Genomic DNA, 57671 nt, shown 5'->3' on the forward strand with positions numbered 1-57671 from the left:
TACTTCGAAAGCATAGGCTTTGAACTTAAGGAATTCAAACTTTCGCATCCAGTTTTGAAGGCGCAAAGCCACAGGAAAGCCTGTCGTTTATTCGACAGGCTTTTTTTGTTATTTATTATTGGTTTATGTTTGTAAACTTTTGTAACCAAGCATACCCACTATAATTCCTGTTAAATCACGAATTAGTATGGTGTATTGAGTAAATCATGAACTATATATTGAATAATGAGAGTTAAATTAGAACTAATTAGAAAATTCTATGAAAACCTATTATTCAGGATAGTTATGGTAAACTCAAAAAACGCGTGTCTAGAGACAAGCAAGCATACATACTGGAGGGATCGCATAATGAAGCGTAAGCTTGGAACACTCGTCTTATCGATGCTGATAGCATCTATCCTCTGCCTGCCTTTAGAGGCGTCAGCTGCATCGCTAAAGCTTGGCAGCAAGGGTACAGAAGTACAGGATTTGCAGGAACGGCTTTATATGTTGAAATATTATAAAGGCAATATAACGAACTATTTTGGCGCATCTACGAAGTCTGCGGTTGCAGCCTTTCAGAAAGGCGCCGGACTTAAGCCGGATGGCGTGGCAGGCTCTGTGACGCTGCATGCCCTGCATAAAGTAACTGTTGACCGTTCTGACTTATCTCGTATGGCAAGGGTCGTTAATGCAGAGGCCGGTGGCGAAAGCTACAAGGGGAAGATCGCGGTAGCGGCTGTCATTTTAAACCGTACCAAATCAAATGGCTTTCCAAGTACAATCCGCGGGGTTATCTTTGCTCCTAGCGCGTTCAGCGTGGTGAGTAACGGGCAGTTTTGGAAGATGCCTACCGCCAGCGCGCTGGATGCCGCTAAAGATGCAGCAAAACGTATTGATCCTACGAATGGTGCATTATATTTCTACAATCCGAAAATAACGGATTCACGGTGGATGAAGGCGCGTCCGGTGACGGCGAAAATCGGAAATCATGTCTTCGCGAAATAAGAACAAAGGCCTGCCATTACAAATACTGTAATGACAGGCCTTATTTTTATCCGAAGAAGGTTCTGTAGAGCAAAAAAATGTTAAGTGCGATGATAATACCGGCTACGAACCAGGCAAGAAGCTTCATCCAAAGAGGATTGGCGAATACGCCCATTTTCTTCTTGTCGCTCGTGAACTGAATGAGTGGAACAACGGCAAAGGACAGCTGGAACGACAGAATAATCTGACTTAGGATCAATAGCTGTGCCGTACCGCTTTCACCCGAAATCGCTGTAACGATAACAGCCGGTATAATGGCAATCAGTCGTGTAATAAGGCGGCGCAACCAAGGTTTAAGCCGGATATTCAGGAAGCCCTCCATCACAATCTGACCTGCAAGAGTACCTGTCAGCGTGGAATTTTGACCTGAAGCAAGCAACGCTACACCAAACAGGATTGAACCTACGGCTGTACCTAATAAAGGTGTCAACAGATCATAAGCTTGACCGATCTCGGCAACTTCCGTCATGCCTGCTTCATGGAAGGTTGCTGCCGAAATGATCAAGATCGCTGCGTTAATAAATAAGGCAAAGAACAAGGCAATGGACGAATCCCAGGTCGCATATTTGATCGCTTCGCGTTTGCCGAGCTCCGTCTGCTCGTACCTCCTTGTTTGTACGATGGACGAATGCAAATATAAATTATGCGGCATAACGGTAGCACCAATAATGCCGATGGCAATGTACAGCATCGCCGGGTTGGTGACAATATGATGAGTTGGGATAAAACCATGAAACAGAGCTGGCGTATCCGGATTTGACAGAAAAATCTCTGTAATAAAGCAGGCACCGATTGTAAAAATAAGTACAATAACAAGTCTTTCGATATACCGGAAGCCTTTGTTCTGAAGCAGCAAAACGATAAACACATCAAGCACGGTGATTAATACGCCATACATGAGTGGCAGGCCAAATAATAAGTTAAGCGCGATTGCCGAGCCGATAACCTCAGCCAAATCGCAAGCGGCAATAGCCAGCTCGCATAGAAGCCATAAAGTGAAAACGACCGGCTTACTGTAATGGTCTCGGCAGGCTTGCGCTAAATCTCTTCCTGTTACTATACCCAATTTTCCTGCTAAAGCCTGCAGCAGAATGGCCATCAGATTGGAGATCAGAATGACGGACAGCAAGGTATAACCAAACATGGCCCCGCCCGCGATATCTGTCGCCCAGTTCCCCGGATCCATATAGCCTACGGCTACCAGATAACCTGGTCCGGCAAAGGCTAGAAATTTTTTGAGCCAGGAGCCTTTCGTCGGAACCTGTAATGAGCGGTGTACCTCTGGAAGGGAAGGCTGTGAGCCTTTATTTCTCCATGCATCATCATTTGGGTTCATTGCTGATGGATCGATCATTTAAATCACCTCTGTCTTATCCTTATCTCATAATGTTGCCTTAGTGCAACTTATTTTGAAAAAAAAACCACATACCATAGCCGTATGCAGGTGTGTGCTAAATGTCTCTTGAATTTATTGTACCAGTGCAACTTTTTTTGTCAATGACAACTTTTTTATTCGTGATTCTTTCTTTGGTTACTTCAAGATTTATTTTGCCCCATTGAACCGGAACGTACTCGAAGTAAAGGACTGCCCACCGAGGGAACAGCCTAATTGGTAGTACTAAAGATGATGGTTCTTGCTGTGTTTATCATGATGCCCGTCAAACGTATGCTGGACATTGTCTGCAATTGAGTCGACGCTTCGCTAACCATAACAAGCCGTTCGCTGCTCTTATAATTCTTGAGTGTATATAGTGTAAGTCCAAACAGATAAGAATCGACGAATTTCTACGTACATGCACTTATAGGCCGCCGCCTACATACAATGTAGAACCGACTTCATCGTGTGCCAGAGGTATGTTCATGCCCCTGGTAATCCAGCTTATGGGGGTGCAGGAACATGGGACTTTTTGCTGCTGTTGCTTTATTCATCAAGCAGCTGACGCTGCTCGTATCGTATGTGAAAAACAATGCTTTTCCGCAGCCGCTTCATGAAGAGGAAGAGATGAAGCATCTGCAGCTGATGGCAGAAGGCAATGCGCATTCGCGCAACCTGTTGATTGAGCATAACTTGAGGCTTGTCGCGCACATTGTCAAAAAATTCGACAACACAGGCGAGGATCTCGAGGATCTGATCTCGATTGGTACGATTGGGCTGATCAAAGCCATTGAGAGCTTCCAGACCGGAAAAGGCACGAAACTAGCCACATTCGCCGCACGCTGTATTGAGAATGAAATACTTATGCATTTGCGTTCTTTGAAGAAGACGCGCAAGGACGTATCCTTGCACGACCCAATTGGCACGGACAAAGAGGGGAACGAAATCACCTTGATCGATATTCTCGGCACGGAGGCCGATGATGTCGTGGACCGGGTGCAGCTGAAGATTGAGAAAAGCAAGATCTACCGCAATCTCGATATTCTCGACGAGCGGGAGCAGGAAGTGATCCGCGGCCGGTTCGGCCTGGATCATGGCGGGGATGAGCGGACGCAACGCGAGATCGCGAAGGAGCTGGGTATCAGCCGCAGCTATGTGTCGCGGATTGAGAAGAGGGCGCTCATGAAGCTGTATCATGAGTTTTATAAGGCGAAGAAGTGAATCGGAGTATTGTTGAGCTTTGAAAATAGGCAGGGAATAATTCCGCTATTCTAACGGAATATAATGGTCTTTATTTTAAGCCATCTTCCCAATGGAGGATGGCTTTTTGTTTATATGGTATTTTCCCCTGTTGGGAGAGTACGGGAAGGTGATTAAACATGTACAAGCTACAACATTCGATCTTAAGCCGGTTTTTCTAAACTAGCAAAAACACTTGTGACATAAATCCCACTACCGTGGAAGGTTGCCCTATCGGTAGACGAACGTACAGATAGGAAGAACAATGAACAATGTTTTCTTTTAATCTATCGTCCCAAATTTTTTCAGTGTGAAAAATAATAGGCTCATCGATTGTATTACTAATGTAAGGGTGGATTCAGGTAATTATGAGGAAGCCTGGTCAATCAGAAAACAATTAATATGTTTAAATCTTAAAAACCAAAAACTCAAGGGGTGAAAGAAATGAAAACCAAAACGATTATTCTTTCCACGGTTACCGCATTATCGTTAACCTTTGCAGTTCCTAGCTATGCAGCTGCCAATCCTTTCTCGGATCTAACGAGTATTGCTGCAAAGGATAAGATTATTGCCTTACAAGAAAAAGGCTTAGTCCAAGGTATTTCGGACGACCTATTTGCCCCTAATGACATCATCACTGCGGCACAAGGTATTCAGCTTATTGTTAATGCCGCGAATCTGAATCTAGATTTAGTGAGATTCCTTGTAGAACCTAAAGCAACTGATTATTTCAAAAACGCAGACAACGATGCGTGGTATGCGAATGCATTAATTACAGCTAGCGTTAATGGAGTCGTACTGCCGGCGGATCTTGATCCTAATAAGAAATGGACGCGTGAAGAGTTCACTCACCTGCTTATTAGCACGATTGAAACGCACAATAATCTTCCAAAGCTTAAACTTGTTCCCGTCGAGATTAACGATAGCAAGGATTTAACCATTGATTATGATGGATCCATCCAGCGAGCGCTTGCTTATAACGTAGTGAAACTAGATGAACAAGGGAACTTCCATCCTAAAGCTGAAATCACTCGTGCAGAGGCAGCGGAACAAATTTACAATGTACTCGAATACATCAAGGCACATCCTGCACCATCGCCACAACCAGATCTAGAATCAGAAACAAATTCAAAACGATCACCATCGTCAACAAGTCCACAAATACCAGGAGCAAAATAAGAAAGTAACTGGAATGGCAGCCAATCGGGGCTGCCATTTTTTTTGTAGGTAATTAACTATCATTTCTTATTCCAGTTAGACAGGGTGAAAAATAATCCGGAATTACGTCCATTGGTACACTTTTCTACGGATTCATGCGGATGCTCGTAGGATCGCAGGAGCAACTGTAATAGTATGAAGACAACACGGCTTATATAGAGAGGGGTTATCGATTGAAATCAGCCTTGTTCGCTCGTACCAAAGGCATGAAGCTATCAACCATTCTCAGTATATTTATCGTATTTATCGTGATCATTCCCATTACGATTCTTAGTTACGTCATCTTAAGGATGTATAGAGAAGACGTGATCAGTCAAGCCACGCAAGGTGCCATGCAATCCTCGCAAACCGTTGCCTATGCGACTAATCAGGAAATCAATAAGATGGTTGGTATATTCGCAGCAATCAGTATGGATCCGGAGGTGCTTACGACTGCTTCTACGATTCATTCGACAACCTCAGTTGAACGACAAGCGAATATAGGCACGATGTATAAAATTTTAGGAAGGCACACGTCTTCCGTGTTTGCAGATGTATTGTCGATTAAGTTTTATTTCAAGGGAAGTGGGACTTATACCTACTTGAGCAATATTGAAGGAAGTGACGATACGACGCGTGAGATGGACTGGTACAAGCTTGCACTGACGAAGCAGGACCATGTTCATTTTCTGGGCAAACAGCAGCAGGAGGTTCATAGCGAGAAGCTGGTAACGAAGATGATGGCGGCTTCCTTCTCTCCGAGCGCGTTTAATATTTTGTCAGATGTAGAAGTGATCTATTTCCTATTTAATGGAAGCGAGTTTGATAATATCGTTATTCAAGATACGAATCAGGCCTCGAAGGTATATTTGGTAGATGAGAAGGGCACGATTATCGCTTCCAATCAGCCGAAGGTCAAGCAAGGGGGAGGAGTGGAGACAATCGGGCTTCGGATGCCAGCTAAGGAAGGACATTATTTCGAGGACATAAATGGCGTGAAGGCACTTGTCACCTATGCGGATGTAGGACAAGCAGGCTGGAAAATCATTAATATCATGCCGTACAGCAAAATGATCGCAAACTATGAGAAGGTGTACCATATTATTTTGCTAGCTGCTATGCTGGTCATCTTATCAATTGGAGCCGTTTCCATCTACTTCGTCCATAATGTCACAAGACCAATCCACCGTCTAATGAGGCAGATGTCTCGAGTCATGGAGGGCAACCTGTCCACCAATGTATATGCCAAGGGCAGCCTGGAGCTGCTCACGCTTGGCCATACGTTTAATCACATGATTGTGAGAATTAATGAGCTGATGAAGCAGCATGAGGAGCAGGAGCGGGCGAAACGAATGGCAGAGTTCTCAGCCCTGCAATCGCAGATCAATCCTCATTTCCTTATTAATACGCTTAATGCCATAAAGCTCATGGCGCTGATCAGCAAGGCAGACAACATTCAACATATGACTCATTCGCTTATGCGGCTGCTGTCCTCATCGTTTAACCGCGGAGGCAGATTGGCCCGCCTATCTGATGAAGTGGACAATCTTAAGCATTATTTGTACATCATGGAGATTCGATATGGCAATAAATTCGAGACCGTATGGGATATTGAAGAGCAAGCAGAGCCGCTGTTCGTATTGAAGCTGCTATTGCAGCCTATTATTGAGAACAGCTTGATTCATGGATTAAGTGATATGGAGCATGGCGGTGTTATTTATATTTCAGCTTCGGTCTTGGATCATAAGCTGCTCGTCTGCATTGAAGATAATGGCGTTGGAGTAACCGGTCAAGCGTTGGAAGACTATCGAAGGCAAACGGCGGAGCCGTTGAAGGATCGGACCTACAATGGGATGGGGATATTAAATGTGCATCAGCGTATCCAGCTTCATTATGGTACAGCCTACGGACTTGCCATTGAGACAAGCGACAAAGGCGGAGCGAAAGTCTTATTAACCCTGCCGATCCTAAGGCATTCGGACGAAGCGGATGAGCGAAAGATCGGCTAACCTAGTTCAAAATAGATCAAGTTTACTTCAATAACGATCATTTGGATGCGGTTACATGAACGTTATGATAAAGAAGGTTGAAAGAACAACCGCCATCAGGCAAGGATAAAAAATCAGGCAAGGATAAAAAACGGAGGGTTGAAAAATGCGCAAGAAGAAAATCTTACAGGCTTTGTGCATACTCGGTATTTTCTCAGCAACCATTCTGTCGGGTTGTGGAAGCAGCGCAAGCAATAATACCGGCAATAATGCCAGCACGAAGGACACGAACAGCACGGCAGCAACCGGAACGAATGACAGCACGAACACGACAGCTCCGAAGGATGACGCGAAGCCTGTCAAATTAAAGCTTGGCATGTGGGAAGCGAAGACGGATATCGAATTCTGGACGGAGAAGGTTAAAGAGTATTCGAAGATTAAGCCTAACGTCTCGATTGAAGTGGAGACGATTCCGGACAACAGCGGTCAATACTTGAAGGTTCGTCTTGCGGCCGATGATCTGCCTGACCTCATGTACCTGAAGCCAGCTCATTTCCAAATCTATAAAAATTCTCTGCTCCCGCTAGATGAGCTGAAAGCGGCGAAGAGCAATAAATTCCCTGGTGTTATCGATGGTCAAACCCTTGGTTTGCCGCTCGTCTCTTTCTCTGAATATGTATATTATCACCCTAGTATATTCCAAGAGCTCAATCTGACTATTCCGCAGACGATAGACGAATTCGTCAACGTGCTGGAGAAGATCAAGGAGAGCAAGAAGTATATTCCGCTCGCTCTAGGCGGCAAGGATGATTGGACCTTCTATCCATTCTCTGAATTTGGTCCTCATGTTCTCTCCAAGGATGAGCAGTATCAAGCTAATCTGGCTAATCAAGCGGAGCCTTTTGGCCCAGGCTCTACCTTTGAGACTGTAGCTAATCTGATTAAGAAAATCGCTGATGATAAGCTGGCTGGTCCGGATGCGCTTGGCATCGGCTATGACCAAGCTACGCAATTGTTCCAGTCTAAGCAAGCCGCAATTATTGCATTAGGGCAATGGTATTATGCTGATCATTTGGCTAAAGTAGGCAACGAAGATGATCTCGCTGCGTTCCCAATGCCTTGGCGAACGTCTGCAAGTGATCCGCTTCCGAACATGACTCTTGCGGATCAATATGTATCGATTAGCAAGAACTCTGAGAATGCCGATGAGGCGAAAGCATTCCTGGAGTGGATGTTCAGCCCTGAGGTCTACCAGCCTTATATTAATACGCTGAAGAATACATCTACTGTAGAGGGTGTAACTTCTGATCTGCCATTCTTCAATAAGTCCAACCAAGAGGCGCCGTTCACTCCGTTTATCTACGATGCAACGAATGAGCGGTTCGCGAAGGTTAAAGCTGCTGCGCAATATGACGAGAAGAAAACAGCCGCTGATATTTTCTCAGGCAAGAAGATTGAGGACGTGGAGAAGGCGCTAAATGCAAGCTGGAAGAAAGCTGTAGAATCGGTGAAATAAGTTCATATCCAAGAGATGAGGGTGCTTGGGTTAAACCATGTACCCTCTATTATTCAGCCTTACTAAATGCCGGGAGGGATGAGAATGAGTTACAAGATACAGCAGAGATGGGTTATATTCAGCTTTCTATTCGTCCCTGTATCCTTGCTGTTATTGTTTCTGGTCTATCCGACTTTACAATTGTTCCACTATAGCTTCACGAATTGGGATGGGTACAGCTCCTCGAAGAGCTATATCGGATTGGATAACTACAAGCAAGTGTTGTTCGAAATGCCGGATGCATGGAAGTCGATCGGCAATAACGGCCTTTACTTTGTTATACATACGCTATTTATCCCTCTCGAACTCATGGTAGCTGTTTTATTGAACCGGTCCATTCGCGGGAGCTCGTTATTCCGCTTCACTATATTGATGCCTTATGTGGTCAACGGAGTTGCGGTTGCTTACATGTTCAGCTACATTTACTATCCGATAAACGGTCCGCTTAACAGCCTATTGACTTCTGTTGGTCTTGAGAGCTGGATTCATGGCTGGCTGAGCGACTTGAAGCTGGTGAATTTCTCCCTGGTAGCCGTATCCTTATGGCGTTACTGCGGCGTACACGTTATTTTGTTCCTAGCAGGGCTTCAGTCCATCCCGCAAGACTTATATGAAGCTGCTGCGATTGACGGAGCGGGATTTTGGAGGAAACAGCTGTATATTACGCTTCCAGGCATTCGCCGCGTCGTGGAGATTATTCTGTTCATGAATGTGACAGGTGCTTTGCTGCAATTCGATATTCCATTTGTCATGACAGGCGGAGGTCCTGGTGTTTCGAGCAGCACGTTTGGACTCTTCTCGTTGTTCACGGCCTTTAAATTCAATAATTTCGGCTTAGCCTCGGCTATGGCTGTCGTATTGCTCTGTCTGATCATCGTCTTCTCTTCCATTCAGAATTGGATTATTAAGGATAGGAGTGGTAACTAGAGATGAACGGATGGAAACGCAACTTGCCTGGAAAAGCCGTCTATTACTTCATGTTTGTACTAATCGTTGTCATTGTATTTGTGCCAATCGCGCTGGTTGTGTTCGGGGCCTTCAAGACGAGAACGGAGCTGTTCGAGACCGCGCCTTTCTCACTGCCTGGCAGCTTCCTGAATATGAGCAACTTCAAGCTGGCGTATGAACAGGGCGATATGCTGAGAGGGCTGTGGAATACAACTGTGATTGTTACCTTAACCCTTATGGGGAATGCGATTCTGGGAACGATGACAGCCTATATCTTGAACCGTTTTCAATTCCGAATGAAAAAAGCCGTGTACGCCTTATTCTTGATGGCCATGATTATTCCTGCGTACACGACAGAGATCGCCCGCTTTCAGATCATTCATTCCATTGGGATGTATGATTCCTTAAGCGCACCAATCTCGATCTATATTGGAACGGATATTATGCAGATCTATATTTATATGCAGTTCTTGGAGAAGATCTCGAATCAGCTGGACGAGAGTGCGATGCTTGATGGCGCTTCGTATGGACGGATATTCCGGTCGATTATATTCCCGCTGCTGCTGCCAGCGACGGCGACTCTTGCTATTCTGAAGAGCGTTACGGTTATGAACGATGTGTATGTGCCGTTTCTTTACATGCCGTCGAATGAGCTTGTCACCTTATCAACGGCGCTCATGAAGTTCGTAGGTGCACGTGGTTCAGACTTGTCCGCTCTCTGCGCCGGGATCGTGCTTGTTCTCATTCCGAGCACAGCTGTTTACGTCGTGTTCCAGCGGTATATTTTCAAAGGACTTATGGATGGTGCCGTAAAGGGCTAGTATTGCAAAGGGAAGATATAATTCGCGCTAATGAGGTGATGAGGAGTCATGATTAATCTGCTGGTTGTAGATGATGAACCGCTCGTTAGACTTGTACTGCGTCATATGATCACCTCGCTGGAATTGGATATTCATATCGTTGGCGAAGCTTCGGATGGACAAGAAGCGCTCCAATTTATGAAGAATTACCATCACGTAGATATTGTCTGTGTCGATATTCAGATGCCGAAGATGAATGGATTGGAATTCCTTCGCTGCTTAAGCCAGCTGGAGGATAGGGAGCCCGTCTATCCAATCGTGCTAAGCGCCTTTAATGATTACGATTATGTGAGGGAGGCTTTCGTGAACGGGGCCAAGGATTATGTGCTCAAAGCCAGTATGGATGAGGGATATCTGGCTCCGATTCTGACAAAAGCGGTTGATGAAGTACGTAAGCTTAAGGAGAGCATGTCGAGTCATTCGGTCAGCACGAGTGTTCATATGGATAGAAGCCAAGCGTCTCCTGTACCAATCAGTAATCAGGAGGAACTTCTAATCGCCGCGTTATTAGATAATGCATGTGCGGATGAATCCGCGAGGTCTGAAGCTCTTGCTGCGCTTAAGGCACGACTTGGTGAGGGCAATCTGACTGCAGCTTCGATTAAGCTGTCCAGCCCGAGCTCTGATAATACGAGAGGATTCATTAAACAAACGATCATGACGGTCATCGAATCCCATGCCATTCCCCACTTTATTATTAATCTTTCGCCGGATGAATACATGTTGCTTATGTCCCTGTCCAGCTACCGTAGTATAACAAGCGCACGTGAGAAGCTTCATGCGGTATTAACGACGGTAAGCATACGGTTAAAGCAATTCATGAATGCCTCCGTTGCAATAGGTGTGAGCGGCTTCGGAAGAAGGAGCGGCGAATGGCTGGACTTAGCGAAGCAAGCATCTCATGCTGCAGATCTTAGTTATTATCGAGGCTTTGATAAAGTTTTTTTTCCTGAAGCGGTAACGAGATTTAGAGAAGAGCAGCATTCAGGATCCGAATCCTACATAGATCAATTGCAGCAAAGCAGGGGTTCTTTGGTGAAAGCCTTGAAGAAATCGGATGCCGCTCACTGGAAGGAACAATTCAAACAATATCACCTCTTATTGGACAAAGCTGACGGAATCCGTTCACAGGTCATAATAGCAGGGTTTAACGATTTGATCTGGGAAGTTGGATCGATCCTCTATACGAACGGGCTGAGATGGCAGCAGCTTCAGGAGGGCTTCGACAGTCCACTAGCGTTCCTTACACAGTTCAAGACAATGAAGAGTGCCTTGGCATGGATCGAGGAGATTTTTACTAAAATTCACGCCTTATTGCATGCGAATGAGGTCAGCAACCATTCAAAATACTCGCAGCCGGTGGCTAAGGCGAAGCAGTTTCTGGATAAGCATTTCTGCGAGGATATTACGCTTCCGTTAATCTCTCAGATGGTTGGCGTAAGTGAAAGCTACTTAAGTAAGCAATTCTCGAAGGAAGTCGGCAGAAGCTTCATTCAATACTTAACGAAGCTGAGAATCGATGAAGCTCAGCGCTTGATGGCAAGCGGCATGAAGGTCTCCGAGGTTTCGAATCGGGTAGGCTACATGAATCCAGAGCATTTCAGCCGACTATTCAAAAAAATGATGGGTCAGAGCCCTAAATCGCATCGTGACACCATTTCTGTATTGTAAGGACGAACTCCAATCATGAATTATCCATCGTCTATCGAAGGATAATTCATGATTGGAGTTTTTCTTGTTTGGAAGCGGGGTGCAAATTGTACCGAAGCCCATCACTTTCTGTACGAAAGTTAATAGGCGGTCACACAGGAGGACGAGAATGTGCGAGAATGATCAAAAATAATCATCAGCCAGCCAAATATTATCATTTGAATGCGTTTTCATTTTCTATAAGATTCATAGTAGCTTAGCCTGATTATGGGGGAGGAGGAAGATTAGCAGAGCAAGAGGTAAGTGGAGAGATTCAGGAGATTAACCGAAAATGGAGGTTTTTGTGAGTGAGACCATTCAAAAAGACGTTAAGCATGATCTCGGCAGCAGCCCTGCTATTCTCATCAGGATTGGTACCGTTGGCAGGCAGCGGCATCGCCCAGGCGGCGCAATTGGAGCAAACGTATACCAACAACTTCGAGACCGGTACGGAGGCTACTCTAGCTGACAATGGGGCAGTCCAGACAGACACGGCGATAAGCGGTATTGCTTCCTACTCTGACATGAGCGGAAAGTTTCTGGCAGCACAGCAAACCGGCAACAACGTCTTCTATTTCAGCGACATGCCTGACATTGCGGACGGAACGGTTGAGATGAAATTCGGCATCGACGGAGGAGCTGCGGAGCAGTTCTGTTTCGCTTCCCGAATTAAGGATGCAACACATTATTCCTTAATATGCCGTGATCCAAACGGCTGGCTATGGGATGGATTCAACGGCTCCGGGGAAGTCTGGGGCTCTAATGCGAATAAAGCGGAAGTATTGGTTCCAGGTAAAATCTATACGCTGAAGCAGAAGTTCAGCGGTGATACGTACGAGATTTATCTGGATGGCAAACAGGTCTACTCCTCGACCACCGGCAATAAACTGCCGACAGCAGCGGGCAAAGTCGGCTTCCGATCCTATTTCGGCGCGAAGACGCTTAATATTGACAGCGTGAAGGTGACCGATCCGAGCAACAACGTTGTCTATGAGAGAAGCTTCGATAATGAAGCAGCGCCTGTTGCGAATATCGGGACGGTAACGACAAGTCCAACATTATCAATTAAAACTCCTCTGCCAGGCTTCTCTGGAAGAATAGCCAAGGTAGTGACAACAAGCGGCGCAAGCCAGGTCGTTGATAGTAAATCACCACTGGTTCGCAATGGCTCTTATAGTGCGAAGCTGCAGGTTGGCAGCAGCTTTACCAATGCTGGACTGCTGTTCAGATACCAGGATGACAGCAACTGGAGCGCAGTAAGAACCGACAGCGCAGGGAATTGGAAGCTGGTTGGGATGAATGGCGGCACGAACGTCAGCTTTGACCTGACAAGTACGCCGCAGCCGCTTGGTACGGCTCCGCATCAAGTAGAAATTGATTATCATGGCGATCAATATACCCTTAGCATAGACGGGGCGGAGCTCTACTCCGGTACGATTCCGGGCTTGTTCACTTCGTATGGGCGTGTGGGACTTTCGGCGAATGCTGCTTCGCTTACCACACTATTGGATGACATGCAGGTCGATTACGCTGAGGAAGATATGTATACGCCTCCGGCATCTACTTCCTATATCCGAAGCTATACGGATGGTGTGACAGGCACGTGGAAGAACAATTCCGATGGCTCTGCATTCTCTCCGGCTCCTGTCATTACGGATAACAAGCTTGTATTTAATAACTTCATCGGTGAGATTCATGACTTTAACTCTCTGGAAGTGCAGGACGGCTATTATACCGTTAAATTCACGACAAGCTCCAGCACCGGCCGTGTCGGGTTCTACTTCCGATACATGGGCCAGAATCAGCCTTACGCCATGATTTATTATGGCGGCGGCAAAGAATGGGGTTGGCAGACGGATGCGAGCCATTATGGCGTATTGACGTCGAATGGTCCAGTACTGCTGCCGAACACCGAGTATACGGTAAAGATCAAGTATATCGGTCAAAGCGTCAAAGTGTTCGTGAATGATCAGCTGGCTGTAAGCGGGTCTGCCGATTTCCCAGTGGCTGCAGGTAAAGTGGGAATCAGAAGCTGGTACGATGCGAAGAAGATTACAATCAGCAAGCTGTCGCAGGAGAAGTATCTGCCGCCAGTGCCTCCAACGCCTGGTCCATTAGCTCCAATTACCATCGCATCGGATAAGCTTAGCGTCGAGCTGGATAATCGATTCCCGGCAGTTCGCAGCTATACGTGGACTGGCGGTGAAGTTACAGATACGCTGCAAGGCCAGAGCGATTTCCTCTACAAAGTGAGGATCAACGGCAATGACAGCTTCGCGACTGTTGTAAGCGCGGAGAAAACAAGCAACGATACTCTGACCTATAAGCTGAATGTTCCTGTCGTGGATGACAATACGGAAGCAACGGTTGGCGACGTAGGCATGGATGTTACGTTCAAGGCTACAGGCGGCTCGGTGCATATGAATACGCGCATCAACTCAGAGCCTGAGGGCTATAAGGTTGTTACCGTTGAATTCCCGACGCAGAAGCTGGTGACCGTGTCCAGCAGCAACCCGAATGCACAAGGTGCTTCTACTTGGGTTACCGGGGAATGGAACCAATTCTATGAGGAGTTCTACACGAATGATGCCGCCTTTGGGCAGAAGCTGGCCGACCAGACGGCAGGCAGCAAGGGCAGAACTTATGGGTTCGTCAGCGACGGCAAGCTTGCGGCGACCATCCTTAATGATGTCGTTAATCAGCCTGCCAAGGTGAATATGGAAATAGCAGAGGAGAATGGTTCATCCAGTAAATCTCTGTCCATGTGGAACGGCTACTGGAATGTCAGAGGCGACGTCATTGATGACGTGAAGTTCCCGCCGAAATTTGATTTGTCGTCGGAGATTGTCATTACGCCAGACAAGAACGGTGACGGGACGGCGGATTGGAAGGATGCTGCGATCGGCTACCGTGATAAATGGTCCCAGAATCTTCATCCAGGCGCCGATGAGATTAATAACTACGTCTCGTATATAGCGATGAACTTCAACAGCTTAACGCAGGCACCATTCCTGCGCACGCTGGACAATGCGAAGAAGCTGTATAACCTGTATGACGGCTTCGGCCAGCTGATCCTCGAGAAGGGCTATCAGGCGGAAGGCCATGATGACAGCCATCCGGACGTAGCGGGGCACTTCGGGATCCGCCCGGGCGGACTGAAGGATTTCAATACGCTTGTAGACGAAGGCTTGAAGTATAACGTCAAAGTAGGCGTCCATACGAATATCGATGGGCAAGATCCGGATGCTTATTACGCCAATAAGGATGAATGGTCCAGCACCAGCTCCAGTTATGACTGGGTGGATCCGACGTATGGAGTCGACAGTGCGAAGGTGCTCTCAGATGGCGAGCTCGAGAGAAGATATACGCAGCTGAAGGAAGAGGTTCCTAATCTTGCGATGGTCTATGATGATGTGTACAGCGGTGCCGGCTGGCATGCCGACCAATTCGCCAAGATCATTCAGGATAAGCTTGGCTTCTGGTTCGCAACAGAATTCTCCGGTCCGATGGAACAGAACGTCATCTGGACACATTGGGGAACCGATCCCTATTATCCAAGTCAAACGGATGGCAGCATGATTGTCCGCTTCATGAAGAACCAATATCAAGATACGTTCCAAGCGCCAAGTCCAAAGACAAGTATGCTGTTAAGAGGCATGCTGCAAGCAGGTGTAGGCTCCTGGCAGGGCAGAACAGATATGCAGGACGGCATTGACTTGTTCTATAACAACAACCTGCTGACGAAATACATGCAGCACTTCCCGATTATGAATCTCACGTACGATAGTGCCGGCATGGATCAAAGCGTGGTATTCAGCAATGGCGTTGTCGCTTCCTTGGATGAATATCATACAAGCCCGTCTAACGCTAATCTGATCACAGGCACGGCTTCGCTGAAGAAGGACGGCAAGAAAATCGCTGTCTATGATGTGCTGCTGAATAAAGCTGCAGGCGATACGGGTAGTGGTCAATTGGATGTTCAGAATCAGCAGGCTCAGCTGTTCCTGCCTTGGGATCCGAAAAATGAGACGAAGATCTATTACTGGAATCCGAAGGGCGGTTCAACAACCTGGGAGATGCCAAATAGCTGGAGCGGCTTATCCTCTGTTGAGATGTATAAGCTGACGGATACAGGCCGCGTATGGGACCGTACGCTTTCGGTCGTGAACGGTAAAGTTACGATCGACAATACGACAGTTGGAGTTCCATATGTGATTTACAAATCGAAGGCAGCTGAACAAGCTTCGAACATCCAGCAAGCAGGCGAGTGGGGCTTTGGCGGACCGGTGAAAGACCCTGGCTTCGACAGCGGCGGCTTTGCTTCGTGGCAGAAGTCCTCGACAACTAACGCGGCTGCTAGCCATGTAACACTCGAGCATGATTACAACATGAACAGCTATGTCCGCATTAGCGGTACGGACGATGCAGCGCTGACCCAGACGGTTACGGGTCTGACGCCTGGCAAGACGTACACAGCCTCCGTGTGGGCAGATATTAATAATGGTACAGGTACGAACAGGGATGCCTTGACGCCTAGCACAACGAACCGGAAGGTCTCGCTGCAGGTAGCTAACTACGGCGGACCTGCTGTATCGAATGAGATCGAAGCTTCGAAGGTTCAGAATCTGGAAGAGCCAAGCAAATTCAAGAGCACCTACTTCCAACGGCTGGAGGTCGACTTTACGGCGGATGAATCCGGGCAGGCTACCCTTACTTTGAAGGCCGATGCAACGACTGCAGCTTCCTCCAAAGTATGGTTTGATGATGTAAGACTGTGGGAGAATCCGGGCAAAACCGAATTTGGCAGCCATTATTTCTATGAAGACTTTGAGAATGTATCTGAAGGTCTTGGACCATTCGCCTTCCGGGCAAACAGCGGCAATCAGACGCACCTCGCTGAGAAAGTGAGCGACAAGCGCCGGGCAGAAGACCCTGCTGTTAAGCAGCCGATGACTTATGTCATTGACGGGTTGTTCTCCTTGAAGTCGAATGAGCAGGACTTCATCAATCGTACAACTTCGGTTCAAGAGATTGCAGCGACGCTTCCTTCTACCTTGAAGCTTCTGCCGAATAAGACGTACAAGGTGGGCTTGAAATACGAAGCGAATAAAGCCGGCTTGTATCAAATCTCGGCCAAATCAAGATCAGGCGGACCCCAATACAGCGTCCTCCTGTCAGAAGCAACAGGCACAGGGAAGAGCCTCATCCCAGGCTGGACGTATCCGATCATCAAATCGACTGGAACGGCTGATGCCGAGCTGACCTTTAATACAGGCGATTACAGCGACTACTATATTACGCTTGAAACCGTTAGAGCACCGGGTGCTCCGCAATTGACAGCTACAGATGTCGTCGTTGTGCTTGATGATTTCTATGTCGATGATCTCGATGCAGCTAACAACGCACCTGTCATTGGCGATATTAGCGATATTTCCATTACTGAAGGAGAGACAGCGAGCTTTGAAGTAACAGCAGTGGACGAGGATGCTGAGGATACCGTTACTCTTACGGTGGTATCCGATCATCTGCCTACCAGCGCGACCTTTGATGCTTCCACTGGTCTGTTCCAATGGGCAAATGCAGCAGCCGGCGATTATACCGTAACGGTCGCGGCAACGGATGGCAAAGCAACAGCAACCAAGGATGTGCAAGTTCACGTCAGCAAGGCTAATCATGCGCCAGTACTGGCTAATATTGCTCCAATCTCTGTATTGGAAGGCGAGACTGTCTCCTTCACGGTGCTCGCAACTGATGAGGACGGCGATGCCATTTCGTACAGCGGTATAGATCTTCCTGAGGGCGCAACCCTCGATGAGGAGAGCGGTGTATTCGAGTGGGCGAATGCGGCAGCCGGAGATTATGTCGTTATCTTGCAAGCGACAGATGGGGTAGAAACTGCTCAGATCGAAGCGAATATCCAAGTCGAGGCTGCACCTTCGGTGAATCACGCACCGGTCTTTGTCGGGCTTCCGGACACCTATAAGGTGAAGAAGAATGGCGTTGTGACGATTACGGTTAAGGCGACAGATGCCGACGAAGGCGATCAACTCGTACTGAGTGTAGAAAATCTTCCTGAGGGCGCGACCTTTGATGCAGCTACAGGAGAATTCAGCTGGGTGAAGGTGAAGACCGGGGCAACAGTTACCTTCGTGGTATCAGACGGCAAAGTGACGACCCGCCATTCTGTTACGATAGAGCTGGGCAAGAAGTAAGGAGTGTAACGACCGAAGAACCGCCAGCATGACGTAAGACATGCCGGCGGTTCCTTTTAATCATCTTAGGTTACTAGGCTCAGTCATCTTAATGAGGTCATTCATTCCATAAGATGGAGAGGTAATGTCGATGGCTAAGAGTACGAAGAGATTAGCGATTATTTGTAGTGCGGCAATGATTTGGAGCCTGACAGGGAATCTGTCGGTACTGACACCAATCGGCAAAGCTGATGCTGCGACAACGGTCACCTATACCGGTGCAGCAGCGGCGCCAGAGCATGCCATGTCTTTGTGGTATCAGAAGCCGGCAGACAATTGGGAAACGAATGCGCTTCCGATTGGTAACGGCTATATGGGAGCCATGATCTTTGGCGGAGTTGATCAAGAGCATATTCAGTTTAACGAAGAATCCCTCTGGACCGGCGGTCCGCGCTCTAAGGCTGGAGATGGCAGGGACGGGAACAGACCAGGTGCTGCAAGCCATCTAGCAGATGTACAGGCGAAGCTGGCAGCTGGTGATGAAGCGGGCGCAAGGGCTATTGCAGAGCAATACTTAACCGGTACATTAGAAGACTATCCCGAATTTGGAGGGTATCAATCCTTCGGAGATATATATCTTGATAACGTCTTACCATCAGCGGTCACTGTTCAAGACTATAGGCGTGAGCTTGATCTTGAGGACGGCATAGCAAGAGTGATGTATAAGCAAGGCGGCGTGACGTATAAGCGCGAATATTTCATGAGCTATCCTGATCATGTTATGGCGATGCGATTAACGAGCAGTGAGCCGAATCGACTTAATTTCCGAGTGAGGGTTACAAGTCCTCATTTGCTGAGTAAGCCTGTCATAACAGCAGACGGCAATAAGATAACAATGAACGGCACTTTGTATGATAACAATATGGCATACGAATCCCAACTGCTCGTGCAGAATGACGATGGCATTGTATCAGCAGGCACCAATCAATTGACGGTAGCTAATGCGACATCTGTGACGATTCTTATGTCTGCAGCTACGGACTATGCCAATCATTATCCGGATTATCAAGGAACAGACCCTCATCCGAAGGTGACTTCTTACTTATCGGCTGCAGCAAGCAAGACGTATGAACAATTGCGTTTGGCTCATTTGGCTGACTACAAGGAATTATTCGGCCGGGTGTCCTTGAACATCAATAATGATACCGCGAAGGTTCCGACGGATGTGCTGCTTAATCAGTATAGAGGGAAACGGAACGGGGCTTTAGAGGCTTTATTTTTCCAGTATGGCAGATATCTTCTTATTGCATCATCACGTCCCGGGACATTACCAGCGAATTTGCAGGGCAAGTGGAACGATTCGCTTACTCCGGCTTGGGGTTCCGATTATCATGCGAACATTAATTTGGAAATGAACTACTGGCCGTCTGAAGTTACAAATCTGAGTGAAACAGCAGAACCTTACGTTGACTATGTAAATTCCTTACGTGAGCCGGGCAACGTCATGGCTAAGATGTATTATGGCATTACAGGCACGGGATGGACGGTTCATACGATGAGCAATATTTTCGGTTACACAGCTCCAGGATGGGATATCGGCACATGGGGCTGGCATTCCGTAGGCGGTGCTTTTCTCTCCTTGCAATTATGGGAGAAGTATCAGTTCACAGGCAATACCGAGGTGTTAAGAGATAGGATCTACCCGATTATGAAAGAAGCAGCAGAGTTCTGGACCAAGACTCTAATTAAGGATAAGGATGGTACATTAGTATCCTCCCCGTCTTACTCTCCGGAACACGGGCCCCTTACGGTGGGTACAAACTATGAGCAGGAGTTAATCTGGCAGTTGTTTACTGATGTCATTCAAGCTAGTGAAGTTCTAGGAGTAGACCATGATTTTCGTAATGATCTAATTGAAAAGCGCAGCAAGTTGTCAATGCCCAAGGTAGGCAAGTATGGACAACTGCAGGAGTGGAAACAGGATATCGACGATCCGACGGATCAGCACCGCCATATTTCACATCTGGTGGGGCTTTATCCTGGAAGTTTGATTAACCAGGATACAACGCCTGAGTTATTCGAGGCTGCTAAAGTAACACTTACGCAGCGCGGAGATGAATCGACGGGCTGGAGCCGTGCTAATAAACTGAACTTATGGGCGCGCGCGCTGGATGGGAACCATGCTTTAACGATTCTTCAGGGCCAGCTCACCAGCAGTACTTACAACAATTTATTGGATATGGGTCCGCCTTTCCAAATCGATGGCAACTTTGGCGCAACTTCCGGCATTGCAGAGATGCTGCTGCAGAGTCATACCGGAATCATGGATCTGCTGCCGGCTGTTCCCGATGCCTGGTATTCCGGTGAAGTGAAGGGGCTTGTTGCACGCGGGGCATTTGATGTCGATATGAAATGGAAGGGGAAGGTGCTCCAGCAAGCGGCCATCACTTCGAATCAAGGAAACAATGTAAAACTTAGAAATGATATATTCCTTAGCCCGGATAAGCTCACAGTAACCGTGGACGGCACACCTGTAGACTACGAGGCAGACGGTAATACGATCGTGTTCCCTACAGAAGCGGGAAGGACGTATAACATCGTCTCCACGCTGACACCTCAGCCTGAGCCGGTTGCATCCGCTCCAACCGTAATGGTAGATGATCGCGACCCATCGATTACGTACAGCGGGAGCTGGGGAGCGGGCAGCGGAGCGACTTATGCAGGAACAGAGAAGTACAGCAATGTTGCAGGCAATTATGCGCTGCTTTCCTTCACAGGCAATGTGATTAAGGTGATGGCTGCGAAGCAAAGCAATGCGGGCAAGATGGATGTGTACATCGATGGCGTATTGGATGCCGAAGATATTGATGGCTATGCGCCAACGACGCAAAAGCAAGTGATCATCTATCAGAAGTCCGGCCTATCGAATGAAGAGCATACGATCAAAGTTGTAGTGAAGGGGACGAAAAATCCATCGGCAGCAGATCGTTATGTCGTGCTTGATGCTTTTCTATATTCGACGCAGATTCCTGCGCCGGGCGGTGTTATCGCAGATGATGTAAATAATATTCTCCTCGGCGCAGATCACACAATGGAATATTCCATGGATGGCGAAGCCTACACGAAATATGATCCCGTTAATCCTCCTCTGTTCCCGGGTGATCAGATGGTTCAAGTGCGTATAGCGGCCAATTCGGTTAACGAAGCCAGTGCTTCCGCTAGCATTCGCTTCACGAACAGCGCGCCGACGCTGCATGAGCTGCCTGCATGGAAAGGAACGGCAGGGACGACATTGACAATGACGGTCAGCGCGGATGATGCCGACAACGATACGGTTACCTATCGTTCGATGAATCTCCCAACCGGTGCAGTTCTTGATGCAATCAGCGGACAATTGACGTGGACGCCTGCTGAGAACGAGAGTGGTGAATATGCCATTACTATTGAAGCAACGGATTCGAAATTATCGAGCAACGGGGTCCTGCATGTCTACGTCATGAAGAAAGCAGCTGCGGCAGTGCCAATCAAGATTGATGAGCGTGACCCTTCGGTGAACTTTAGTGCGGGTTGGACGAATGGCACCGATGCCGGGAATTATCAGGGCACCGAGAAGTACAGCAACACGACAGGGAGCTATCTCGAATTTGCCTTTACGGGCAATGAAGTAAAGTTTATCGGTGCGAAGCAGACCAATGCAGGCTTGTTGGACGTCTATATAGACGGGGTCTTGCAGCAGCAGGATATAGACAGCTATGCGCCTGTAACGATTAAGGAGCAGGTGCTGTTCGAGAAATCGGGCTTGCCAAGCGGACCTCATACGATCAAGGTAGTCGTGAAAGGAACCAAGAATCCTTCAGCAAACGATGCTTATATCCTTGCAGATGCCATTCAGTATACGCCTGCTGTACCGGCACCGGTTATTACGACTTACGATGTCAACAATGTCCTTGTTGGAGCGGATGAATCGATGGAATATGCGGTGGATGAAGGCAGTTATTCGAAGTACTTGTTTGATAAGAAACCGACCTTTGATGGAGATCAGATCGTATACGTTCGAACAGCGGCGAATGAGCTTAACCCCGCTGGTCTTGCAGCAACTGTACATTTTACCAACGGTGCACCGGTCTTCTCTCCAGTCGCTGCCGTTCAATGGAATGTTGGTGATGAAGGGACGTTTACCGTACGTGCTCATGACATTGAAGAGGAAGCCGTTACGCTTCATTACTCAGCTTTACCGGATGGAGCTGCGTTTGATGCCGCAACAGGCCGATTTACTTGGCGGCCAACTGCAGCAGGAAGCTATAAGGTAACCTTTACGGCGGAGGACACCGGCGGGAATACGGCTGAGCTGGATGTTCCAATCGAAGTTACGCTGGGGACGAACCGCAATCCGGTAATTACGGCCATACCTGATATCCAGGGGAAAACCGGAGATTCTGTTGCCTTCACGGTACAAGCGAGCGATCCAGATGCGGAGGCCATCACCTTCAGCACTTCAGGCTTGCCTGCAGGCTCGGAATTTGATGCCGCGAGCGGCAAGTTTAATTGGCAGCAGGCCGAAGCCGGCGACTACCAGATAAACATCACGGCGACAGACACACGCGGGGGAATGGCACAAATTTCCGTTCAGCTTCATGTTACAACGAATCAAGCTCCAGTAATCCATGCGATAGCTCCGCTTCAAGTGAATGCCATGGATACGGTGACGATCGCCATAGAAGCCACAGATACTGACGGGGATGAGCTGACATTCAGCTCGGATCAGCTTCCTTCGGGAGCGTTGTTAAATGAGGCAACCGGCGCCTTCATTTGGCCGCGTGCGGCTGCGGGGAGCTATACGATTCCTATTACTGTAACGGATGGCCTTGATAGAGTTACAGAAGAGCTCCAACTTGAGGTTTCGTTGAAATCAAGACTGATCCCGCCGATTCAAGTGGATGACCGCGAGCCGGGAGTTACTTTTGCCGGAGCATGGACAACAACGGGCGACAGCCGGGATTACGCAGGTACCGAGCGGTACAGCAATGCTGCCGAAAGCTATGCAGAATTCACCTTCACCGGTAATTCTATTAAGGTCATTGGTGGCAAGCAATACAACCTAGGGATGGCGGATATTTATGTAGACGGCGTGCTCGCTGCAGCTGATGTAGATACCTATTATAATGGTTCGATCAGGCAGCAAGTCCTTTATCAAAATACAGATTTGAATAATGGTCCGCATACCATTAAAGTCGTTGTCAAAGGAACAAAGAATCCGGCCTCGAGTGGTACCTTTGTCTTACTGGATATGTTCGAGTACACGATGGAAACTCCTGAGATCAGCGTCTTCGCTGATGATCAGAGCAACGTGCTTGTTGGTGCGGATGACACGATGGAGTACGCTGTAGATGGGGGCGAATATCGGATGTATCATTCCGACGCACCTCCTGTCTTTGGAGGCACCAATACCGTATCCGTTCGTGTCGCAGCGACAGAAGAGTATAAGGAAGGACTCGCTAAGACACTGCAATTTACGAACCAAGCTCCAATCATTCAAAAGGTGGATCCTGTTGCTGTTCAAGCAGGTGAGACTGCCTCATTTCAAGTAAACGCCACGGATGTGGATCAAGATCCCATAACGCTTCTGGCCTCAGGCTTGCCGCAGGGTGCGAGTTTTGATGAAGTAAGCGGCGTATTCGAGTGGCCTGATGCGGCAGCCGGTGATTATGTCATCACCGTGCAGGCGACAGATGGCGTGGAGACCGATGAGATCAAAGTCAGCATCCATGTTGAGGCTGCGGCGCCTTCGGATAACCACTCACCAGTATTTGTTGAGCTTCCGGACACTTATAAAGTGAAGAAGAACGGTGTAGTGACGATGATAGTTAAGGCGACTGATGCCGACGAAGGAGATCATCTTATACTGAGTGCAGAGAATCTTCCAGATGGCGCGACCTTTAATGCAGCCACAGGAGAATTCAGCTGGGTGAAGGTGAAGACCGGGGCAACGATCACCTTCGTCGTAACAGACGGCAAAGTGACGACTCGCCATACCGTTACGATTGAGATCGGCAAGAAGTAAGGGTGATAACAAAGTGATGAATCGCTGCAATGCCTTAAGCAAAGCAGCGGTTCATTTTCATATTATTTTGCGTTATAGTTAATGCGATGGACAGCTAGGAGGGGTTATGAACGTTAAGCGCAGATATCAGCATCTACTTGCCAGCCTATGGCCGAAGACGTTAAAAAACAGGCTATTTATTATACTAAGCTTTAACGTCCTCATCCCGCTGTTAATGGTCATCTTAATCTCATATAAGAGCGTATATCCGCTGCTGGATCAACGCATCCGAACGGGAATCCAGAACAATTTGAATATGTACCAGATGTCGCTAGAGAATACTTTGTCCAGCATTAATAATGTGTCCCAGATTCTTGCGTATGACGGCCGGATTGGGAAGAAGCTCAGCTTGTTCCTTGAGGAAAAGGACTTGTATACGAAAACACAGATTAACAATGATATATTGCAGGATTTGAATATTATCTCCAGTACGAATCCGACACTTGGGCTTTACTTTTATTATTTCGAAGACAAGAAGCAGATGCTCTATCAAAGCTATAACGTGAGAGAGGATTTCTCCTTGGAGAAGCTTCCTAGGCTTGTCGAGCTGAATGGGATTACTTATTACGGTCCGCATCGGACGAATAGGCAGTACAGCGACGTTCAAGTCTTATCGGTGGCTCGCAAGATTGTCATGCCGGATCAGAACAATGTGTATGTCTATCTCGAAACCGGCTACAAGGTGTGGGATAAAATCAGTCAAACCGGCCAAGATAGCAGCATGAATGATTACCACCTTATCGTCGATCGAGAAAATCGTATCACCTATAGCGAGAACGAGACTGATTTTCCGATTGGATCGATTCTAAACAGTGGTTCGGCAGGGAAGCTTCAGGAAGCTAACGGCTATTATGTATTCGAGACGGCGAGCAATCAAGGCTGGAAAGCGGTCGATCTGGTATCGAAGGCGACCTACCATCAGGAGGTCAGGCGCTGGTTCGAACAGCTTGCGGTTATTGTCATCCTTTCCATGCTGCTGTGCTCCTTATTTGCCTGGATGATTTGGCGAATGGTATATTTTCCGCTTAAGAGAGTGAATCAAGATATGCGGGGGCTTGAAAATAGTGATTTTGATACCCCATTGTCCCGATTCGAGCTCGTAGAATTTGAAGTCATGATGAGGAATTTCGATGCGATGCGGGTTAGGGTGAAGGAATTGATTCAAGAGAATCAATTGAAAGAGAAGCGCCGGGCCGATTTCGAGGTGGAGAAGCTGCTCTACCAGATCAATCCGCATTTCATTCATAACACGCTGGATACGATTCAGTGGCTGGCACGCTTGAAGGGGCAGGAGGACATCGATATGGTGGCCACCTCGCTGAACAAATTGCTCTATTACAACCTCGGCAAGAGGGGGCCGCAGACGACGATTACAGAAGAGTTGGAAGCGCTAAAAGATTATTTGACCCTGCAAAAAATCCGCTACGATTTCGAGTTCAGCGTCACGATACATGTGGAGGAGGAGCTGCGTTGCTGCCTGGTGCCTCGGTTTATTTTACAGCCGCTAGTGGAAAATTCCCTCTATCATGGTGATTTAGACAATAACGGACTAGTGGAGGTCACCGCGGAGCCGGATGGTGATGGCTATATGTTCATTCGCATATGGGATAACGGACGCGGAATGACGTCGGAGAAGATAGCAAGCCTGCTTGAGAAGCACTCAGAGGAACAGAATAAGATTGGTCTTGGAATCGGGGTCTACTATGTGAAGCGCGTATTTGATTCTCAATATAATGGACTAGCCTCATTCCAAATGACAAGTGAGCTTGGGGAAGGAACCTGCATAACGCTTCGAATACCTAGAATGTATACAACGAAGGATGGCGACAACCAATGATGCGCGTACTTATAGTGGATGACGATCGTTTGGCGCGGACAGGCTTAATTAATTTACTGCCTTGGAAGCAGTTCGGGTTACAGGTGGTTGGAGAGGCGAATAATGGGGAGAAGGCTCTGGAGTTTCTGAAGTCCAATGAGGTGGAGCTTCTCATTACGGATCTGGCGATGCCCGTCTTGTCAGGAATCGATCTTATGCGGAAGGTCCGAGAACTGTATCCGAACATGTTCATTGTCGTCTTGTCTTACCATCAGGATTTCGAATTGGTTCAGGAAGCGCTGCGTCTAGGGGCTATTGATTATATCGCCAAGATTCAGCTGGAAAAGGCGAAGCTGGAGGAAGTGCTCGAGCGGATCACGAGCCGGATTCAGTTTGAATGGAAGCAGCGATTCATTCCTTCGCAAGGCGAGCCTGCTTCTCGTCAGCCTGTTAATGAAGAAGTGCAGGCGCGGATTATGAAGGAGCTCATCCCGTTAGATTGGCTCAGGAACGACAGTCAGCATGCCAGACTGACGGATTATATCAACCAGCATAGATTGCAGCTAGACACATTCCTGGAGACAAGAACGAAGCTGCTCGGCAAGCTTGATCCCATCCTGCCCGAAGAGCACAAGAAGCCATCGCATGCCATTCCCAATATAGCAGAATGGCATGCGAATATGGATGCCTTGCGTACTTGGTTCCGGAATGAAAGCAAGCTGATGCAGTACTCTATCGATATCATTGAAGCGATTCTTCGTGCTGCTCATTATATTCAGGAGCATCTTAGTGATGATCTTCATCTGGATGAGGTGGCCCGGAAGGTTGGCGTAAGCCGAAGCTATTTCAGTGAATGCTTCAAGGAGATCATCGGTATTTCCTTCCAAACCTACTTGCGCAATACTCGTCTTGCATTCGCGCTGAAGCTGCTCGAGGAAACGACACTGCCCGTATACGCAATATCGCAGAAAGCGGGCTATCCGAATGAGAAATATTTCAGCAAGGTGTTCCGCTCCCTATTCAACCTGCTGCCAAGCGAGTTTCGAATGAAAGGGTTAAAATCGTCCGACATCCTGGCATCCATCGGCCGAATCGAGCAGTCTTCATCATTTATCGAATGAAATAGCTACCTGGAAAGGACCATTTTTGCTCTCGCAGATGGTCCTTTTTACTATACGATAATGCAAGAAAGCCAAACAAAAATAATGGGGGATTAAGATGAATATGCGCTTACGAAATACGGCAGTCATGTTAACGGTATGTTTGGCATTAGCATCAGGATGCGCGTCGAATGACGGCGGATCTAATAACGGAACAAACACAGCAAACTCCTCTAATGCTGGAAATACAAATAAGCAAGAAACGCCAAGCGAGCCGGCAGATCCATTCGGCAAATATGCGGAGCCGGTAACGATTACGATCGGCAAATGGATCGATCCGGCTGCAGAGAAGACGCTCCCTGCCGGAGATACGGTGGAAAATAATCAATATACACGGTTTACGGAAGAAAAGCTGAATATTAAATTCGATCATGTATGGCAGGCGCAAGGCGATGCTTATAAACAGAAGCTGAAGCTGGCCATTGCAAGCAACGATATTCCGGATGCCATGGTCGTAGAATATTCGGATCTGGTGAAATTGGTAGAAGCGGGTCAATTACAGGACATGACAGATGTCTATAAGAACTATGCCTCACCACAGATTAAAGAAATATATGACTCTGCAGATGGAATCGGGCTGGAGCAAGCGACGTTTGATGGCAAATTGATGGCGATTCCGAATTCACAGACATTAGCAGACTCGATTTATTTAATGTGGATCCGTCAGGATTGGCTGGATAAGCTGGGTCTGCAGCCGCCGAAGACGGTAGATGATATCGCCGCAGTCGCCAAAGCATTCATCGATAAGGATGCCAGCGGCAAGGGAACTGCCGGCCTTACAGGAAGCAAGCCATTATTCGAGATGAACAATTCCATGGGCGGATTAGATCCAATCTTCGCGGCGTTCCACTCTTACCCGCTCAACTGGCTGAAGGACAGCTCGGGCAATATTGTATTCGGCGGTATAACACAGGAGACAAAGGAAGCACTAGGTAAGTTACGGGACATGTATGCGCAAGGCTTAATTGATAAAGAATTCGCTCTTCGCAGCGATAACCTGGAGCTAGTAAAAGCAGGTACGTCCGGTATATTCTTTGCTCCTTGGTGGATGGGATATTATCCGCTGCCGGATTCGATGAAGAACGATCCGGCTGCTAATTGGAAGCCATATCTGGTACCGCTTGATTCGGAGGGCAAGTTTAATACCCATGTGCAATCGCCAACCAGCGCCTTCTTCGTTATGAAGAAAGGCTATAAGCATCCAGAAGCGCTCATGAAGTATATTAATCTGCAGGTTGCGGCAGAGACTTACGCGGATCAGGAAGCCGTGAAGCTCGACCCAGGTGTTGGCTTGCAGAACTGGCCGATGCGGAGCGCTACTACGTATGCGGATAACGTGGAGCGTAATTCGAAAGCGATTAATGACGTGATCAGCGGTGCCGCGGATGTATCGACGCTCAACAGCAGCCAAAAGCCGCTGTATGAGGATTGGTTAAGGACGAAGGACAATCCTGAGATTGACTTTGGCAAATGGGGACCTGCCTTCTCCTACATTGTCTCCGGGCAAGAGCTCTTTAAGCCAATGAATAAAGTATTCAGCCTGTATTATGGTCAAACGAAGACCATGGAAACCAAATGGGCGAATCTGCTGAAGATGCAAAACGAGGCATATACCAAGATAATTATGGGCAGTTCCGATTTGGATTCCTTTGACGACTTCGTGAAGAACTTCAAAGCCCAAGGCGGTAACGAGATTACGAAAGAAGTGACGGAAGCGTTGAACGAATAGAAGGCATGCGATTAGCGCTGGGGCTCCTGGCGCTAATTGTTCTACATGAAGGAGTGGGAAGGAAGAATGAAGAATCGGACATTCATCTTGAACTATTACCTGATGCTTATTCCCGGACTGGTGTTGCTCATCCTGTTCTCTGTCGTTCCGATGCTCGGGGTTGCCATCGCCTTTCAAGACTTCAACTCTGGTCTTGGCCTATGGCGCTCCGAATGGGTTGGACTGGATAACTTCAACTATATGTTCCAGCTTTCCGACAGCAGGGTCATCTTTATCAATACGATCAGCTTGGCTGTTATGAAAATTATCGCGAATCTCATTGTGCCGCTCGTGTTTGCACTGCTGCTGAATGAAGTGCGGAAGAAGGCGTTTAAGCGATTCGTTCAGACTGTCGTATACCTGCCTCATTTTCTGTCTTGGGTCATCCTCGCAGGCATATTGACGGACATGTTCTCGTATCATGGGCTAGTGAATCAACTTTTTGGTGCTTTTGGATTTGAGCCCGTCTTGTTCCTGGCAAGTAATACGTGGTTCCCTGCCATTCTTGTCTCCAGCGATGTGTGGAAGGAATTCGGATTCAATACCATTATTTATTTGGCAGCGCTTACCGGCATTAATTCCTCTCTTTACGAAGCTGCGGCGATTGATGGAGCGGGCAGAGGGGAACAGCTCTGGCATATAACACTGCCCGGGATCAGGCCAACCATTGTGCTTCTGGCAACGCTTAGTCTGGGCAATGTATTGAATGCTGGCTTCGATCAGATCTACAACATGTATAATCCACTCGTATACTCGTCCTCCGATATTATCGATACCTATGTGTACCGCGTAGGTCTGCTGGATGTCCAGTACGGACTTGCAACGGCCGTAGGCTTGCTCAAGTCGATTGTCAGTTTAATTCTTATCGGCATTTCTTACACGCTGGCATCTAAGTTTGCGAATTACCGCATCTTTTAGTGGAAGGAAGGAATGGAATCATGGTTAGGACGCGATCATTCGGCTCGATTTCCGCAGATGTGTGTATCTACTTCCTATTGGGCCTAGTAACTCTATCAACCCTTTATCCCTTATGGTATACGGTGGCAGTTTCCTTCAGCGACAGCAGTGCCGTAGCAGGGGGCTTTGTTACATGGTGGCCAGTGGACTTCAATCTGGCGGCTTATCATGAGATCGTTAGCGATCATAAGTTTTATAAGGCCTTTCTTGTATCTATTGAGCGTGTCCTGTTAGGGACGACTATCAGCTTTGTTATAACGCTGTTGATGGCTTATCCGCTATCGAAAGAGAATTCACTCTTCCCTGGCCGCAATATAATCATGTGGTTTCTGGTCGTGATTATGCTGTTTAACAGCGGTCTAATCCCATGGTATATGACGATAAAATCCTATGGCATGCTGGATTCCATCTGGGCGCTGGTTCTTCCCTATGCGGTTCCGGTCTTTAACATTATTCTAGTCATCAATTATTTCCGAGGCTTGCCGAAGGAGCTGGAAGAAGCGGGACTGGTCGATGGCGCTGGGCCATGGTATTTGCTGCTGAACATTTATTTGCCGCTGTCGGTTCCGGTTATGGCGACGGTAACGCTGTTCAGCATCGTGTTCCATTGGAATGCATTCTTTGATGGCTTGATCCTGATGAATAGACCGGAGCATTATCCGCTGCAGTCCTACGTGCAGCAGCTTGTCGTCAATATTAACACGACAGATATCTCCTCCGAGGGGCTGAAGAGCCTATCGCTGCTGTCCAACAAAACGTTAAATGCGGCAAAAATTGTGGTCACAATGCTGCCCGTACTCGTTATCTATCCTTTCTTACAGCGGTATTTCGTACACGGTATTACATTAGGTGCAGTTAAAGAATAGAACAGTCGAGAAGGGGCGTTAATAATGACAAGCTTTGTTTATAAAGGAGAAAAAACGAAAGAAATCGTCTTCCCGCTTGGCGGAATCGGGAGCGGCAGCATCGGACTTGCAGGGAATGGACGGCTCGTAGATTGGGAGATATATAATCGGCCAAATAAACGCAGCGTGAACAGCTTCAGTCACTTTGCCGTTAAGGCGGAGGCAGACGGGAAGCTGCTGGATGCCCGTGTGCTTAATGGGGACCTGCTGCCATCCTATATGGGAGAGAGGCATACCGTCACTCATAGCGGCTACGGCTTTGGACCGGACTCGACGACCATGGCAGGCGTTCCGCACTTCAACGATTGCGTCTTTACTGGAGAGTTCCCTCTTGCGAAGCTGGAATTAGCGGATGAACGTTTTCCCGGCGAAGTTGCGCTGCATGCCTTTAATCCGTTTATCCCGCTTAATGATAAGGATTCGAGTATTCCAGGGGCTTTCTTCGAAATCGAGCTGACCAATACGTCGAATCAGACAATTACTTATACAGTCTGCGCTTCGGTTGGAAACCCGCATACAAGCCCGACTAGATGGAACCGCTATAAGGAAGAGGGGACACTCCATCATATTCAGATGGGAGCGGATGAATATGATGCCGATAGTCCCAAGCACGGCGATATCAGCATCTCAACCGATGCACCAGACGTCAGCTATCAGGAATATTGGTATCGAGGTTTATGGTGCGATAATTTGGAGATGTTCTGGCGGGATTTTACGGAAACAGCAAGGTTTAAGAATAGGCAATACGAACGGGAATTCACGGGGACGGATGTCTGCTCGCTTGCTGCGCATGTCGAGATTGAGCCTGGGCAGACGAATAAGGTGCGTTTCGTTATAACTTGGAATTATCCGAATTGCTTCAATTACTGGAGCACGGAGGTTTATGGCGCGAAGGACGATCCCTACTACGACCCCGAGCATCCGACTATCTGGAAAAACTATTACGCCTCTTTATTCGAGGATTCCGTCAGCAGCGGTGCATACGCCTTAACGAATTGGGAGCGATTGTACGGAGACACGCTGCTGTTCAAGGAGGCGCTGTTCTCCTCCAGCATTCCGCGGGAAGCAGTCGAAGCCATCTCGGCGAATATCTCGACCTTGAAAACCGCTACCTGCCTGCGTCTCGAGGATGGTTCCTTCTACGGATTCGAGGGGACAATCGAGCATTCGGGCTGCTGCGAAGGCTCCTGTACGCATGTGTGGAACTATGCCTACGCGCTGCCGTTCCTGTTCCCGAAGCTGGAGAGATCGATGCGCAATCTGGATTATACGTACAACATGCGTGAAGACGGGCGTATGTCGTTCCGTCTGATGCTGCCGCTTGGCAAGCCGAACCCGTTGTTTGCCTGCGCTGACGGTCAATTCGGAGGTGTCATCAAGGTTTATCGGGATTGGAAAATCTCAGGGGATACGGAATGGCTGCAAGCTCTATGGCCGTCAGTTATGAAATCTATTGATTATGCATGGGCAGAGACCAATGAGCATAAGTGGGATGTAAATAAGGATGGCGTGCTTGAGGGCCGCCAGCATCATACGCTTGATATGGAGCTCTTCGGGCCTAATGCCTGGCTGAACGGCTTCTATCTCGCGGCGCTTAAAGCCGGCTCCGAAATGGCGCAGGTCTTAGGCTACACGGAGAAGGCAGACGAATACGCAGCGTTATTCACGAAAGGCAAGCAGTGGACGGACAATCACTTATTTAATGGGAAGTATTATGTGCAGCAAATCGATTTGACGGACCGATCTCTGCTAGAAGGCTATGAGAACCAAATTGAAGATGTGTACTGGAATGAGGAGTCCCAAGAGATCAAGTATCAAATCGGCGATGGCTGCGGGGTTGATCAGGTTGTTGCACAATGGCATGCGAATCTTAGCGGATTGGGCGAAATCTTCGATCCGGTGCAAACAAAGCAAGCATTGAAATCTATCTATAGCTATAACTATCGGGCTGTTGGCGATTATTTCAATGCTTGGCGTCTGTTCAGCTTAAGAGATGAAGCAGGTGTCATAATCTGTTCCTGGCCTAATGCGGAGTCGATGCCGAGAATTCCGCTTACCTACAATCAGGAAACGATGAACGGCTTCGAATATCAAGCAGCCGTTCATATGATACAAGAAGGCATGGTGCAGGAAGGAATGGAGATTGTACGAGCGATTCGATTCCGGTACGACGGAGAGCGGCGCAATCCGTGGAACGAATTCGAATGCGGCAGTCATTATGCACGTTCAATGGCAAGCTATGCGCTGCTTCCTGCATTCAGCGGATTCGAGTACGATATGACAGCGGGAATGATCGGATTTCATCCGGTCCAAACCGAGGAAGGTCATTTTACAGCATTCTGGTCGCTGGATTCGGGTTGGGGAACAGTTACGATTACGCCGGAGATGGTCGAGTTAAGCGTGCTCTATGGCAGCTTATCCATCCGCACGCTGCGTTTGCCTTTCTTAAGTGAGGGCTCCGTGCAGGCAGCTGGATTCGCGGGCAATCCGATTGAGGTCATGCAAGAATCGAACGGTGATTGCTCGCTTGCCTATCCGGTGATATTGACTTCGGATTCATCATTAACTATTCAATTGACTAGTACTCAACATGAGGGGGAGCTGTGACATGAAGCCGGTAACAGCAATACTGCTTGGAGCGGGTAGTCGGGGAATGGATTCTCTTGCGTCTTATGCAGAGCGGTTTCCTTATGAGCTGAAATTCGTCGCGGTGGCTGAGCCGGATGAGCATCGCAGAAGCGAAATGGCCAGAAGACACGATATTCCTGTCTCTCAAATGTATGCGACTTGGGAAGACGCACTTGCAAAGCCGAAATTCGCGGATATGGCCTTAATCTGTACGCAGGACCGCATGCATTATGAACCAACGATGAAAGCTTTGGCGCTTGGCTATCATATCCTGCTGGAGAAGCCGATGTCGCCAAGCCCTAAGGAATGCATAGAGATGGAGGAGGAGGCAGCCAAGCAGGGGAGACTCCTCTCGATCTGCCATGTGCTGCGTTACACTCCGTTCTGGTCATCGATCAAGAGGGTAATTGACGAAGGCAAGATTGGAGATATCGTCTCTCTGCAGCTTAGCGAGAATGTTGGGTACAGTCATATGGCACATAGCTTTGTTAGAGGAAACTGGAACAACTCGGCCGTTTCAAGTCCGATGATTCTGGCCAAATCCTGTCATGATATGGACATTATCTCTTATCTGATCGGCAAATCGTGCGAGCGTGTAAGCTCCTTCGGCTCGCTTATGCATTTCCATGAGGGCAATGCGCCGGAAGGCTCGACGGACCGCTGCTTGAGCGGTTGTGCCGCTGAAGCGAAGTGTCCGTTCTCGGCGCCAAGATTTTATTTGGGTGAGGGCAGGAACTGGGCGAGAAAAATTACGAATGATCCCTCGAAGGAAGGCATCTTGAAAGCGTTGCAGGAAGGTCCCTATGGGAAATGTGTGTACCACAGCGACAATAATGTCGTCGACCATCAGGTCGTGAACCTATTGTTCGAGGGAGGTGCAACAGCCACCTTCAGCATGTGCGGCTTCACGCATGATATTTCCCGGACGGTTCAGATCATGGGGACAAAAGGTGAAATCCGCGGCTACATGGAGAAGAACATGTTCACGGTGCATGACTTTGTCAGCAAGCGGGAGGAGCAAGTTAAAGTGCATATTTCCGCTGAAGGGCATGGTGGCGGTGATGAGGGCATCATGCGCAGCTTTGTGCAGGAGGTAAGGCAGTACAATGGGGGCGAAGGGCTGACGTCGGCAGCCGCATCCGTCAGAAGCCATATGATGGCTTTTGCCGCAGAGCAATCGAGGCTTGAGGGCGGAATACCGGTCGTGCTGGACCAATTCAAGCTGCAGCTGGCCTAGTCGGGAGGGACAGCTCATGGATAATTCCTTCTATCTTCCGACCATGTACAGTGCAATTCGAATACCCGGCATGGAGTATGCCAGACAGCCGAAGGGCTGGTCGTATCCCAGTCATCGGCATCCCTACTTCGAGTTTCTGTGCTGTGTGGAAGGGGAAATCCGGCAATGGATCAATGGGCAGCTGTATGTGCTGACACCAGGGGATATTATTCTGATCGGTTCGGATATGATACATCGGACGGAGATCGGAGAGGACTGCCTGTTCTTCGACTTTCACTTTGATGTGGAGCAGTCTGATATTCACTCGATTGTCCAGGCTGCTGGCAATCCGCTTCTCCGGTCTGACGATAATAATGTGCTGCTCGCCCGGATTCAGCGATTCTTGGGCGACTTTGGCGAAGACCTGAGTCAGATGGCGCGTCAGCGTATTTCCGGCGGCCGGTCTGAGCAGCGTGCTGAGGCCTATTTGCTCCAGATTGAGCGTTCCATTCGGACGCTCGAAATTCATTCCCGCTTGCTCGAAATCGTTGGCATGCTGGCGAACAGGCTGCTGAAGATGAGCAGCAGTCTATACGATGGGCAGGTCACTCCGTCACAGCTTCGACTGGCCCGTGAGGCTTCCTGTTATATCGAAGAGCATTTGCTGGAGGATATTCGCGTGCATGACATTGCCAAGCAGCTGAATGTCCATCGAACGCATTTACATCATTGCTTCAAGAGTGTATATGGTGTATCGCCAAGCATGTATTTGAACAACTCCCGCATTCGTGAAGCGAAAAATCTGCTGCTCACGATGGATTGGAGCATGGAGGAGATTGGCTTGCATTTGCGGTTCTCCTCCTCCGCTCATTTCAGCAGAGCCTTCCGTTCCGCGGTGGGGATGTCGCCGATCAGGTTTCGGCAGCGTGCGAGAGAGCAATGATCCGCATGAAAAAAGATCAAAGGCCGGGCGAAAGCCCGGCTTTTGATCTTTTTTTGCTGTCGTTTATCCAAGATCGGGATGGTCTTGCAGGGTAACCTGTAGATTCTTCGCGCCATGCAGCTCGAAGATGATGATCTCATTATCGCCTGTGCGAAGAAGCGGTGCAGGTACATACAGCGTAACCTGCGGTCCAATCTCCCAATAGCGGCCCAGGTTGAAACCATTGACGAAGACAACGCCTTTCGTCCAGCCCGTCATGTTCAAGAACGTATCCTCAGGCTGATCGACGTGGAAGCTTCCACTATAGAAGGTCGGCTCCTCCTGCAGGCCGGCTCCCGTTTCCAGCGGGGAATATACGATGCCCGACAAGTCATCAAGCGGCAGCGGGTGCATGGTCCAATCATAGAGGAATTGCCGCTCGATCCGGACGCCTTCCGTAATCCCCTTCGGATCCTGCATTTTCCATCCGTAATTGATGCGTCCCATATTCTCTACAAGCAGACTTAAGGAGGCTCCTTCAAGCGGCGTCTCGAGAGCGATATCTCCTTCACCAATCGCAAGAGTCAGCTCATGTTTATTCCGTTCGATGACGCCTTCATAATGGCCGTTGAAGTACACAAGGGCTCGATCGCGCACTTCTTGTACAGTCACCTTACTGAGCGGGCGAGGCCCGCTGACATGCGTCGTATAGAGTACGAAGCCATAGTCCTGTCCGAGCTTCTCCATCGTCTCCGTGTAGGCGCGCTTCACGGGCTTCGACAAGGCCTCAAGCTGGCCGAACAATCTAGCCTGCCCGGTCATCGGCACCGTACCATAGGATTTCTTCGGAATAGACGGAGGCATAATGCCCTCTGGAATATCGGCATACTTCGAAATGACGCTGCGAATAGCCAAATACTTGTCGGTAATATCACCGGACTCGCTAAGCAGTGCATTATAGTCGTAGCTCGTGACGGTAGGCTCATATGAAGTGAAGTAATTGGCTCCGTTATAGAAGCCGAAGTTGGTTCCGCCCTGGAACATATAGAAGTTGACCGATGCTCCAGATTTCAAGATGCGGTCCAGTACATCCGCCACATCGTCAAATCCCCGGACATGATGCTCTTCACCCCAGTGATCGAACCAGCCGTTCCAATATTCCATGCACATTAAGGGTCGATCTGGCTCATACTCGCTTAATTTGGCGAACGCCTCCTCTGGTTTAGAACCGAAGTTGGCCGTTGGAAGCGTGCAAGGCAGCATGCCCCCTTGCAGCATATGATCCTCAGGGCCATCCGAAGTAAAGAGCAGAACATTAATTCCCCGTTTAATCATGCCTTCCCGTATATAGGCTAAATACGCCTTGTCATTCCCATAGCTGCCGTATTCGTTCTCCACCTGCATGGCGATAATCGGACCGCCATTTGTGTGCAGATGCGGCACCAGCAATGGCATTAATACATCGTAGTACGCATCCACTCGGTCCAAATAGGGCTGATAATAGCAGCGCAGCTTCATGCCATCCTCTGCGAGCAGCCAGGAAGGCAGCCCGCCGAAATCCCATTCCGCACAAATATACGGGCTAGGCCGGATGATTACATGGAGGTCAAGCTCTCCAGCAATCTCGATAAACCGGACGATATCGGCAATGCCTGTGAAGTTGAATTGTCCCCGCTTAGGTTCATGGATATTCCATGCGATATAGGTTTCAACCGTGTTGAAGCCACAGGCTTTCAGCTTCAGCAGACGATCTCTCCAATATTCAGGAACGACGCGGAAGTAGTGGATTGCACCGGAAATGATCTGTGTCTTCTTGCCGTTGATTATAAAATCTCGTCCTTCAATTGAAAAGGAGGTCATAAGGATTTCATCCTCTCTCATCTGGTGTATAGGAATTAACTATATGAGGTTCGCAGACGATCCTTCATCCAGATGCAGGTGTCCCACAGATCGGAGACCGGCTGGCTGGTGAACGGAAGGGTATGCATATACCCCGGCGGACCGTATTCCGGCGTTGCACTCGTGAGAGCGTACCCGGCAGCTTGCCGCTTCGCTAAAATCTGTCTCCACCAAGTCTCATGTGCTCGCAGCTCCTGCTCATACTCTGGAGCCGCCGGATGAGGGACTTGTGGACCCTGTGCGTAACCGACCCGGGCATGTATATGAATGGTTCGCTCACTTGCGATCGCAATGGCTTCCGCCTGATCCTCGAGCAGCGTCTCGCATACACAGCACCAATGGCTGAAATCAGCCGTGATCCGGAGGTCTGGGAACTTCTGAAGGAGTCTTGCCGTATTCCAAGGCGTATACATGGCACGATGGCGATGAGTCTCATGACCAACAGAGACGCCGTGGGCTTTTTCTTCACTTAGTGCGGCACGGAAAAATGCCACCTGATCCCCATCTGACATACAATCCCGCGCGCTGTGAGAAATAACGAGCAGGGGATTTAGTAGCGCCGCACGCTCGATTCCGTTCGAGAAGCTTTCAATATGCTCCTTCAAGGATTGGCCGGTAGAAGCGATTAGTGCAATATAGTTCAGCTTATGCTCATACAGCATCTCCATAAATTCCTCGATATGCTCTGAAGGGGGGACAGGTGCTTCTACACCTTCGTAGCCTGCGGCAGCGATTTGCCTGATGCTTTCCCCATAAGACAGATGCTCCATTCCCCATAACGATTTATAGATTTGAAGACGCATTACGAATCTTCTCCTTTCTTTATGTATATAATCGTAGACTATGAGATGGCTCTCTGCTATTACGATCGTCTTGTCTTTTTGCATAAATGTCTTGCAGTGGGACTAGAACGGTCAGACTACATTTATATAAAAAAGCCATACCTGCAGAAATGGTTCGATGATGGACAGCGTGATACGATTTGCTCGTAACCACATTCGAACTGGAGGAATACGAAATGGAACTGACAATGGGAAATGCAAGACTTGAAATGGGCAGCAAGTATATGACTGAGCTTCGTGATGCCAACGACATTCTGGATAATGTAGAAGCACTGCGTACACGTTTGAAGGAAGATGGCTATTTGCTAATCCGCGGTTTCCATGATCGTGAAGAGGTGCTCAGCGCACGTAATGGTATTCTGCAGAAACTGAATGATATGGGCAGACTTGATCCGAACTTCCCGGTAGAAGAAGGCGTCATTGCATCAGGCGGCAAGAGTGCGATGTTTGGCGGTCCGGTAAATTCCGAAGACGTGAATATGCAAGGCTTTTATAAGCTTGTAACGCAAGAAAAAGTAATGCGCTTCTTTGACCGTCTGTTCGGCGGGGAATCGATGACTTATGATTACAAATGGCCGCGGGCTGTCGGCAATGGCGACTTCACGGGGGCGCATTACGATATTGTATACATGGGCCGGGGAACGAAGCAGGTCTATACGATGTGGACGCCGCTCGGCGATATTCCTTATGAGCAAGGACCGCTGGCAATCTGCCTCGGCTCCCAGCATTTCGAGCATATGAAGTCGACTTATGGTCAAATGGATGTTGACCGCGATAATGTCGAGTTGGGCTGGATCTCAAAGGACCCGATCGAGTGTGTGGACAAATTCGGAGGAAGATGGGCTACTGCTCCATTTGATGCAGGAGACGTCATTATCTTCGGTATGTTCCTGCTGCATGGATCGGTGAACAACATAACGAACCGGTACCGTCTAAGCTCGGATACCCGTTATCAGTTGAAGTCCGAGCCTGTTGATGAGCGCTGGGTTGGCGTGAAGCCGAAGGGACATTATGCGTGGGGCAAGGAGACGCCAAAACCGATCGAGGAAGCTCGTAAGGAATGGAAGATTTAGAGCATAAATGCGAAGAGCAGACTTGTAATAAAAGTCTGTTTTTTTAATGCTACAAGTAATATGTCAGCGATTAGTATGGTTTTTACATCGTTTCGTGTTCACAATGTCAAAAAATTCGACAGCACAGGGGAAGATCTTGAGGATTTGATCTCGATCGGCACGATTGGACTAATTAAAGCGATCGAGAGTTTCCAGACTGGCAAGGGGACAAAACTGGCCACTTTTGCTGCACGCTGTATTGAGAACGAAATACTTATGCATTTGCGTTCTTTGAAGAAGACGCGCAAGGATGTATCCTTGCATGACCCGATTGGTATGGACAAAGAAGGCAATGAAATTACGCTGATCGACATTCTCAGCACGGAAGCCGACGATGTCGTGGACCGGGTGCAGCTGAAGATTGAGAAGAGCAAGATATATCGCAACCTCGATATCCTCGACGAACGGGAGCAGGAAGTGATCCGCGGCCGGTTCGGCCTGGATCATGGCGGGGATGAGCGAACGCAAAGGGAAATTGCAAAAGAGCTTGGCATCAGCCGCAGCTATGTGTCGCGGATTGAGAAGAGGGCGCTCATGAAGCTGTATCATGAGTTTTATAAGGCGAAGAAGTGACAATAAGGAATTAAGTTAGCTATAAAAAATTAATTTAAACAAATAAGGACAATTCTCTTCAGTATTCGGATGAGAGTTGTCTTTGCATTTTCAGTCATAAGATTTGTTGTGTTATGTAGATTATAAACTTGAACAGGAACAATTGTTCATATGAAAACTAAGTGTGGTAATGCTAATCATAAGGGGACCTATAAAAGGGAACCAGAAATAAAATGTGAACCTCAGAATATGAACTCGATGAATAAAAAAACGCGGCACCATAATCGTTTATGGTTGCCGCGTTTGCTATAGTCTATAACGTTACACAATTGCTGTCTTATTTTTCTGTCCCGCGCTACTATACACTTCAAACACGGAAATCGTCGGACACCAGCGGGATTCCTCGACAATCAGTCTGACCTGTCTTGCCGTGGTCTCAGCAAAGGTCAGGATACGTTTATAGCCCACAATCGTACATCCAGCTACCTGCTTCCATACTCCTCCGTCCTCCAGAACCTCTATACGAAGTTTTTCAATACGTTGACCGGAGCGAATATGTTCTTGCAGTACGATTGTATCAAAGGTTTGGGTGATCCCAAGGTCAATGTCAATAACAACCTGTTCTGTTCCTTCCATTGGACACCAGTAGGAATCCTTGTTGCCATCAAGCATGCGCATTGCGTTGTGCTCCTCATCGAGAGATTCCTTTGCGATTGCAACAGCCCCGGAGGCAAGATTATGTTGAAATACCGTTCTGATAACTTGACCAAGCTCCGCCATGCGATGGGCATCGTTCTCATGGATAAGCCCTCGTTGGTCTGGAGGTAAATTCAATAGAAATGTAGAGTTGCCTCCAACAGACTTGTAATAAATATCGAGCAGGGCCTCAAGGCTTCTTACCTTGTCGTCTTCGGCAGAGTGGTAGAACCAGCCTGGCCGGATGGACGTATTAACTTCAGCGGGATACCACACAAGCTTATCTTTGCTTTTAATGGCTTCTCTGCTTCCCAGATTCTCGTCGCGGGAATTAGAGCGTTTCGAAAATTCGCCATCGTCCACGTGCTGAGAATCCTCCTGAATTTTCTCGCAATCCTGAAGCTCTTCGGGAACAACGCTCCATTCCGAGTCCCGGGTATGGCCTGCTTCATTGCCGCACCATCGAACATCCGGGCCGCATACGGAAATAACCGCATTCGGCTGATGCTCTCGAATGACCTTGTAATAGCCGTCCCAATCGTAAATCTGCTTTAAGCCATTAGGTCCTTCTCCGCACGCGCCATCAAACCACACACAAAAGACATCCCCATAGTTGGTGAGAAGCTCTCGAAGCTGATCCTTAAAGTAGTTGTTATACTCATCCGTTCCGTAACGCTCATCATGCCGATCCCATGGCGACAGATAAACGCCAAAGGCCAGACCGCGTTCGCGGCATGCATCTGCTACTTCTCTAACTAAGTCGCCTTCTCCGTCTCGCCACGGACTGTTCTTGACCGAGTGATCGGTGTATGTGCTTGGCCATAGACAGAAACCGTCATGATGTTTGCAGGTTAGGATCAGCCCTTTCATGCCTGCCGATTTGCATACCTCAACCCATTGCTTTGCGTCAAATTCGGTTGGATTAAAAATGGAGGGCTCCTCGTCGCCAAGACCCCATTCTTTATCCGTAAACGTATTGACCCCGAAATGAATAAAGGAATAGAACTCAAGCTCTTGCCAAGTCAATTGTCTTGCTGACGGCACGATCTGCGCGGCATGTTTGATTTGTTCAGTCATAATAGGTCTCCTCCAATAGTCGTAGTCGTTAAATTAGCAATTCTGCTTCGTATCCGCTCAAGACCATCACTTGCTCGTAATGACGACCGGTCAATAATCCTTTTGCAGGCTTGTTGATTTGAATGGTTTGATCTGTGCCCGTTGTGTTCACATAGATGGTAGAATCATCTTCCAGCTTGCGCGCGACTACGCCAAGTGGTGTAGTTGGCCCTGGGTTAACCCCCAGTTTCGGATATAATTGCTCAAGCAGCGAGCTTAAAAAGGAAGTGTCGGCAGGAATAGCGACATAAATAGCTTCTCCCTTGCCGTAAATCTTTCTCGTAACGGCAGGCGATAATTCAAGCGTATTTGTGAAAGATGCCATTGCCTTGGCAGTGCGAGTTTCGAGAATTTCATAATAATCGATTTCAGGCACATGTTCATTTCCCCCAAGAAGGATAGCCGGCCGCTCTCTTTCCAGCCGGAGTTCAGCCTTCTCCAATCCACCCGCATTCTCAACGGGAGTATGGCTTCTGGTTCGCATGAAGGCTCCGCAGCGGATGCCGAATACATCGCTTAGTTCACCAGGCAGGGTAGTGTCGAATACCTGGTTATGCTCGTTAACCTTAGCCGAGTAGGCCGTCATAATGACGGTTCCGCCATTCTCCACATAAGAACGAATGGCCGCAGCGGAGGCCTTGTCCATTACTGCATGGCCAGGCACAATTAATATCTTGTAGTCCTTGCGCATATCTCGCAAATTTACGATGTTGCAATCCAGATTAGCTCTTACAAGCGCCTCGTAGGCTTGAAGCACCTGATGGGTATAATCTGTTTTGTAGAAGCTCCGGTTGCCGGCCATTACCTTCAAACTTTCATAAGAATAAGCAATGGCAATCTCCGGTTGCGGCTTTCTAGGGAAGCCACGATCCTGCAGCAGCTTGAATTCTTCCGAGAATTGCTTGAATTCATCATACTTCCATCCCGGAATGCCGTCATGATCGAGCAGACCGAATATATACTGCTCCTCACCGCCCAGCATGGAGCGCCAGGTCCATGCGCAAACCGCTTGGGATCTATGAATGAGCGATAAGTAGGCATACATTCTCATCGCTTTGCGCGGAGAGCCGTAGCCTCCAAAATCACCTGTCTGGAATTCGAGACACCATATTGGCTCGTCTAGCTCCCCAGTCCGATGATCCATGAAGAAGCACGCGGCAGTCAAAGCACGCCTGTCTTCAGGGTTGGTGCCAGGATAGAAGCCTATGCCCGGCAAATCCACAATATCCCGGTATTGCTTCAAATAATCGAACCCGTAACCGGGATTTTCGGACCAATGATTGGTCGTCTCTCTCGCACCGGGAGCTAATTTTTTGACCAGTATGCTCAAGCTATGCATATAGGCTAACGTTTCGTCGGAATAGAAACGCCACATATCCAGAACGCGTTCCGGAGCGCCTTGGATGTGTCCGGAGATGGGGAGGACGACATCTTGGAAGCTGTTTAGCTTACGCGACCATCTCTGGGTAGTCCAGGCTGCATTCAGATTTTCAATCGTTTCGTATTTAGTTGCCAGCCAGTCAACAAAACGTTCTCTGGCTGCGTTGGAATAAGAAGGGGCACCGGAGCCAAGCTCGTTGCACAAACCAAAAGCATACAGCGCAGGGTGGTTTCGATACCGGCGCACCAGCTTTTCGGCAAATCTTAACGCATATTCCTGGAACGCTGGATGCCCGATATCATCCATATAACGCGATTGCGCTTCCATTCGATTTCCGTTTGAATCCGTCAGGCTGATGCCGGGATATTTTTTGTGCAGCCATGTAGGAGCAGGTCGGGTGGCAATATCGAGTACGACCTTGATCCCGGCTTCATGAAACAGGTCCATAACCTCATCAAACCAATCAAAAGTAAAATTCCCTTCAGAAGGCTCATAGCTGTCCCAGCATAAATGCCCGAGACGTACTATATTAAAAGAAGCCTCGCGCATTAATTCAATGTCGCGTCTCCACCGCTCTGGTGGCCAGTCGTGCGGATGGTAGTTAGTTCCCGCAAACAGCAAGTTGATCACCGCCATATAAAAATTATAAAAGATACAAACTATATTAGATGCTGTAATGTAAATAGGAAATATAAAAAATATATTTAAATATATAAAAATATGAACATCGAAAATACTGACCAAAATAGTTATATATTTATCGTTTTATTTATATTTAATCGCTTTAGAGGAGGGCAGTATACTGAGAATCAAACCAATACAAGGAGGTCGTGAAATGAAAAAAAGAATCACAAGAAAAACGTCAATCGCCCTTATTGCCGGTCTTGCTCTGTTGACTGCAGCCGGTTGCAGTTCATCTGATCCGAATTCGAATTCAAGCTCGAATCAGAACGAGCAGGGGAGCAACGGAAATTCAACAAAAGGAGAGGCCACGATTACGCTGGGACGAGTTGTCGGCTCAGACAATCAATTTAAAAATGGCGAAAGTATTGAAGATAATGTTCATACCCGGTGGGCGAAGGAAAGGTTTGGAATCAATTTCAAGGTAGATTGGACGGTTGGTACCGGAGAAGCTTACTCCACAAGACTCCGGCTGCTGCTTAATTCTAATGACAAGCTGCCGGACGTATTTACGTTAAGCGACCCGACTTTGGAGAACCAGGTTGTTGATTCCGGCAAGGTGATGTCAATAGACGAAGCGTTTGATAAATATGCATCGCCGCGAATCAAAGAGCTGTACGCGCAATATCCTGAAATCTGGAATACGGTGACCTACGATGGCAAGCATTACGGACTTCCGACCTTTAATGCGAACAGTTCCTTCAGTGTCTTATGGATACGTCAGGACTGGTTGGACAAGCTGGGGCTCAAGGCGCCAAAAACAATTGAAGAAATGGAAACCGTCATGGATGCGTTTGTAAATAAAGACCCGGACGGAAATGGAGTCAAGGATACTATTGGTTTGTCTGTGTCTCTGAAAAAAGGCGTATCGGCCGTTAAAGATACCTACATGGTTTCAAGCGACTTTATTTTCGGTAAAAAAGCCGTTCCGACTTATTGGACAGAAGCAGAGGATGGAACGCTGCAATACGGATCCATTCAACCGACGGTCAAGCAAGGACTCGCTAAACTTAGCGAATGGATGAGCAAAGGTTATTTGGATAAAGATGCCGGCGTGCAGGATGAGGCGAAGGCGGCGGAGAGCTTTGTCCAAGGAAAATCGGGCATGGTATTCGGACCTACCTGGATGGCTACTTATCCGTTTAATGCAGATATGAAGTTTGATTATATCCCTGTTCCGATTCCTGCGGGCGTAGACGGAAACATGGGATTTGGCAGCGAACCGCAATCCTCCGTGCGTTTTTATTTCAACAAGGATTTTAAATATATGGAAGCCTTCTTTAATTATTTGGATGCCATTATGGGACCAGGATTTTACGATCCTGAATCGGAGCTCGCCAACGGTTGGGCAGAGGGCTACGATTATGTCATGGTTAACGGAGAACCGGTATATGATCACGATAAAATCCCCGGCGGCTGGATCGATGTAAAGAAATATTCTATCTACGGCAATGATATTCAAACGCCGAAGAAAGAGCTAGAAGTAATGGCCAAGCTTGGTCAGGGCATTAAACCGGAAACCCCATATGAGAAATATTTCTCCGCAAGACCGAAAAAATGGGCTGATGCGGCTGCTGTTCTTCAAACCTATATCGATGACGCTGCTGTATATGATCAATTTACCGGACCGCCAACGAAGACAATGGCGCAGAAGGGCGAATTGCTTCGCAAGATGGAAAACGAAACATTCCTGAAAATTATTTACGGGCAAGAGTCGCCCGATTCGTTCGACAGCTTCGTGAAAAAATGGAAATCATCGGGTGGTGACGAGATCACCAAAGAAGTAAATGATTGGTACCAAGCGGTTAAAAAATAAGGATTGCATCAATAGCGGCAGGCCTTGCGCAAGGATTGAAACGTTAGGTCTGTCTCGCTCTAACAATGGAAATAGGAAGGAGCTGCACAGACAATGGAATGGAAAAAAGGCAGGATAAGATTTATTCGCCAGCTTCCTCTTCATTTGCTTATATTGCCGTCAATCATCTGTCTGCTTATATTCAATTATGCTCCTATGGCTGGTCTGCTCATGGCATTCCAGGATTATAAGCCCCGTCTCGGCATTCTTCATTCGCCGTGGGCCGGACTTGCGCATTTTCGATATATGTTTTCGTATCCGGACAGTGTTCAGGTTATTTACAATACTCTACTGATAGCATCTCTTAAAATAGTAGCGAACACCGTGGTGCCTATTGTGTTTGCACTGCTGCTTAACGAAGTGAGAACAGTTGTATTCAAACGCTTTGTTCAAACTTTCGTCTATTTGCCGCATTTTCTATCGTGGGTCATCCTTGGCGGTATTCTCACAGACGTACTGGGGAATAAAGGTATTGTTAATAATCTGCTCTCCTTCACGGGCGCAGATCCCATTTTCTTTCTAGGGGATGGCACTTGGTTTCGTATTACGGTCATTATCAGCGATGTGTGGAAAGAGTTTGGCTTCTCAACCATTATTTATCTCGCCGCCATGAGCGGAATCAATATGGCCTTGTATGAAGCTGCTGAAATAGATGGCGCCGGCCGTTTCAAACAGACGCTGCATGTTACTTTGCCGGCAATGGTGCCCGTCATACTTGTTGTGAGTACGCTGGCTCTGGGTAACATTCTGAATGCCGGCTTTGATCAGATATTTAACCTGTATAACCCGCTTGTATATAGAGAAGGGGATATAATCGACACCTTCGTATACCGGGTTGGCCTAATGGGCGGATCGTTTAGTTTTGCGACAGCAGTCGGCTTGTTCAAATCGGCAGTCAGCTTTGTATTAATTGTCGTGTCGTATAGACTTGCTTACCGGTTTGGCAATTATCGTATTTTTTAAGTAAAGGCAGGCTGATCTTATGTATCGTAACACACTCCGATATCGTTGGTTTGCATCGTCGAATGCGCTGCTGCTTACGGTTATATCCATATTATGTATTCTGCCGCTTGTCCATGTGGCCGCTGTTTCTTTCAGCTCGAGTTCTGCAGCAACGGCAAATCAGGTTTATTTCTGGCCAGTTGGGTTTAACAAAGAGGCCTATCTGAGAACGCTGGATAATCCCTTGTTCCTGCACTCGCTGGTTCTATCTGTAGAGCGGACGGTTGCCGGTACTCTGCTTTCTATGATGCTGACCGTCACTGCGGCGTATACCTTGTCGCGCTCGTTTTACGGAAGGGCTTTTTATTCCTGGTTTTTTGTCTTTACCATGCTCTTTAATGGCGGACTCATTCCAACCTATATGGTAGTTACAGGGCTTCATTTAACCAACACGCTTTGGGCTCTTATCCTGCCATCGGCAGTTAACGTGTTTAATACCATTCTCATGATGCAGTTTTTTCGTGCAATCCCGAAAGAACTTGAGGAGGCCGCGCATATTGACGGAGCCGGTTACTTAAGATCCTTGACTTCGATTTATCTTCCTTTATCGCTTCCTTCTCTGGCCACGCTGTCGTTATTTGCGATGGTCTGGCACTGGAACTCTTGGTTCGACGGATTAATCTATATGACCGATTACAGGCAATATCCGCTGGCAACGTTTCTTCAGACGATCATACAAAGCGGAGATATGAGGAATACCAATATCGATCCTGGACAATTGCAGGTCCTTTCGGAGAGAACCGTACGTTCGGCTCAAATATTAATTGGAGCGCTTCCAATATTAATCGTTTACCCGTTCCTGCAGCGTTTTTTTGTGCAAGGATTGACGATGGGCGCCGTGAAGGAATAGAATAGGCAAAAAATCGGGAGTCGGGAGTAATCGACGATGATCAACAAGGAACGAAGTCTCTTTTCCAAATTGGTAGGGGCACTTATTTTGCTGCTGGTTCCCGTATTAATTGTCTCCGTATATTCAAATCGGGTTAACGAACGCGTGATTACTCAGCAAATCAAGGAATCAAGTACAGGCCGCGTATCGACGTTAGCCGCCCAGATGGATCATATCATTAGGCAGATGGAAACATACTCTCAAATTTTAATTAGAGATCCGAATGTCATTGAGTTTCAAGACTTATCTCTGTTGACCAACAGTTATTATGAACAGGTAAAAAGAAAGAAAGTGATCCAGGACAAGCTTTATTTGCAAAGCGCTTCTACAAACTGGATTAACGATATTACGGTTTATTCCCCTCATACGGGTGAAACCTTATCAACCGTACACGGCATTCGTTACGAGGCCGATCGGCTGGAAAAATTAAGTCGGGAGAATTGGAATTTCGTATGGAACGTCAGCGGTTCGGGTGATAAGGGAAGGATCATACACCTGACCTATGAACCCCACATAGCAGGAGGAGAAGGCATAAGCCAAGCTAATTCCATTATCGAAATCAGCTTTGATATGAGCAATGTAATTCGCTTGCTGGATCAATTTCAGTCGCAAGGCAGCGGAGATGCTTTATTTTATAAAAATAAAGATGATTATCTCGCTGCCAATTCGATTCCGCCGACGCTTCTTAAGGAGGCGGTATCGTTATTAAACGATACCGGTCTAACTGGAGAAGGGGATATTACCTTATATGTGAGCGGCATATCTTATCTGGTTGCGTATTCCAAGGTAGAGTCTCTTGATGGATATGTGGTTAATATTGTTCCGCTGCACGATATTCTGACACCGTTAAGAAAGAGTAATCAATTTGATTATCTTGTGCTTGGATTATTGCTAATTGTTGGCATTGCCGTATCCTGGATCCTGTACCGCAATGTCCAATTGCCGCTTCGCGCATTGATCAAAGGCGTGCAGCAGATCAAAATGGGACAATACAAGTCCAGAATTCTATTCCAGGCAAGCAATGAATTCCGGCTGATTATTATTTCCAGATTTAATGAAATGGCAGAGCAGATTCAGACGCTTATCGAGAATGTGTTGGAGCAGAAGCTGCATGCTCGCGAAGCTGAGCTGAAGCAGCTGCAATCCCAAATTAATCCCCACTTCTTGTATAACAGTATCTCTTATATGATAAGCATGACCAAGCTGGACAAGAAGGATGCGGTGCTTCAGATGGCCTACCATTTGTCGGATTACTACAGGTATTCGACGCATGTGGAGCGTCAGTTGGTGGATTTAGGCGAAGAGCTGAAGAATGCCAAGGATTATTTGGAGATTCATCGGTTGCGCATGAAGCGCATTAATTATGTCATTCGGGTTGATCCGGACATGATGAATGTCAAAGTTCCGCGATTGTTTTTGCAGCCCATTGTTGAAAATGCCCTCATTCACGGAATTGAAAACCTGGAGGATATCGGGCTTATCACAATAACGGGAAGTTATAGTGACGGGAAATACAAGATAACAGTCGAGGATAATGGGGGAACCATGACGCACGAACGGCTGCAGTCGCTCAAAAGACTGTTAGTTGGCCGGTTTGGTGAAGGGGCAGACAGCTGCGGACTGCAAAATGTAAATCGGCGGCTTCAACTTCGATACGGCGAGGATGCCGGACTGCACCTGTCCATCAATCGAGAATCTGGACTTCGTGTGGAATTGCGTTGGAGAGAGGAGCCGGAGAAGGATGAAGCTGTTAATCGTAGACGATGAAGAGCACTTGGTCGAAAGTATCGCTGCTATCCAAGCTTGGGAAACAATAGGCATAACTAAAGTGCTCTCGGCATATTCCGGAAAGCAGGCCCTTCTTGTCATGGAAGCTGAAGCTGCCGACATTGTCATTACCGATATCCGCATGCCGGGGATGAATGGTATTGATTTGATCAGAGAGATTAAGAATAGTTGGCCAGAGACAGAGTGCCTGCTGCTTACCGGACACGCGGAATTCGATTACGCGCAGCAAGGGTTAAAGAATAAAGCCTCTCATTATTTGCTCAAACCGGTGAAGGATGAGGAACTGCTCGCTGCCGTGCGAGAAGCTGCCGATTACTTGCAACGGGAGCAGGAGCGAAAGCTTGCATACCTGCATTCCCAATCCATGATTCATCTTAATTTGCCTGTCCTACGTTCCAATCTGCTGAATAATTTAATTCAAGGACGAGCTTTGCAGGAGAAAAAGCTGCAGGAGCAGTTTCGATTGTACGGAATTTCGATCGATATGGAGTATCCGGTATCCCTCATTTTGATTCGTTTAGAGGACCGAGGTCGGCGGTACGAGCCTTCTGATATGTCCATATTAGGGTATGCCGTCTCGAATATTGCGGAGGAGCTGCTTCTCCATAACCGGTATAACTATTGGAACTGTGAAGATTTGTACGGTCATCTATTGTTCGCTGTCCAGCCGCAGAATCATAACCCCGAACAGTCGCATCTATTCGATGAACTAGGCGATCAAATGAAAAGAACCGTTAATGCACTGCTGCATCTGACGATAACGGTCATCCTTTCTCCCCCGGGTTCTTTGCCGTCTCAAAGTGAAGAAATGTATCAGCGATGCCTGGCAACGATACGCTCGCAAGTTGATCAAGAAGGCGATTATACCGTTCGATTGGGAGCGGATAACGTGCGGCCTGCGTCTCATGTGGTAGCTTCTTTGTATACGCCTCCGCTGCTGCCTCATTTGCTGGAAGCGGGCAAGTGGGAGGCGGCAAATAAAAAGCTGCAAGAGGTATTCCTGGAATGGAATGAGAAATACAGCGGTTCAAATGAGCATTTATCAGAAATTTACTATTCGCTCAAGTCCGCGTTTTCGTATTTCGTGCATAAGAACGGGGGGCTTCTCGCCGACTATCGGCTGCAAGAATCACGAGAAGTGAAAAGCCTAGGCGACTTGGAGTACTGGGCTACGACCATGCTGAGCAAACTTCGCGAACAGTTGAATACGGAATTATCGGATTCCCGGCATTCCATTGTTGCCCGGGTTCATCAATATGTGCAGGACCATTTATCGGAAGATGTATCCTTGCAGGCCATTGCCGACCACGTGTATATGCATCCTACGCATTTGTCCAAAGTATTCAAGCGCGAAACGGGAGAAAACATTTCCGAATATTTGCTTCGTTTGCGAATGGAGAAAGCTGTCTTTCTGTTGAAGGATAGCCGTTACAAAGTTTACGAAATTGCAAGCATCCTGGGCTATAAGAACCCGACTTATTTTATCAAAGTCTTCAAAGAGCAGCTTGGAGTAACGCCGCAGGAATTCAGAGAGTAGCTTAGTTAAGATCCCTGTAACTCTGCGGCGTAATGAATTCATTTTTGCGGAATGTGGATACAAAGTGGCTAGCGTCCAGAAAACCCACTCTTAAAGCGACGGCTTTAACGGTGAGGTTTTTTTCGTTGATCAGCAATTCCTTGGCCTTCTGAATTCTTAAGTGAATGAGATATTGATAGGGGCTCATGCCCGTTGCCATTCGGAACAAGTAATTCAGGCGTTGCGGGCTAACGCCGGTATAATCGGCTAATTGGTCTAGTCCAAGAGACGGATCCGAATAGTTCTCCTCCAAGTATCGGATTAATGGAATGACACGAGCGGTATGCTGAGAAAAGGAGCGCTGGTTATCCACTTGCCCGGAGCGCTTTAGTTCCATCAGGAAGCGGTAGACGAATGCCGAGCCGTCTATTCCGTTAAATTCGAAATGGCTTCTTGCTAGATTTCGGCTTCTTTTGTGCAAGGTGGATAATCGAGAATGAGACTCCCAACTGATCGCGGTGCAAGTCGCGAGACCAAGCGAAGACACGAGAATGGAGGCCATATTCCCATTAAAAGTAATATACCAGGTCGACCAAGGGTAGGATGTCGTCTTGTAACGGTGCGGAACGTTGGGGGGCAGCAAGATGCCCTGATTCGGACCGAGCATAATGGTTTTGCCTTCGCATTCAAACTGTCCTTCTCCGCCTGTCGTCTGCAGCCAATGATAACAGTGGTAGCCATGAGGGCGTATGAATTCATCCTGCCATTCATTCCATCCCAATAGTTCGATATAGATGGGCAGAGTCCGGTCAAGGGCGGTGACTAACATTTGCTTCATATAGTGCTTCATGGCATCTCTACTTTCATTTTTTTATATCATACTTGCATTATACCTGATTTTCCTTCCGTGATCCATCTTATATAATTTATATAAGAAATGACTAATCGAGCATAAATTGCAATTAAATAAGCCTAAATATCTTTTTTTGTAAGTGCTTACATATCTTTAGTCCCGGGACTCTATTTCAGAGCTATATTTTGTGTTGAAGAGTTATGAAATAGAATTATTTTATATATAAAATTAATAGAATATTCTGACTTATGAAGGGAGTGATGTTGTTTCTGAATAACTCGGTAGGGCTGGAAGATGCATTTGCTGAACGAATTCAATAAAGGGGTGCCCAAATGAATAAGAGAAAACGAATAGCCGCATTTTTAACCTTCGTTATGGTTTTGTTGATGCTTGCCGCTTGCTCGCAAAACAATGGTTCAGGTCCTGCAAAAAATTCAGGCTCGCCAAATGTAAAAGGTACAAACTCAGAATCAGCATCAGAGCCGGTCACCGTAAATTTATTTGCAGGGACATCCAGCTTTAACGGAAATTTGGACAGCAACTGGTTCACCGAATATGCGGAAAAAAACTTTAATATGAACATTAACTGGATTACGGTTCCGAATACCGACGTAGCAACAAAACAGCCTCTTCTGCTTGCAAGCGGCGACTATCCTTCCGTGTTTTGGGCCGGTTCTTTCAGTAACGAGGATTTGCTTAAATATGGACAGCAAGGCGTGTTTGTTCCGTTAAACGATTTGCTGAAAGCTCATGCGCCTAATGTATGGAATGCGATTGAGAATACGCCTGCTCTTAAGCAGGGAATCATTGCGCCGGATGGCAACATATATGGCCTGCCATTCTACAATTATTGCTTGCATTGCTACTATTCCAGCAAGCTCTGGGTGTATAAACCGTTCCTGGAGAAGTTCAACCTGAGCATGCCAACCACGACAGATGAGTTTGAGCATATGCTGGAGGTATTCAAGGAAAACGGCATTTTGCCGCTGACGGGTTCCACGGATGGCTGGAATTCAGATCCGACCACATTTCTGATGAATGCCTTTGCTTACAACGATGGCGGCAGCTTTTTGCGCGTCACGGACGGCAATGTTGAGCTATCGGCCATTCAGGATGAGTGGAAGCAAGGGCTAGAGTATATGAACGGATTATATTCGAAGGGCTTAATTAGCAGCGCGGCGTTTACGCAAACCAATGACGTGCTCAGCAAGCAGGCGATTAATCACGAAGTCGGAGTCGTGCCTTGGGGCTGTATGAACTGCGTGGTTGGCGCTGATCATATGAGTGATATTGTGAACTGGGAGACGGTTCCTCCTCTTAAGGGGCCAAATGGCATCTCGTATGCGGCATTCAGCGGCAACGGTGTAAGCGGGGCTGTATTTGCGATAACCAACAAAGCTGCTGAGGATGAGAAAATCGCGGTTATGAAAATGCTGGATTATATTTGGACGACGGAAGGGACTACGATTACGGATTACGGCCCTGAAGGGGAGTATTGGACAAAGGCCAAGGACGGCGAAAAAGGATTAACCGGAAATCGCGCCTTGTTCGACATCAATTTCCAGCCTCCAACACCTTTCACTTGGGGCTGGAATCAGCTCGGACCTATTTATCAGTCGGAAGAATGGCGTAACAGCATTGTTGCCAAGCCTCCTTTTTCGGCGGACGGATCTGGTTCAGAGGCACTGCTGCAATACTACACGGAAAAGGATTACAAAGGAAAACAGCCGAAGGAAGTCGTTCCTGCATCCATCTGGATCGATCCTAAAGATTCACAATCGTATTCTCTCTTGAAGACCAATATCAATAACTACGTAAAGCAGTGGACAGCCGAGTTTATTGTCGGCAACAAATCGATTTCTAAGGATTGGAAGTCCTATGTTGATGGTGTTAAGAAGCTTGGTCTGGATCAATATCTTTCCATTACTCAGAAAGCCATGGTGAAGCCTTTTGATACTAGCGGCTTCCAACGAGATGAGACTGTCATTCAGAACCTGGAGTCGCTCAAATAAGCCTGAAAGCTTCATCAAATTGGACATACCGAGAAAAGCTCACAAGACAGGTGTCATCCTCCTCGTTGCGGGGGGGGATGACACAATTTATTTTAAAGAAGGAATGATAGGAATGAAACGGAGTATTGCTCTAAAGAGACATTGGCCTCTATATGCAATTATCGCTTTGCCAACTGCCTTCTTAATTGTATTCAGCTATTGGCCTATGCTGGGGGTACAAATCGCCTTTCGTAACTATAGCCCGGTATATGGAATATGGAAAAGCCCTTGGGTTGGATTGCGGCAATTTGAGTTATTTCTTACTTCTCCCTATTTTTGGCCACTTGTAAAAAATACGCTGTCTTTAAGCGTATATTCGCTCGTTGTTTCGATTCCCTGTTCCATTCTTTTGGCTATCGCGTTAAACGAAGTGCGGCATGCGCGCTTCAAAAAGACGGTGCAGATGTTCACTTACGCTCCTTATTTTATCTCAACCGTAATACTGGTGGGCATGATTCAGATTATCCTCTCTCCTACAAGCGGACCACTTGCTCTTTTGTTTCATTTACTCGGAGATACCAATCCGCCTAATGTATTGGCGAGCGCAAATGGATTCTCGTCCACATATGTCTGGTCCGGGATCTGGCAGGAAACCGGATACGGAGCCGTCATCTATCTTGCGGCGCTAGCAAGCGTAAATCCGGAGTTGTATGAGGCAGCCAAAATAGACGGGGCAACCCGATTGCAAAAAATCCGGTATATTGATCTGCCGGGAATCCGGTCAACCATTATTATTTTGATGATTCTGAGCGTCGGAGGATTATTAAGTGTAGGCTTCGAGAAAGTGTATCTGTTGCAGAACAATCTTAATCTAAGCCGGTCGGAGATTATTTCAACTTATGTGTATAAAGCGGGGCTTGTAAATGCTGATTTCAGTTTTGCTGCCGCTATTGGTTTGTTTAATGCCATCATCGGATTAATCCTGATATCTATCGTCAACTATACGGCCCGGAAAGTATCGGACAACAGTTTGTTCTAAGTAGAGAGGAGAGCTTCTAGTGAAACAGATATCCACAATCCGGGAATCCAAACAAGACCGTATATTTTTATTCTGTGTATATGCTGGCCTGAGTCTCGTCCTCGTCATGGTCCTATACCCGCTTATTTATATTGTCAGTTCATCCTTTAGCTCGGCAGCGGCTGTGCAAAGCGGTAAAGTATGGCTATGGCCGGTAGATCCAACGCTGGATGGTTATATTGGCGTATTTAAGTATAATGCGGTCTGGACAGGCTTTGCTAATTCCATTTTTTATACAGTAGGCGGGACTGTATTAAGCGTAGCGCTGACCATTATGATGGCATATCCCTTGTCGAGAAAGGAAATGGCAGGGCGTAGAATATGGATTTGGGCCATTTTATTTGCCATGCTGTTCAACGGGGGACTTATCCCCTTTTATCTTGTGGTCAAGGATTTGGGGATGCTGGATTCGCCACTGGCCTTGATCGTGCCAACAGCGCTAAATGTCTTCTCTATTATCATAGCAAAAACATTCTTTCAGACCTCATTGCCAAATGAAATCTATGAGGCGGCACAGCTTGATGGGTGCGGAGACTTTAAATTTATGATCAGCATCGCTATTCCGCTGTCAAGGCCAATTCTGGCTGTTCTGGTACTATGGGCCGCAGTAGGCCAATGGAACTCCTATTTTAATGCCCTGATCTTCTTGAATTCGCAATCCCTATACCCGCTGCAGCTTGTTTTGCGACAAATACTGGTTGAAAATAAAATTGACTATTCCGGCATGTCGGCAACGCTTGACGCGCAGAAGCTTGCGCTGATGCAAAATATGGAGACATTGTTGAAGTACTCGCTCATTGTCATTACAACGATACCGATTTTAATCATTTACCCCTTTGTACAGAAACATTTTGTTAAAGGAGTCATGATAGGCTCGGTGAAGGAGTAGTTAGTTTTGTAGTATTGGAGTTGGTAACTCCAAACTCGTAAATTTTGGGAGATAGAAGGCCGTCCTGGAATATCGAGGGACGGTCTTTCTTATTAGATGGCAAAAGTACAACGAGATGTTAGAGGCTGCCGGCTCGAGAGGCAATAAAAAAACCGCCGTAAATCAAGGCGGTTTTTCTTACTTGTATCATCTCTTTAATAAAACGTGTGCGGCATAAGGCTCCAGAATAATCCGTTCTTCAATCATCGCCCCGCTTAAAGCATCTTCGAATACGCCGCTCAATTCCACTTCGATAGATTCGTTCTTGTGATTGAGAAGCATCAAATAATGTTGGCCATCCTTGGTTCTCTCGACCGCTTCGACTCCATCATAATTCTGGGGCAAGCTCCGGGTGATACCTTCGCGGTCAATAATTAAGTTCATCAGGTTATCCATTGCGGCATCGTCTAGATCGCAACCAACATAATAAACATGGCCTTTGCCGAAAGCGTTGACGGTGACGGCAGGGGTCCCTTTGTAATAATGGCTATTATAGCTTGCCAGTGTTTGTGCTCCTGTAAGCTTCAGAACGTCGCACCAGACAGAAGCGGTCCCTTCTCCGAAGGAACCGTTAATGCTAACCGTTCTTCCAAAGTTTACGGAATCAAATTCCTCCAGTTCGACTCCGGCCAGCTCGCTGAACATACCGGGGAAGGTCAAGGTGGTCATCTGATTGTTCCATGTACGCGTACCCGAGCGGAACGTAATAAGCAGGGATCCTCCATTTGCTACGTAAGTCTTGCATTTTGCCGCGATATCTTCCGTCATCAGATTGAAGGCTGGCATAAGGACCAGCTTATATGGAGTGAAGTCCGTATCCACACCAGTGACATCCAAGCCAACATGATTTATGGCCATGGACCTGTAGTAAGAATCCAACAGGCCTCCATACGAGAATTTCTGATTGTGCGGCTGCGCTCGATGGCTCCACGCGTTGTCGTAACTCTTAACGAGTGCCACGGAATTGCGATTCGTCGCATCGACGATCAGATCCGACAGCTGTGCCATCTCGCTGCCAATACGGGTAATTTCCCTGTAACGTCTCCGGCCGATGCCGTCATGATCTAGAATTCCATGCCAATATTGTTCAATACCAACCGTACATGCCCGCCACCGGAAGTAGACCATAGCTTCTGCTCCATGCGCGATCGCCTGATAGGTCCATAAACGCACTTGACCTGGTTCCGGTGTGTCGCCCATCGAATGCCAACCGCAAGGTCCGCTCTGTTGTTCCATCATCCAGAAATTTCGTTGTTTAATGCCTCGCATTAGATCGTGCGCCATTGAAACTGCTGTCGGCGTGGATTTTGCCCACATATGGTTCGGGTAATTATCCCAACTGATAAAATCAAGATCTTGGCCCAGATCAAAATAATTCAATTCGCTGAAATGGCCCATGAGATTGTGTGTGATCGGTAAGGTGCTGAATGCACGGATTTCGTCAATTTGAATGCGCTGATACGACACTGTAGCATCGGAGAAGAAACGCTGATAGTCGAGCAGCATGCCGGGATTATGATTAAATGGCGTGGACAGCAACTGGTTTGAGCCTCCGTTTTGGCTAAACCCATCACTCGCGGAATATCGGGGCAGAATGATCTCTTCCCAATTTCGATAGGTGTGGCTCCAGAAAATCGTTCCCCATTCTTCATTCATTTTCTCGATTGACCCATACTTGTTCCTAAGCCAGATTCGAAACGCATTCAGGTCGCTCTGGCAATAACAAGTACCGCCGAACTCGTTGTCTATCTGCCAGGCAACAATGTGCTCGTTATCCTTATAGTGTTCCGCCATGGCCCGGGCGATTTTCTTGGAGTAGTCGCGGTATATGGGATGATTTAAGCAATAATGCCTCCGCGTTCCGAAGCCCTTCGTTAAGCCATAGACATCCACCGGATACATATCCGGATGTTTGTCCATCATCCATTTGGGTGCTGCGGCAGTGGGCGTCC

General features: G+C 47.6%; 35 protein-coding genes (1 of these 35 running past the window's edge). 28 read left to right on the forward strand and 7 right to left on the reverse strand.

Features of this window, described 5'->3' with window-relative positions; all coding sequences use genetic code 11:
- Positions 1-348: 348 nt before the first annotated feature.
- Positions 349-987, forward strand: a complete 639-nt coding sequence (locus BM200_RS00005; RefSeq protein WP_175532682.1) for a cell wall hydrolase — start codon at positions 349-351, stop codon at positions 985-987.
- Between the two features lie 46 nt (positions 988-1033).
- Here the strand turns inward: BM200_RS00005 and BM200_RS00010 are convergent, their stop codons facing one another.
- Positions 1034-2380 carry an Nramp family divalent metal transporter gene (locus BM200_RS00010; RefSeq protein ID WP_091179895.1) on the reverse strand — a complete coding sequence of 449 codons (1347 nt, stop codon included), beginning with the start codon at positions 2378-2380 and terminating at the stop codon, positions 1034-1036.
- 543 nt (positions 2381-2923) lie between these two features.
- On the opposite strand from BM200_RS00010, the gene sigK (BM200_RS00015) reads away from it, so the two are divergent.
- The 17 genes from sigK (BM200_RS00015) to BM200_RS00095 all read left to right on the forward strand — a co-directional run bounded on the left by sigK (BM200_RS00015) (position 2924) and on the right by BM200_RS00095 (position 35561).
- The gene (sigK, locus tag BM200_RS00015) at positions 2924-3622 is read left to right on the forward strand and encodes an RNA polymerase sporulation sigma factor SigK (RefSeq protein WP_091179899.1); all 699 of its coding nucleotides are present in this window, start codon (positions 2924-2926) and stop codon (positions 3620-3622) included.
- 462 nt (positions 3623-4084) lie between these two features.
- Entirely contained in the window at positions 4085-4819 is a 735-nt protein-coding gene (locus BM200_RS00020) for an S-layer homology domain-containing protein (protein WP_091179902.1), read from the forward strand.
- Between the two features lie 212 nt (positions 4820-5031).
- Complete coding sequence (locus tag BM200_RS00025) at positions 5032-6846, forward strand: cache domain-containing sensor histidine kinase (protein WP_091179907.1); 1815 nt, start codon at positions 5032-5034, stop codon at positions 6844-6846.
- A 145-nt stretch (positions 6847-6991) separates the two neighbouring features.
- A complete protein-coding gene (locus BM200_RS00030) occupies positions 6992-8341 on the forward strand; it encodes an extracellular solute-binding protein (protein WP_091179909.1) in 1350 nt (449 codons plus the stop codon).
- Between the two features lie 84 nt (positions 8342-8425).
- Entirely contained in the window at positions 8426-9307 is an 882-nt protein-coding gene (locus tag BM200_RS00035; protein WP_217649547.1) for a carbohydrate ABC transporter permease, read from the forward strand.
- A 2-nt stretch (positions 9308-9309) separates the two neighbouring features.
- Positions 9310-10149 (forward strand): carbohydrate ABC transporter permease, encoded by an 840-nt coding sequence (locus tag BM200_RS00040; protein WP_245772828.1) that lies wholly within the window; start codon positions 9310-9312, stop codon positions 10147-10149.
- 48 nt (positions 10150-10197) lie between these two features.
- Positions 10198-11859 carry a response regulator transcription factor gene (locus tag BM200_RS00045; RefSeq protein WP_091179914.1) on the forward strand — a complete coding sequence of 554 codons (1662 nt, stop codon included), beginning with the start codon at positions 10198-10200 and terminating at the stop codon, positions 11857-11859.
- Positions 11860-12185: 326 nt separating this feature from the next.
- On the forward strand, positions 12186-18089 hold the full coding sequence (locus tag BM200_RS00050) for an endo-alpha-N-acetylgalactosaminidase family protein (RefSeq protein ID WP_091179916.1): 5904 nt from the start codon (positions 12186-12188) through the stop codon (positions 18087-18089).
- Between the two features lie 130 nt (positions 18090-18219).
- Complete coding sequence (locus BM200_RS00055) at positions 18220-24129, forward strand: DUF4073 domain-containing protein (RefSeq protein ID WP_175532683.1); 5910 nt, start codon at positions 18220-18222, stop codon at positions 24127-24129.
- A gap of 106 nt (positions 24130-24235) precedes the next feature.
- Positions 24236-26005 carry a sensor histidine kinase gene (locus BM200_RS00060; protein WP_091179921.1) on the forward strand — a complete coding sequence of 590 codons (1770 nt, stop codon included), beginning with the start codon at positions 24236-24238 and terminating at the stop codon, positions 26003-26005.
- Positions 26002-27105 carry a response regulator transcription factor gene (locus tag BM200_RS00065; RefSeq protein WP_091179924.1) on the forward strand — a complete coding sequence of 368 codons (1104 nt, stop codon included), beginning with the start codon at positions 26002-26004 and terminating at the stop codon, positions 27103-27105. Before BM200_RS00060 ends, BM200_RS00065 begins: the two co-directional genes overlap by 4 nt.
- A gap of 97 nt (positions 27106-27202) precedes the next feature.
- Complete coding sequence (locus BM200_RS00070) at positions 27203-28873, forward strand: extracellular solute-binding protein (RefSeq protein WP_091179926.1); 1671 nt, start codon at positions 27203-27205, stop codon at positions 28871-28873.
- Positions 28874-28939: 66 nt separating this feature from the next.
- The gene (locus BM200_RS00075) at positions 28940-29830 is read left to right on the forward strand and encodes an ABC transporter permease (RefSeq protein ID WP_091179928.1); all 891 of its coding nucleotides are present in this window, start codon (positions 28940-28942) and stop codon (positions 29828-29830) included.
- Between the two features lie 20 nt (positions 29831-29850).
- Positions 29851-30735 (forward strand): carbohydrate ABC transporter permease, encoded by an 885-nt coding sequence (locus BM200_RS00080; RefSeq protein WP_091179930.1) that lies wholly within the window; start codon positions 29851-29853, stop codon positions 30733-30735.
- 24 nt (positions 30736-30759) lie between these two features.
- A complete protein-coding gene (locus BM200_RS00085) occupies positions 30760-33381 on the forward strand; it encodes a GH116 family glycosyl-hydrolase (protein ID WP_091179933.1) in 2622 nt (873 codons plus the stop codon).
- A 1-nt stretch (position 33382) separates the two neighbouring features.
- Positions 33383-34639 carry a Gfo/Idh/MocA family protein gene (locus BM200_RS00090; protein WP_091179935.1) on the forward strand — a complete coding sequence of 419 codons (1257 nt, stop codon included), beginning with the start codon at positions 33383-33385 and terminating at the stop codon, positions 34637-34639.
- Positions 34640-34655: 16 nt separating this feature from the next.
- Positions 34656-35561: an AraC family transcriptional regulator gene (locus BM200_RS00095; RefSeq protein WP_091179936.1), complete on the forward strand. Its 906-nt coding sequence runs from the start codon at positions 34656-34658 to the stop codon at positions 35559-35561.
- Between the two features lie 63 nt (positions 35562-35624).
- Here the strand turns inward: BM200_RS00095 and BM200_RS00100 are convergent, their stop codons facing one another.
- Together BM200_RS00100 and BM200_RS00105 are read right to left on the reverse strand one after the other, a co-directional pair.
- A complete protein-coding gene (locus BM200_RS00100) occupies positions 35625-37400 on the reverse strand; it encodes a glycoside hydrolase family 35 protein (protein ID WP_091179938.1) in 1776 nt (591 codons plus the stop codon).
- A 35-nt stretch (positions 37401-37435) separates the two neighbouring features.
- On the reverse strand, positions 37436-38242 hold the full coding sequence (locus BM200_RS00105; RefSeq protein ID WP_091179940.1) for a sugar phosphate isomerase/epimerase family protein: 807 nt from the start codon (positions 38240-38242) through the stop codon (positions 37436-37438).
- Between the two features lie 215 nt (positions 38243-38457).
- Between BM200_RS00105 and BM200_RS00110 the strand changes: the two genes are divergently transcribed.
- On the forward strand, positions 38458-39354 hold the full coding sequence (locus tag BM200_RS00110; RefSeq protein WP_091179942.1) for a phytanoyl-CoA dioxygenase family protein: 897 nt from the start codon (positions 38458-38460) through the stop codon (positions 39352-39354).
- Between the two features lie 60 nt (positions 39355-39414).
- Positions 39415-39966, forward strand: a complete 552-nt coding sequence (gene sigK, locus BM200_RS00115; RefSeq protein WP_245772829.1) for an RNA polymerase sporulation sigma factor SigK — start codon at positions 39415-39417, stop codon at positions 39964-39966.
- A 300-nt stretch (positions 39967-40266) separates the two neighbouring features.
- Here the strand turns inward: sigK (BM200_RS00115) and BM200_RS00120 are convergent, their stop codons facing one another.
- Positions 40267-41718: an alpha-L-fucosidase gene (locus tag BM200_RS00120; protein ID WP_091179945.1), complete on the reverse strand. Its 1452-nt coding sequence runs from the start codon at positions 41716-41718 to the stop codon at positions 40267-40269.
- Between the two features lie 28 nt (positions 41719-41746).
- Positions 41747-43759 (reverse strand): beta-galactosidase, encoded by a 2013-nt coding sequence (locus tag BM200_RS00125; protein WP_175532684.1) that lies wholly within the window; start codon positions 43757-43759, stop codon positions 41747-41749.
- Between the two features lie 214 nt (positions 43760-43973).
- On the opposite strand from BM200_RS00125, the gene BM200_RS00130 reads away from it, so the two are divergent.
- The 5 genes from BM200_RS00130 to BM200_RS00150 all read left to right on the forward strand — a co-directional run bounded on the left by BM200_RS00130 (position 43974) and on the right by BM200_RS00150 (position 50890).
- Positions 43974-45635, forward strand: coding sequence for an extracellular solute-binding protein (locus BM200_RS00130; protein ID WP_091179949.1), 1662 nt, complete (start codon positions 43974-43976; stop codon positions 45633-45635).
- A 93-nt stretch (positions 45636-45728) separates the two neighbouring features.
- Positions 45729-46637 carry an ABC transporter permease gene (locus BM200_RS00135; protein ID WP_091179952.1) on the forward strand — a complete coding sequence of 303 codons (909 nt, stop codon included), beginning with the start codon at positions 45729-45731 and terminating at the stop codon, positions 46635-46637.
- Positions 46638-46656: 19 nt separating this feature from the next.
- Positions 46657-47526, forward strand: coding sequence for a carbohydrate ABC transporter permease (locus BM200_RS00140; RefSeq protein WP_091179955.1), 870 nt, complete (start codon positions 46657-46659; stop codon positions 47524-47526).
- A 36-nt stretch (positions 47527-47562) separates the two neighbouring features.
- Positions 47563-49332 carry a sensor histidine kinase gene (locus BM200_RS00145; RefSeq protein WP_091179957.1) on the forward strand — a complete coding sequence of 590 codons (1770 nt, stop codon included), beginning with the start codon at positions 47563-47565 and terminating at the stop codon, positions 49330-49332.
- Complete coding sequence (locus BM200_RS00150) at positions 49307-50890, forward strand: response regulator transcription factor (protein WP_175532685.1); 1584 nt, start codon at positions 49307-49309, stop codon at positions 50888-50890. Before BM200_RS00145 ends, BM200_RS00150 begins: the two co-directional genes overlap by 26 nt.
- A 1-nt stretch (position 50891) precedes the next feature.
- Here BM200_RS00150 and BM200_RS00155 read toward each other — a convergent pair whose 3' ends face one another.
- On the reverse strand, positions 50892-51707 hold the full coding sequence (locus BM200_RS00155; protein WP_175532686.1) for a helix-turn-helix domain-containing protein: 816 nt from the start codon (positions 51705-51707) through the stop codon (positions 50892-50894).
- A gap of 347 nt (positions 51708-52054) precedes the next feature.
- On the opposite strand from BM200_RS00155, the gene BM200_RS00160 reads away from it, so the two are divergent.
- From BM200_RS00160 to BM200_RS00170, 3 genes are all read left to right on the forward strand, one after another.
- Entirely contained in the window at positions 52055-53734 is a 1680-nt protein-coding gene (locus tag BM200_RS00160) for a type 2 periplasmic-binding domain-containing protein (protein WP_091179964.1), read from the forward strand.
- 112 nt (positions 53735-53846) lie between these two features.
- Entirely contained in the window at positions 53847-54752 is a 906-nt protein-coding gene (locus BM200_RS00165) for an ABC transporter permease (protein ID WP_091179967.1), read from the forward strand.
- A 19-nt stretch (positions 54753-54771) separates the two neighbouring features.
- The gene (locus BM200_RS00170; protein ID WP_245772830.1) at positions 54772-55680 is read left to right on the forward strand and encodes a carbohydrate ABC transporter permease; all 909 of its coding nucleotides are present in this window, start codon (positions 54772-54774) and stop codon (positions 55678-55680) included.
- Between the two features lie 186 nt (positions 55681-55866).
- On the opposite strand, the gene BM200_RS00175 is transcribed toward BM200_RS00170, so the two are convergent.
- Positions 55867-57671: the 3' portion of a beta-galactosidase gene (locus BM200_RS00175; protein WP_091179969.1), read on the reverse strand. Its footprint extends 211 nt past the window's final position; the window shows 1805 of its 2016 coding nt (coding positions 212-2016); the start codon falls outside the window, past its right edge; the stop codon is at positions 55867-55869.

Origin of the sequence: Paenibacillus catalpae, assembly GCF_900112695.1 — a bacterium.
GTDB lineage: Bacteria > Bacillota > Bacilli > Paenibacillales > Paenibacillaceae > Pristimantibacillus > Pristimantibacillus catalpae.

Coding starts and splice junctions, on each gene's coding strand:
- BM200_RS00165 (WP_091179967.1), top strand. CDS start 53,847: ATGAAACGGAGTATTGCTCTAAAGAGACATTGGCCTCTATATGCAATT.
- BM200_RS00140 (WP_091179955.1), top strand. CDS start 46,657: ATGTATCGTAACACACTCCGATATCGTTGGTTTGCATCGTCGAATGCG.
- BM200_RS00020 (WP_091179902.1), top strand. CDS start 4,085: ATGAAAACCAAAACGATTATTCTTTCCACGGTTACCGCATTATCGTTA.
- BM200_RS00040 (WP_245772828.1), top strand. CDS start 9,310: ATGAACGGATGGAAACGCAACTTGCCTGGAAAAGCCGTCTATTACTTC.
- BM200_RS00055 (WP_175532683.1), top strand. CDS start 18,220: ATGGCTAAGAGTACGAAGAGATTAGCGATTATTTGTAGTGCGGCAATG.
- BM200_RS00155 (WP_175532686.1), bottom strand. CDS start 51,707: ATGAAGCAAATGTTAGTCACCGCCCTTGACCGGACTCTGCCCATCTAT.
- BM200_RS00120 (WP_091179945.1), bottom strand. CDS start 41,718: ATGACTGAACAAATCAAACATGCCGCGCAGATCGTGCCGTCAGCAAGA.
- BM200_RS00145 (WP_091179957.1), top strand. CDS start 47,563: ATGATCAACAAGGAACGAAGTCTCTTTTCCAAATTGGTAGGGGCACTT.
- BM200_RS00150 (WP_175532685.1), top strand. CDS start 49,307: ATGAAGCTGTTAATCGTAGACGATGAAGAGCACTTGGTCGAAAGTATC.
- BM200_RS00095 (WP_091179936.1), top strand. CDS start 34,656: ATGGATAATTCCTTCTATCTTCCGACCATGTACAGTGCAATTCGAATA.
- BM200_RS00070 (WP_091179926.1), top strand. CDS start 27,203: ATGAATATGCGCTTACGAAATACGGCAGTCATGTTAACGGTATGTTTG.
- BM200_RS00060 (WP_091179921.1), top strand. CDS start 24,236: ATGAACGTTAAGCGCAGATATCAGCATCTACTTGCCAGCCTATGGCCG.
- BM200_RS00110 (WP_091179942.1), top strand. CDS start 38,458: ATGGAACTGACAATGGGAAATGCAAGACTTGAAATGGGCAGCAAGTAT.
- BM200_RS00075 (WP_091179928.1), top strand. CDS start 28,940: ATGAAGAATCGGACATTCATCTTGAACTATTACCTGATGCTTATTCCC.
- BM200_RS00090 (WP_091179935.1), top strand. CDS start 33,383: ATGAAGCCGGTAACAGCAATACTGCTTGGAGCGGGTAGTCGGGGAATG.
- BM200_RS00030 (WP_091179909.1), top strand. CDS start 6,992: ATGCGCAAGAAGAAAATCTTACAGGCTTTGTGCATACTCGGTATTTTC.
- BM200_RS00010 (WP_091179895.1), bottom strand. CDS start 2,380: ATGATCGATCCATCAGCAATGAACCCAAATGATGATGCATGGAGAAAT.
- BM200_RS00160 (WP_091179964.1), top strand. CDS start 52,055: ATGAATAAGAGAAAACGAATAGCCGCATTTTTAACCTTCGTTATGGTT.
- BM200_RS00005 (WP_175532682.1), top strand. CDS start 349: ATGAAGCGTAAGCTTGGAACACTCGTCTTATCGATGCTGATAGCATCT.
- BM200_RS00085 (WP_091179933.1), top strand. CDS start 30,760: ATGACAAGCTTTGTTTATAAAGGAGAAAAAACGAAAGAAATCGTCTTC.
- BM200_RS00035 (WP_217649547.1), top strand. CDS start 8,426: ATGAGTTACAAGATACAGCAGAGATGGGTTATATTCAGCTTTCTATTC.
- BM200_RS00045 (WP_091179914.1), top strand. CDS start 10,198: ATGATTAATCTGCTGGTTGTAGATGATGAACCGCTCGTTAGACTTGTA.
- BM200_RS00080 (WP_091179930.1), top strand. CDS start 29,851: ATGGTTAGGACGCGATCATTCGGCTCGATTTCCGCAGATGTGTGTATC.
- BM200_RS00105 (WP_091179940.1), bottom strand. CDS start 38,242: ATGCGTCTTCAAATCTATAAATCGTTATGGGGAATGGAGCATCTGTCT.
- BM200_RS00130 (WP_091179949.1), top strand. CDS start 43,974: ATGAAAAAAAGAATCACAAGAAAAACGTCAATCGCCCTTATTGCCGGT.
- sigK (WP_091179899.1), top strand. CDS start 2,924: ATGGGACTTTTTGCTGCTGTTGCTTTATTCATCAAGCAGCTGACGCTG.
- BM200_RS00135 (WP_091179952.1), top strand. CDS start 45,729: ATGGAATGGAAAAAAGGCAGGATAAGATTTATTCGCCAGCTTCCTCTT.
- sigK (WP_245772829.1), top strand. CDS start 39,415: ATGTCAGCGATTAGTATGGTTTTTACATCGTTTCGTGTTCACAATGTC.
- BM200_RS00065 (WP_091179924.1), top strand. CDS start 26,002: ATGATGCGCGTACTTATAGTGGATGACGATCGTTTGGCGCGGACAGGC.
- BM200_RS00100 (WP_091179938.1), bottom strand. CDS start 37,400: ATGACCTCCTTTTCAATTGAAGGACGAGATTTTATAATCAACGGCAAG.